Genomic DNA, 57,671 nt, shown 5'->3' with positions numbered 1-57,671 from the left:
CGGCCGCCGAGGTGGACAGCCGCCGCCTCCGCTGGATCCCCCTGGCCCGGTCGGATGCTGTCGTGAATTCTACGAAAGGTGTAGTTTTCCGCCTTTCGGACGGAAGCGACCCTGAGGTCGGACCGCGAAGATCGAAGGATTGCGGTCGTTGTGGACGACCAGAATCCTCAAATCTTGCTCATCAGCAGAAACAGTGGCGACAGCGACAGCAGCGGCGACCCGCAGCCGGGACCTTGCTACACCCCTCATGGGCACGGCAACCATCCTGGCGCCCCCCATCTCGCGTCGAGCCGCACCGGACACCGAAAGCCGTACATATCTGAAATCGGACTCTTGATCGTCAGTGTAGGATCCGTCCCCAGGAGTTCGATCCAGGCAAGCTGTCCACGGGGGGGCAGATGATCGATCTGAGCGTGCCTACAGCTGACCTTCTCCGGCGATTCACCCCTGCCAGGTCGCGGGGCGCGGCCACCGAAACCACCGCGACCCACAATGGCACCGCAACTGGTAATACCACCGTGGCCCGTAGCCACCGCGACCAGAGCGGGCTTTTACGGGCCCGGCGGCGACGGCACTGCCTCGGCGCACGTCCCGCACGAGGCACGCGGTGACCGGCGACCCCCGTCAGGAAGGCGTCGGGAAGTCACCCGGCAACCCATCGGCGGGCGGAAACGACAGCCCACAACAGAGCAGCTCGCCGCAGCCAGACGGCTCACCGCGGCCCAGCAGCGGGCGCTCGCCCAGCGGGGCCGCCCGCGACGATGTGCGTGCCGCCCGCGCCACGCAGGGCGAGACCCAGGCGCGGCTCAGCACCGAGCGCGAGCACCGGGCCACCGTGCAGGCCGGCCGCGACTTCCTCGGCCCCGGTTACGCCGCGGCCCCGACGAACTACAACTTCTTCGGCCACGAGTACACCCACCGCAGCGCCGCCGGTGTCCGGTCGCGGCCGTTGTCCGCCGAGGAGCTGGCTCAGGCAGAGGTCTTCGTCGAGCCGCCGGGCTTCTCCGCACTCGCGGACGCCATCACCCGATCCCATCTGGTCGTCATGCGCGGCCCCGCCGGCACCGGCAAGACCGCGTCCGCGGTACGGCTGCTGCAGGTCGCCCGGGTAGAGAAGCTGTTCGAGCTGGCACCCGACACCGACCTGCGCCAGTTCGTCACGGAGCATCCCGAGGAGGGTGCCGGCTACCTGCTGTCGAACATCAGCCAGTCCCAGGCGAACGCCCTCGGCCAGTTCGACCTGAGCGCGGTGACCAGCCAGCTGGCCGGCCGCCGGGCCTTTCTCGTGGTGACGATGGCGGACAGCGTGCGCCTCGCGGACATGCACACCGCCACCGCCCTCACCGAGCTCACCGGCCGGCCGGACCAGACCGAGGTCCTCACCGGGCATCTGGCCCGGCGGCTCGCGAAACATCCCGGGGTGAGCCGGGACGGCGCCCGGGCCCGCGCCCGCCATTTGCTCACCCGGGGCCCGGTCCGCGCTTTCGTCGCCGAGACCCTGAGTGCGCAGGCACGCATGGAGGAGATCGTCACGGTCGCCTGGACCCTCGCCGATGTCGCTGCCGGCAGTGAGACCGGCGGCGCCGTCACCACCGGCGACCTGGTGAAGGCGGCCCGGGCGAAGGTGGCGGCGCGGGATCACGCCGCCTTCGCCGACTGGTTCAGGGGCCTGCCGCCGGGGGTGGAGAGCCGGACCCTCGCGATCGCGCTGGCGGTGCTGCAGGGCGAGCCGTACGAGACGATCGCGGACGCCGCGCTCTCCCTTGAGCACCGGCTGGCACGCGCCGGCAACGCCGGGCTGGCACTGGCGCCCGGTCAGCTGGTCGTCCCGCCAGCGCAGCCGGACTGGTTCGGCCGGGACCGGACCTCCCGGCTGGCGCGGATGCGGGCCCGGGTGACCGCCACGACGGTCGAGGCACACCGCGGCGGCACGTCACCGGCCGGCATCGCGCAGTTCGACGACGTTCGCTACCCCGGCTGGGTGCTGCTGCACACCTGGCACGAGTACGACCTGCTGCGCCCCGAGCTGCTGGCCTGGCTGCGGTACCTCGGCGGCCACCCGACGGAGAGCGTGCGGGTGCGCGCCGCGGTCACCGCGGGCACGCTGGCCGCTCTCGCGTTCGACATCGTCTGCGCGCAGGTAATCATTCCGTGGGCGAGCAGCGACCTCCCCTGGGAGCACGACGCCGCGGCAATCGCACTGCACGAGCCGGCGGTGGACCCGGATCTCGCCGCCGCGGTGGAGGGCCTGGTCTATTCCTGGGAGTACGACGACGACCCCCAGCTGCGGTCGACCGCGGCCCGCGCGTTCGGGGCCAGCCTCGGTGCCCGGGACCCGGCGGAGGCGCTGCGGCGGCTGGAGACCCTCGCGGACACCGAAACGTTCGAGGTGACCAACGCGATCTGCATCAGCGTCGTGGAGCTGTTGCTACAGAACGAGGACCAGATCGACGCGCGGGTGCTCGAGCACCTGTGTCGCTGGGCCGACCGGCGCGAGCCCCTGATCGCGATGACCGGCCGGCTGGCGTTCCTGGTCGCCGCGGTCAATCTGATCGACCGCGTGCCGTCGCAGGCCAACCCGGGCAAGACGTTGGTCTGGCCGCTGCTGCTGCGGATCGCCGTCACCGACCCGGCGCGCAGCCGCGAGGTTGTCTACCTCTGGGAGAAGGCCTTCAACTCGGACTTCAGCGAGGCGACCTACTACGCGCTGGAGATCTGGGCGATCATGCTCGATCTGCTGCCGAACGCCCAGCGCGCCCTCGCCGAGCTCGTCGTCAACCGGCCCCAGCTCACTCACACGCTCCGGTGCGTCGCGCACGCCGCGCAGTCGTGGCTGGCCGCCGACCCGGAACCACTCGCGCCGAACACCGCCCGGACCGTTCTCCAGTACCTCGCGTCCAGAAGGGGCAGCTGAAGTGGCCCACCAACCCGTAGCGCTGATTCTGAACGAGGAGTCGCTGGAGCGACGGCTCATCGGCCGGGGCCCCGTGATCCGGCCCGGCACCGCCATCGTCGTCGCCGACGCCGACGGCCACGCCTTCCAGCTGGACCGGCGGCCGTCCTGGTCCGAGTGCGTCACCGCGCGGTACCGGACCCAGTTCGTCGTCGACACCACCGACCACACGAGCACCCTGACGGAGACCCTGCCCAGCCGGGACGACGTCTTCAGCTTCCAGGCGTCGATCGACGTCGGCTGGCGGGTCACCGACGCCCGCGAGGTGGTCCTGCGCAGGGTCGCCGACGGTCTGGCGGTCGCCCGGTCGCATCTGCTCGACCTGATGGCGCCGATCACCCGCGGCTTCGACCAGGCCGACCCGGGCCAGGCCGAGAGCGCGCTCAACATCCGGCTGCGCGGGCACCCGCTGGCCCTGCCCGAGGGCATCACGCTCTTCCGGGTGAGCGTGCGGCTGTCCCGTGAGCAGGGCAACCAGGAGTGGATCCAGGCGCAGGTGCTCAAGGACCGGGAGCGCCAGCAGATGCTCGACCGGTTCGCCGACGAGAGTGCGTCGGCCCACCACGCGAACACACTGGCGGGCATCTCGCAGCAGGGTGACCTGCGCCGCGTCGAGGAACGGCTGGTGGCGCTGCGTGCCACCCTCCCCGGGGTGGACGAGCTGACGCTGCGTCACCTCGCGACGCACCCGGACGACACGGGCGGTCTGCTGGCGGCGATCGGTGCGCGTCGGACCGAGGACCGGAACTTCCAGCTGCAGATGATCGAGAGGTTCATCGCCGCCGGCCTGATCGAGCGGGCCGCCGTGCAGGGGATCCTCGAGGGCACCGGGGTCTCGATCTCCGGACCCGCGCTCCAGCCGCCTTATGGAGCACCCCAGATCGCACCCCCGGCCGCGCCTGCCCAGCTCACGCCGCCCGGCGGCGGCGCTCCGGGGGCGCTGCCGCCCGGGAGCCAGCAGCCGGCCACGCCGTCCGGCGGCCAGCAGCCGTCCGGCAGCCGGCAGTCGTCCGCGCCGCCTCCCGAGACCTGGGACGAGGAGCCGCCGTCGACGGGCGCGCCGAGCCCGAACGTCATCGGCCACCGGCGGGTCACCCGCCCGGCCGGCGCCGAGCGGGCGGGCGCGACCGGAACAGGCCCCACTCCGAGCTGGGAAACACCGGAGGAGGACGAGGAGCCGCTCACCGAGCCGCTGCTGGACGACGACGCCGAGCCCACCGAAGGCCAGGGCGGCGCACAGGTCATCGGCTGGAGGCCTCGACGCAGGCCGGAGTTGTGATGGTGGGCGGCACGCTGCGTCAGAACGCCGACATCCCTGCGCATCCGCCAGGCCGGTCCCGTGACGACCGACTCGAATTCGTGCTTCTGGTCCTCGTGCTGACGTTCTTCTTCGTCGTCTGCCTGCTCGTCACGGCCGGAATCACCTCGCTGTGGTATCGCCACCTCCGGATCGGAGCAATCTTCTTCGCCGGCGGAGGGGTCGTGCTCATCCTGGGAATCCCGCTGTTCCACCTGTGGCGCAGGCTCCGCGCCAGGTCGGCTGGCTCGCCGATCGTGTCCCAGGCCGGCCAGAGCGGCGGGAGCAGCAAGAGCAACGGGACAGCCCGTGAAAAATCCATTGGGAAATCCATTGGGAAGGCTGGCGGAAAAATCAGCGGAAAATCCGGGCGGGAGAAGCCGGGCGACCAGGCGTCATCATCACCACCACCGTCATCGCTGCCACACGCCACCGATGACGGTGGCAGCGGCGGCAGCGGCGGGCCGCCCCGTGCCAGACCGGAAACAGGCGGGCAGGGGCCCCAGGCGCCCCCGGTGACCGGCCCGGTGGAGCCGTCTTCGTGGCTGCCCAGCGACGGCCAGCCCGACACCGGCTCGTATTCCACACCCAGGCCGGACCACGGCCGGCAACCCGCCGAGGTTCCGCTGCTCGGCCAGCCCTCTGACTCCACGCGCAGCCCGTGGTACCTGCCGGTCGTGTCCACGCAGCCTGCGGTGGCCGCCGACCAGGCACGACTCGGAACGCTCGAGGTGCGGGCCGCGTCGATCATCGGGCCTGGCCACCGCAGCTCGGACCCGGCGACACCGCGCCAGGACGCCTACCGGCTCGGCCGCGACACATCCGGCCGCCACCTGATCGTCGCCATCGCGGACGGCATGTCCGACAGCGCCCGCTCCGACCACGGAGCAACCGTCGCCGTCAGCACCGCCGTCGCGGTTCTGCGCCGCGACCTGGACGCCGGCGCGACCCCCGAGGACCTCTCCGCCGTCGAGGTGTTCAAGGAGGCGTCGGGCACGATCCTCGGCTCGCTGGAAGGCCGGGCGATGACCGAGCGGGATGTGCGGACCGGCCTGATCGCCGCCGTCATCTCGGTCCACCCGACCAGAGACGGCCACCGTAATGCCTGGTTCGGGCATCTGGCCGATCTCTCCGCCTGGCTGCAGACCGCACCGCCCGGCACCGGCTGGGCCCAGGTCGCCGGGGACCGCAAGGACGGTGGCATGGACGCCAACACGCTGAGCCGGTTCCTGCCCTACTCGCACGGTGAGGCCGTCGACACCTACAAGCTGCTCCCTGCCGGCGCTGTCGTCGCGCTCATGTCCGACGGTGTGAGCGACGCGCTGACGGGGATCCCGGGCGCGCACCACTGGTTCGCCAGCCGGTGGGCGACGCCCCCCGCCCTGCCCTCGTTCATCCAGGACATCAGCTTCGAGGCAAAGACCTTCATCGACGACCGCACGGCCGTCGTCGTGTGGTGCGACCAGCCGGCGCAGGGCGCTGACCTGGCCGCCGCTCCCCGGCGGGTGCGCCGATGACAGCCTGGTCGGACCAGCCCTTCCCGCGCATCGTCGACTATCCGGCGGTGCGCCGCCGGGAGAGGGAGATCTCGCCCGGTGCGGGCGAGAGCCAGGTGATCTACGAGATCCAGGGGTGTTCCGGCTGGCTCGCGAAGATCTACAAGCCGGGCATGGCGCCCGATGACGACGATCTCGACCGGCTGATCAGCCTGCCGGGCCGGCTGTCCCAGGACGAGCGCGACCTCGTCGACGCGTCGACGTCCTGGCCCGTCGCCAGGATCGTCGACGCCGGTCGGACGGTCGGTGTCGTGCTCCCGCTGGCGCCCAGTGGGTACAGCGGCCACCTGAGCCGCAACGGCAAGAAGATCGCAACCACGGAGATCTTCGCCGTGGACATGCTCTGCCAGTCAGAGCAGTGGCAGACGTCGCGGGGCCTACGGGTCCCGTCGAGCGCCGGGCGCCGCGCGATCGGCCTGCTGATCGCCAGAATCGGCGCCCTGTTCGAGGACGCGGGCATCGTCTACGGCGACTGGTCCTACCGGAACGCGCTGTGGAATCCGTCGAGTGACGGGATCTACATCATTGACATGGACTCCTGCCGGTTCGGCTCCCGGCCGTGGGTGGAGAGCACCGGCTGGGAAGACCCGCAGGTCCCGTCCGGGCCCATGGACAACACCACCGACCGGTACCGCGTCGGCCTGCTGGTCGCCCGTGTCCTGACCGGCGAGCGCAGCCTCGTCGAGCTGCCGATGGCGCTGAGCCGGCTGGAGCCCGGAGATCCCGCTGCCGCGGTCCTCGTCGCGATGACGAACAGCCAGCGGCCGAAGCAGACACGCCCGGCGATCAGAAAGCTGGTGGCGGCGCTGACCGGCGACCGGGCAGACAGCGCGGAGGCCCCTTCGAAGCCCGCCGTGAAGTCGGGCACGAGGCCTGACGCGAAGTCGCGCCCGACGGCCTCCCCACCGACGGCCCCGACGACGGCGACCTCCGCGACGTCCCCGACGACGGCGACCTCCGCGACGGCCCCGACGACGTCCGGACCGCACGTAACGAACTGGCGGCCGGTCAACCGCCCGCGGGAGAGGGGAAGCCCGCCGGGAACGTCGTCAAACCGGCCACCACCCGTAACGCCTGTACCGCCCATAACGCCTGTACCACCCGTACCGCCCACGACCGTGACGAGCCCGGGGAGGACCAGCCGAGCGACGCCGACCCCTCCGAACGTGCCTGGACAACCGGCCAGGCCGACCATTCGGCCCACCGCTCGGCCCACCGGTCAGGCATCTTCGCGGCTGCCGCAACCGCCGCCGCCTCCCATCAACCTCGGCGGGGCTGTTGCGGCCGCGTTCGGCCTGCTGCTGATCGTCGGATTCGCGGTCGCGCTGATCGCCACCCTGTTGATGTAGTTCATCACCTAGGAGAAATCAGGGAAAATGACGAGCCCAGCCGGCGGCGCACGCTGCCTGCCCACCTACGCGGTGCTGGACACATCGAAGTCGATGAGCCGCTTCCAGCAGCTACTCAACGACACTCTGGAGAACGTGTACGACGGCCTCTGGGCGAAGCCGGCCGTATCCGAGTTCGCACACCTTTCCATCATCAGCTTTAACACGGACGCCCATGTCATCCTGCCGATGAGCGATATCGGGAAGATCGATTCACTCCCGATGCTGGCCTGCGGCGGATCGACGAACTACGGCAAGGCCTTCCGACTGATCGCCACCCAGATCGACAAGGACGTCACCGCGCTGCGCGCCCAGGGCCGCAAGGTGCTGCGCCCGGCCGTCTTCTTCATCACCGACGGCGCCCCGCAGGACGCCGGTGTCTGGGAGAGCGAGTTCGCCAAGCTGACCGCGCCGGACTGGCCGCGCCACCCGCACGTCATCACGTTCGGTTTCGGTGACGCGAATGAGGCGGTGCTCAGGAGGATCTCGACGAAGAGCGCGTTCAAGGCCGAGCCGGGCGTCAGCCAGCAGGATGCGCTGGTCAAGGTCCTCGTCACACTGCTCAACACGCTCATCAATTCGGCGAACAGCCAGAACCTCGCGCTGCCCACCGACATCGAGGGCTTCCGTCCCATCCCCATCGAGTTCGTCGACTGACGGCAGCGGGGCCGCGGGCGTCCGGCTTCGCCACCGTTTTCCGAGGTGTTTCCCGGCTGGTCCGGGCATGGGAGTCGCGCCGCGCCCGCCTGCGCCGGCTCAGCCGGCCAGCCGGCGCAGGCGGGCCGTCGCGTCGCGCAGAACGTCCTCCCGCTTGCAGAAGGTGAAACGGACCTGGCTGCGACCCGCGTCGGGGTCGTCGTAGAAGACCGAGTTGGGGATGGCGACGACGCCGCAGCGTTCGGGGAGTGCGCGGCAGAAGGCGTAGGCGTCCTTCTCACCGAAAGGCGTGATGTCGGTGGTGATGAAGTACGTGCCCTGGGGCTGGTAGACCTCGAACCCGGCTGCGCGCAGGCCGTCACCGAGCAGGTCACGCTTACGGCCGAGATCGGCGCGGAAACGGTCGAAATACGAGTCGGGCAGCCGTAGCGCTTCGGCGATCGCGTACTGGAAGGGCCCCGCGCTGACATACGTCAGATACTGCTTCGCTGTCCGGACGGCGGAGACGAGCGGGCCGTCCGCCGTGACCCAGCCGACCTTCCATCCGGTGAAGGAGAAGGTCTTGCCGGCCGAGCTGATGGTGACCGTGCGCTCACGCATTCCGGGCAGGGCCGCGATGGGATGATGGGTGCCCTCATAGACAAGGTGCTCGTACACCTCGTCGGTGACGACGAGCAGGTCGTGCTCGACGGCGAGCGCGGCGATGGCGCTCTGTTCGCCGGCCGTGAGCACCATCCCGGTCGGGTTGTGCGGGGTGTTGAGGAGAAGGAGACGGGTCCGCGGGGTGATTCTGGCGCGCAACTCGTCCAGATCCGGACGGAAGGACGGCGCTCGCAGGGTGAGCGGTACCCGCTTCGCGCCGGCCATCGCGATGCAGGCGGTGTAGGAGTCGTAGAAGGGCTCGAAGGCGATGACCTCGTCGTCCGGCTCCAGCAGCGCCAGCATGGCGGCGGCGATGGCCTCGGTGGCGCCGGCGGTGACCAGGACCTCGGTGTCGGGGTCGAAGCCGAGGCCGTAGAAACGCCGCTGGTGATCGGAGATCGCCGCGCGCAGCTCCGGGATTCCCGGGCCCGGCGGGTACTGGTTGCCCTTACCCTCCCGCAGCGCGCGGACGGCGGCCTCGCGGATCTCCTCGGGCCCGTCGGTGTCGGGGAAGCCCTGGCCCAGGTTGATCGCGCCGGTCGCCGTCGCCAGTGCCGACATCTCCGCGAAGATCGTCGTCCCGAGTCCGTCCAGCCGGCGGTTCAGCAGGGGCCTGGCGTTCAGCGGCGGGCTGGGTTTCGACGGTGGCCTGGCGTTCATGTCTCCACCGTTCTCAGGGCGAGGCCCTCGCGCAAGCCCACTCGCTGGGCCTGGCGCACCTGGGATCGACCTCTCGCGGTGGACAGCGCTGTGGCGGCTCCGCGACGATCGCGCCCGACATACTTCCTTCGCAGGTGGACGCCGCCGCCCGGGCCTACGTCGAGCGCCCCGGTCTCGGCTCCACTCCCATCCCCTGCCCGCCGCTGGGTTCGATCGTCTACCCGGGCTGAGACGCAGGCAGGGCGGCGACGACGCAGACCGCTGCACCTGGAGCAACATCCACCTAAAATCTTTATACCTATAGGTCACGGATGTGGATGGGTGGGCGTCGGATGGCTAGCGCGGCTCTGCCAGGGCCAACAACCGCTGGTACCAGTCCGGGTGAAACCCGCGGGACCAGTGGCGGCGACGGGTCCGGCGTGGGCTCCGGCCCGATCGGCGGCCGGCCCGGCCGGCCCACGGGACGGATCCACAACATGCTCCTCTGGATCCTGACGTTGATCGCCGCGATCGCCGCGATCGCGGGAGCCGTTGGGGCCGGTGAGTCACTCGGCGACACCGCCTTGGACCTGCTGCCCGGCGTGGCGCTGTTGTTCAGTCTGGCGCACGGTTCCTGTTCGGCCGGCTGGCGGGGCATCGGCGCCTTCTTCGGGATCAGCTACGTCGTCGCGTTCGCGCTGGAAGCGAGCAGCGTGGCCAGCGGGTTCCCGTTCGGCTTCTACGAGCACAACACCGGCGGGCCGCGCCTGCTGGACATTCCCCTGGTCGTCCCGCTCGCCTATTTCGGCTATGGCTGGATCGCCTGGGTGCTGGCCGCCGGAATCGTGCGCGCCGTGCCAGCCCGCTCGACCGGAGCCGAACGTTTCACGACGCCACTCGTCGCGGCCGTGGTTCTCACCGGCTGGGATTTCACCTTCGACGCGGTGTTCGCCACGGTCAACTCCCAGTACGACTACCGCCACCCCGGCGGGTTCTACGGGGTGCCGATCTCGAACTTCCTCGGCTGGCTTCTCACCGGCTGGGTCATCTTCCAGCTCTTCGCCGTCGTCGAAACCAGAGTTTCCCACGACCGGCCGGCGAGCACCCAGGCCGCCCGAATCCTCCCGAGCGTGGTGTGGGCACTGCCCGTCCTGCCGCTGCTCGGGTTCTACCTCTCACCGCCGCCGGGCGAGGTCACCGTGGGCGAACGAACCTTCGTGATCGGCGACATCTACGGGACGGCCTTTGTGACGGGCCTGATGACCCTGGGCTTCGTCGCCGTCCTGGCACTGGCCAGAACAACGCGCCGCTGACAACCCAAAGGGGCACGGCGGACCGCCTGGCGACCACGATCCTCAGGTTGCTCGGCAGCGGCGGCAACCGGAAGTCGCGCGCGCCGCCGGGTCAGGAACAGTCAGGCCGCTGCTCAGATCGCTGCTCAGGTCGTTGCTCAGGTCGTTGCCGGGCATAGTGGCGGGCCACCCGGGCCCGGTTGCCACAGGCCGCCGAGCACCATTCGCGCCGAGGGTGATTCTTCACGAAGAAAAGCGGACAGCCCGCAGCGGCGCAGGCCCGCAGAGCCGCCCCTGATCCACCGCCCAGCACCTGCACCGCGGAGCGGGCCAGCGCCCCGGCGGCCGCCAGGACGGGATCGACGGCCGCGAAGGACTCCACCGCCTCGGGCGGATCGCCGACGAGGACCACCCAGCGCGGCACCAGGGCGCTGGCGCTGTTGATCGTCTCGCGCGCCGGCGGCGGAACCGCGACGCCGTCGACCACCGCCCGCAACGCCGCGCGAACGGCGTCACGCAGGTCGACAAGGCGGCGGTGCTCCCGCGGGCTGAGCATCGCGACGTCGCGCGGACCGAGGTTCGGCTCGAAGGAACCGCTGTGCTGGAGCAGCCAGGCCGCCGTCCGACCGCGGGTCGACAGCCCGTCCTGCTGCCCGCGGCGGTTGACGTAGATCGTGTTGCCGAACTCGACGGCCAGCGGCTCGCCCAACGCGGGAGCCCCGCCGTCCTCCAGCTCGATCTCGCCCGGCCGCGTCTCGCCTGGCCTCGCCCGGCCTGGTCGAGCCCAGCCTGGCCTGGTCCCGTCGCTGGTCACTGGCGTACCTGGGCGGTGAGCCCCAACCGGCCGGGCGACCGTCGAGACGATCTAATGGTTGTGGGTGCTTGCAATCGTTGGACACCTCCCGCATAGTCCCTAACGGCAGGAGTGCACTCTAACCGTTAGAAGCATGCTCCCACACATGGACGCACGGGAGGCGGCCGATGAGGACGGTTGTAATCACAGGTGGCACCGACGGAATCGGAAAGGCCCTCGGCGAGGTCCTCCTCGAACGAGGCGACCAGGTTGTCGTCGTCGGCCGGAACGCGGAGAAGGGAAAGGCCTTCATCGCCGCGGCCGAGCGACACGGCGCCGGCGACAGGGCGTTCTTCCTACCAGCGGAGCTGAGCCTGGTCGCCGAGAGCAAGCGGGTGCGGGACGAGATTCGTGCGCGTTTCCCCGTTCTGGACGCACTGGTACTCGGGGCGCGGCACTACCGTTCCCACCGCCAGGTCACCGCCGAGGGGTTCGAGGAGAACTTCGCGCTCTTCTACCTGAGCCGCTACATCCTCAGCCATGGTCTGGTCGACCTCCTGGCAAAGTCCACGAGCCCAGTCGTGATGAACGTCGCCGGCCCCGGAGCCGACATCTCGGTGGTCCGCTGGGACGATCTGGAACTACGCCACGCCTACCACGGCGGCGCGGCACTCGGGCAGGGCGGAAAGCTCAACGACCTGCTCGGTGTGGCCTTCGCCGCAGCCCACGGCGCGGGGCCCGTCAGGTACATCCTCTTCCATCCGGGAGTGGTGTCCACCAGCTTCTCCGGCGTCTACGACAGGAAGACGGCGGCCGAGGTCGAGATGCTGAAGAAGCTCGGGAAGCCAGTCGAGGAAAGTATGCGCCAGGTTCTGCGCCGGCTGGACGCGCCGCCGTCGACACCACTGAGCGCCTTCGTGGAGGGCCGCCCGATCGGTGTCGACGGCCGGTCCTTCGACCCTGCCGCCGCGGCCCGACTGGACGCCCTGACCCGCGAGGCCCTGACCCGCCAGGCGCTGGACCGCCAGGCGCTGGACCGTCGCCACGAGGCCATATGACCGCGCAGGCGAGTCGGGCGGCGGTGTTCGCCCGACTGCACGACACCGGTGTCTTCGTCGTGGCCAACGCCTCGGATCCGGGCTCGGCCCGGCTGCTGAGCGGCCTCGGCTTCCCGGCCCTGGCCACCACCAGCGCCGGGCTGGCCCTCGCGCTCGGCCGGCCGGACGCCAGCAACCTGCTGCGCCGGGACGAAGTGCTGGGCCGCGCGGCGGCGATCGCCGCGGCCACCGACCTGCCCAACACAATCCCGGGCTTCGAACTTTGACTGCCACCGAGCAGGAGTTGCGAATCTTGGTCGTTCCGGAGCCTGTAACAAAATGGCGCCGACCAAGATCGGTAGTCAGGTGCACACGGCTGAGATCTCCGCTGACGGCCGAACGTGGGCTGCCAGGTCAAAGTTGGTGGCCCGGATCGGCCACTTCTCGGCATTTTGCGACGGGCTCTCCGACAGCCAAAATCCTCAACTCCTGCGGATCGCCAAACGACTCTGAACCCCTTTTTGTCTCTCTTGAGAGTGAATACCAGGCGCGGCGCGACGGCGCCGGATCCCTGCCGCTTTTCACGATTTTGCTACACGCTCTCCAGCGACCAAAATCCTCAAGTCTTGTCGACGGTCCGGGCGGACAGGCGCAGTGTCGAACGCCAGGCTCCCGCCGGCCGGACGATCATCATCAGCGACAGCGGCGTGACCTCGACGTCGGTCACCTACACGCTGGGCTTCGAGTCCGGCCTGACCCATTACCGCTGGCGGGTGTACGCCGCCAACGCCGGCGGGAGTACCCCGAGCGCGACCCGTGCCTTCACCAGCTATGAGCCCGGCTGACGGTCGGGAAGAACGTCACGCCATCTGATCCGGTCCTACCAGGCCTGCAGGAGGCGGGCCGGGTCGTAGCTCGGCAGGCCCGGTACCTGGGTGGTCGTCCGGGTGACGGCGATCGGGGGCGCGGTGTCGCCGCCGGGGACGCTGACCCGGTCGCGCAGCAGATGGTCGAGGTCGGCCTGGCCGAACGGCTCACTGTCCCGCCAATTGACCGAGCCGACGAAGGTCACCTCGTTCGCCGCGCCGTGCGTCCGCACACCGACCAGATCCACCTCGGGAGTCTGGTTACGGGGCCACCAGCCGCCCACGGAGTCGGCGCCGCCGAGCACGGGGTCGTCGATGGCGAGTCTGGCCAGCGCCTGGCGGACCAGCGGCTCGACGGCCGGACCACGGTAGGCCGCCCAGCCGCCCGCCACCCGGGCCTGGGCCAGGTCCGGCCGGCCGCGCTGGATGTCGACCACCGCGTTTTCCAGGAAGCGCAGCCAGAACCGCAGGTAGGGATCGGCGACGCGGTAGCGGGATGCGGTGCCGGCCCGAGCCGCCATCGGGCGGTCGACCGAGATCACCTTCTTGCCGGCCAACAGGTCCAGCGAGCGGGTAAGCGGTGTCGACGCCACACCGGCCCGGGACGCGATCGCGGAGAAAGCCCGCTCTCCGGCGCCGATGGCCCGCAGCACGGCGCTCGCCTGCAGATCACGTGGGAACTCCGCGTCGAGAATCCGCTGCCCGGTGACGACGAGCTCGGAGTTGTCATCCGAAAGCTGCTCGGCGAGAAAGGCGGAAAGACCGCCGAGGCGTTGCCATTCCAGCAGCAGCCGGGGATAACCGCCGGTGATGAGCTGGGCGTCGAACGCCTCCGCGGCGCGGGTGCCGTCGAGTTCCAGCATCCTGGCGGTGTCGCCGATGGAGAACGGCTCCACGACCATTTCCCGCGCCCGACCGAACAGCGGCCGGTCGTGCCCGGCCAGCATCTCCATCACGGCCAGGTCGCTGCCGACGATGACGAACAGGACGGGACGGGCCTCGAAAAGCCTGTCCCACAGTTTCTGCAGTGTGCCGTCGATTCCCGGGTCACGTTCCAGCAGCCACGGGAACTCGTCGATCACGACGATGGACGGCCCGTCCACGGGAAGGGCCGCGTGGACGGCGCGCAGCGCCTGCTCCCAGCTGGTGAACCCGCCCGCGGTCAGCCCGTCGGCGCCCGGCAGCGTGCAGTCCAGACGTACGTCCTCGACGAACCCGTCAAGATCGCGCTGGAGGGTGGCCTGGCGCGAGCCGGTCGCGAACAGCTGCGGAAGACCGGACCGGCGGACGAACTCACCGATCAGCCTGGACTTGCCGGCCTGCCGCCGCCCTCGCACGCTGACCAGCCGGCCCCGGCCGCCACGGACCGCGGCGAGATGAGCACCCAGCCGCGCCAGCTCCTCGCCACGCCCCACGAAGTCCTCGTGCACCCCACAAGACTAACATCAATGTTACCGACATCGATGTTAGTAACATCGATGTTAGTAACATCGATGTCGGTTGAGTGGCCTCCACCGAACGGCACCCGGCCAGCCCAGGCGTTGCTACCGGACTGCCGCGTCCAAGCTGGTGCCGAGCCCACGGCTGACGCTGCCGGGCAAGATCGGAGAAGCGCGGGCCCGAGGTCCGGCCGCTTCGCCGGGTGCGGCATACGATCCACCGAATGTAGGCGCTGTGCGCCGCCAGCAGCACCATCGGTCCGGTGGGGCGGCTTCCGGCAGCCCACGGTGATCAGCGTGCACGGGAAGGTGGTGTTTCGGTGACGGTGGCGGAGGCCGGCGGGCCTGGCGGCGCGGCACCGAACGGCGCCTGGCCGGGAGGAGGCCCGCTGGACGCACCCGACGTACCGAACGGGGCGACCCTCGGCCCCGGCCAGCAGGTCAGCGGGGCTGTCGGGCGGGTGATGGGAACCGAGCAGGCCACACCGCTGCTGTTCCACGTCGCGCTGGCCGAGGGGAACTACCTGCAGCTCGACGACGTGGTCGTCACGGTGCGCCAGGTGCCGGGGGTCGGGCCGGTGATGACGGCCGGGGTGGTCACCCAGGTGGAGGCGCGACACGAGGGCGCGTCGTTCGACTCGGACGTCTTCCTCATCGCCGACGGGGTGCTGCCCGCGCAGGTGCAGGAGATCGCCGAGGTCACCACCACCCGGGTCGAGCCGGAGATCTTCGTGCCGCCGCGGCCCGGTGAGCTGGTTCGGCGGGCGACCGGTGACGAGCGGGCGACGGCGCTGTACTTCGACCAGATGGACCGCAGGATCCCGGTCGGGCTCGGCCGGGACGGCACCCCGATCTACGTCAACCTGGAGTTCCTCAACGGCACCCGCGGCGCGCACGTGTCGATCAGCGGCATTTCCGGGGTCGCGACGAAGACCAGCTTCGCGCTGTTCCTGCTCTACTCCGTGTTCCGCAGCGGGGTGCTCGGCCGGGAGGCGGTGAACGCCAAGGCGCTGATCTTCTCGGTGAAGGGCGAGGACCTGCTGTTCCTGGACCACCCCAACAGCCGCATCGACGAGAACGTCCGTGCCGTCTACGCGCAGCTGGGGCTGCCCGCTGAGCCGTTCGCCTCCGCCGGTTTCTTCGCCCCACCGCTGCCCGGTGACACCGGCGGCCGGCCGCATGTCACCACCCGGACGTCCGGTGTGCAGGCTTTCTGGTGGACGCTGCGCGAGTTCTGCGCCGACGAGCTGCTGCCGTACGTGTTCGCCGACGCGGAGGACGACCGCAACCAGTACACGATCGTTGTGCACCAGGTGACGAACCGGCTGCGGCTCGACGCGCGGCCCTTCGGCGCGGACGGTGCGATCACGGTCGAGGGCCGGACCCTGCGGACGTACGACGACCTCGTCGACTTCGTCATCGACCGGGTCAACGACGACGCCACCCGCGCGGTGTGGGCGGGGCCGGCGACGGGCACCGGCACGGTCAACGCGTTCGTGCGCCGGCTGCGCTCCTCGCTGCGGGCGCTGCGCGGGCTGATCAGGGCCGATCTGCCCGACAGCCCCGGCCGCCGGGTGAGCACCACCGGCCAGCAGGTCACGGTCGTGGACCTGCACAACCTGCCGGAGCGGGCGCAACGGTTCGTGGTCGGAGTGGTTCTCGCCGACGAGACCCGGCGCAAGGAGGAGGCCGGCCCGGGCGGGCTGCTGTTCACCATGCTCGACGAGCTGAACAAGTACGCCCCGCGCGAGGGTGCCAGCCCGATCAAGGACGTCCTGCTCGACATCGCCGAGCGCGGCCGGTCGCTGGGCATCATCCTGATCGGCGCGCAGCAGACCGCGAGCGAGGTGGAGCGACGCATCATCGCCAACAGCTCCATCAAGATCGTCGGTCGGCTGGACACGGCCGAGGCCGGCCGGCCCGAGTACGGTTTCCTGCCGCCGGCGCAGCGCTCCCGGGCTACCCTGGCCAAGCCGGGCACGATGTTCGTCTCGCAGCCCGAGATCCCCGTCCCGCTCGCGGTCTCGTTCCCGTTCCCCGCCTGGGCGACCCGGCCGTCGGAGACCGACGGCACCGGGCCGGCAGCGCCAGCCACGCCGAGCGGCCCGGGAGGGACGCACGGCGCCGCGGGAGCGAACGGTTCCGCGGAACCGGGCGGCTCCGCCGGGCCAGGCACGCCGGCCCGTCCGGACCCGTGGAACCTGCTGCCCGACCCCGACGACCCGCTGCCGTTCTGACCCCCGCCGAGAAGGACCGCCGCCATGAGGTTCCTGCACACATCCGACTGGCATATCGGGAAGTCGCTCAAGGGCCGCAGCCGGCTCGACGACCATGAGGCGGTCCTGCGCGAGATCGTCGGCGTCGCCCGCGCCCACGAGGTCGACGCCGTGCTGGTCGCCGGCGACGTCTACGAGTCGGCGGCGCCGTCGGCCGAGGCGCAGAAACTCGCGATCCAGGCGCTGCTCGGGCTGCGCGGCACCGGCGCCGAGGTGATCGTCATCGCGGGGAACCACGACCATGCCAGATCCTTCGAGGCGTACCGCCCGCTGATGGCTGCGGCGGGGATCACCTTCGTCGGCACCCCGCGCCGGGCGGACAAGGGCGGGGTGATCTCCTTTGTGGCCCGCGGCAGCGGCGAGCCGGTGCGGGTGGCGGTGCTGCCGTTCCTGTCCCAGCGGTACGCCGTCCGGGCCGTCGAGCTGGTGACGCAGACCCCGGCCGAGCAGACGGGGCGCTACGACCAGGCGGTGCGGGACCTGCTCGCCAGCCTCGCCGCGGGCTTCGCCGACGACGCCGTCAACGTGGTGCTCGCGCACCTCACAGTCGTCGGCGGGAAGTTCGGTGGCGGCGAACGGCTCGCGCAGTCGATCTTCGACTACTTCGTGCCGGCGACCGCGTTCCCCGCCGACGCGCACTATGTGGCCCTCGGGCACCTGCACCGCCGGCAGACGCTGCCGGCGCCCTGCCCCGTCGAGTACTGCGGGTCACCGCTCGCCCTCGACTTCGGCGAGGAGGAGAACACCCCCGTGGTGCGGGTCATCGAGGCGGCACCGGGGATCCCCGCCCGCGGGGTCGACGTCCCGATCGCGGCCGGGCGCCGGCTGCGAACGGTGCGCGGCACGGTCGCGGAGCTCGGCGACCAGGCCACCGAGTTCGGCGACGCGCTGCTGCGGGTGCTGGTGCGCGAGCCGGCCCGGGCCGGGCTGCGTGACGAGGTGCAGGAGCTGCTGCCGAACGCGCTCGAGGTCCGCATCGACCCGGAGTTCGCGCGCCCGGTGGACGGGGACCGGCCCAGCCGCCCGTCCAACGGCGGGCAGCGCGGGCCGGCCGAGCTGTTCGGTGAGTACCTCAGCACCCAGGGCGTCGCGGACGAGCGGGTCGAGGCGCTGTTCGCCGCCCTGCACGACGAGATCGTCGGAGGGCAGGGCTGATGCGCCCCGTACTGCTGGAGATCGCCGGGTTCGGTTCGTTCCGCGACCCGGCGACGGTGGATTTCACCGAGGTCGACTACTTCGCGCTGGTCGGGCCGACCGGGTCGGGGAAGTCGACGGTCATCGACGCGATGACGTTCGCGCTGTACGGCTCGGTGCCACGATGGAACGACCGCCGACTGGTGTCGCTGGCCCTCGCCCCGACGGCGGTGCGCGGCACCGTCCGGCTGGTCTTCGACGCCACCGGTGCCCGGTATGTGGTGGCGCGGGAGCTGCGCAGATCCGCCAGCGGCTCCGTCTCCGTCCGCGGCGCGCGGCTGGAGAAGCTGCTCGACCCGGGCGGGCTCGGCGCGGCCGGCGAGGCGACCGAGGTCGTCGCGGCCGACTCCGAGGTGACCGGGGCCGTGGAGGGCCTGCTCGGGCTCGGCTTCGAGCACTTCTGCTCCTGTGTGGTGCTCCCGCAGGGCGACTTCGCCGAGTTCCTGCACGCCAGGCCCGCCGACCGGCAGCGGATCCTGACCAGGCTGCTCGGCCTCGGCGTGTACGACGAGGTCCGGACGGCGGCCGCCGTCCGCGCCGCTGACCGCCGGCAGCGAGCCGCGGTGCTCGACGAGCAGCTCGCCGGCTACCAGGACGCCACCGAGGACGCCGAGCTCGCCGCCAGCAGCCGGGTGGACGCGCTGACCGCCCTGACCGGTGAGGTGGACCGCGCCCGAGCCGAGCTCGAGACCCACGCGAGCGCCGCCGCCGACGCCACCGCCGAGCTGGGCCGGGTCGAACGTGAGCGCGACCTGCTCGCGGCGATCCGGACGCCGGGGGACGTCGTCGAGCTGACGGCCCGGCTGGCGCGGGCCACCGCGGCGGCCGACGACGCGGCCCGAGCCCGGCAGGAGGCCGAGCGGGCCGACACGGCCGCCCGTGCCGCGGTCGCCGCCGCACCCGACCGCGCTCCCCTGGAGCAGGCCCGCCGCCACCACGACGGCCTGGCGACCGCCCTCACCGATCTCCCCGGGGCCCGGGCCGCGCACGTCGCCGCGCGGGACGAGCTGACCCGGGCTGCGCAGGCCGTTGCCGACGCCCGAAGCGCCCGGGAGGCAGCCGCCGCGGCGCGGGATGCCGCGGAGCGGACCTCCCAGGCACTGGCCGACGAGGTCGCCCGGCTGCGAGCCGAACGTGAGCTGCTCGCCGCCGTGCGCACCCCGGCGGGCGTGGTCGAGCTGGCCGGGAAGCTGCGTGCCGCCCGGCACGAAGCCGACCGCGCCACCCAGCGCCGCCACGACGCCGAACGGGCCGACGACGACACCCGCACCGCGCTCGCCGCCACCCCCGACCGCACCGTGCTGCAACGCGCCCGCGCCGACCACGACGATCTCGCCCGCCAACTCGTCGCCCGCACCGAAGCCGAATCCGTCCACACCGCGGCCCGCGCCGCCCGGGACACCGCAGTCGCCGCCGCCGAGACCGCTCGACAGCTCCGCGACGAGGCCGCGCAGGCACTGGAACACGCGCGAACCGCTGATCTCGCGGGTGCGCTGCGCCCGCATCTCGTCGCGGGCGAACCGTGCCCGGTGTGCGAGCAGACCGTCGTCACCCTGCCTGCGGCCGGCAGCCGGCAGCCAGCCGGCCCCCAGCCCACGGGCGACGGCCAGCCCACGGGCGACGGCCAGCCCGCAGGCGACGGCCAACCGGGGGCGCCCGCGGCCCTCGCGATGGCGCAGGCGGCGCTGGATGACGCCATCTCGGCCCTCGACCTCGCGAACGAGCGCGCGACCGAGGCCGACCGCGCCGAGCTAGCCGCCCGCCTGCAGGCACACCAGCTGGGCGAACGCGTCAACGACCTGCAGGCTGCCCTCGCCGACGCCCCGGACTCCGCCGGCGTCGATGCGGGACTCGCCGAGATCGCCCGCCGCGAGCAGGAGGTAACCCGGACCGGGCAGGAGCTTGCCGCGGCGCGCCGCGCGGCGGACCAGGCCGGTCACGTGGTGACACAGCTCGCAGCGGCGGAGACACAGGCTCGCGCCGCGCTGACAGCCGCCCGCGACCCGCTGGTCGTGCTCGGCGCTCCGGTCCTCACCGACGAGCCCGCGGATGCCGGTGCCGGTGCCGGCACCGGTGCCGGTGCCGGTGCCGGTGGCAACGGCAATGGCGGGGGCGGATCAGACCTGGCCGGAAGCTGGGCGTGGCTGGTCGCCTGGGCCGAGGAGCAGGCAACCGGGCGGGAAGCGCGGCTGACCGCCGCCACCGTCGAGGAGACCGCGGCCCGCGCCGCCCGCGACGACGCCCGGCGCGCATACGACCACGCCGACACGGCCGCCGGGCAGGCGGAAGCCGACCAGCTCGCGGCGGTTGGTGCCGAGCGTGACGCGGCGGTCGGCCTGGCATCCACCGAACGTCTGGTCGCCGAGCTGCGTGCCGCGCTCGCCGGCGCCCCTCCCGCCGACGAGGTGACGGCGGCACTCGCCGAGCTCGACCGGCTCGACCGGGCGGTCACGGAAGCGGACCTGGGCCTGCGCACCGCCCGGGCGGACGCCGATGCCGCCGAGGCCGGCCTGCGCGCCGCGCAGCAGGCGCGCGGCGACGCCCAGACCGTGCTCGCCCGCGCCAGGGACACCGTCGTCGCGCTCGGCGCGCCCACGGCCGACGGCCAGGATCTACTCGCCGGCTGGACAACGCTCACCAGCTGGACCGCGGCCGAGTCGTCGGCGCGCGAGCGCGAGCTGCCCGGCCTGCGCGCACAGGTCAGCCGGGCCGAGCAGGCCGGGCAGGTGGTGACGCGAGCGCTGACCGAGATCCTCGTGGCGCACGGAATCCCGCTACCGAGGCAGGACAGCCCTCTGCCGCAGCCACAGCGGCGGCCACGCGACGGGATCGTCTCCGACGCCGTGCCACGGCCCAGGCCAGGCGGGCGGTCCGTCGGGGATGCCGCGGCCCAGGCGACGTCGTCCGCGTTGGAACAGGCGAAAGCCGAGCTTCGTCGGGTCACCGAGCGACGTGCCGAGGCCGCGACGCTGCGTGCCGACCTGGCCAGGGCGCGGGAGGAGGAGCAGGTCGCACACCAGCTCGACCTTCTGCTGCGCTCGAACCGGTTCCAGCGGTGGCTGGTCGCCGCGGCGCTGGACACATTGGTCTCCGACGCTTCGGTCACCCTCGCCGAGCTGTCCGGAGGGCAGTTCGAGCTGACCCACGAACAGGGCGAGTTCCTCGTCGTCGACCACGCCGACGCCGACTCGCGCCGCCTGGTGCGCACCCTGTCCGGTGGGGAGACGTTCCAGGCGAGCCTCGCGCTCGCCCTGGCCCTGTCGGCGCAGCTGACGACGATGGCGGCGGCCGGCGCCGCCCGGCTCGACTCGATCTTCCTCGACGAGGGCTTCGGCACCCTCGACGACTCCACCCTGGACGTCGTCGCGACCGCGCTGGAGAACCTCGCCAGCGGCGGGACCAGCGCCGGCCGCGGGCGGATGGTCGGCATCGTCACCCACGTCGGCGCTCTCGCCGAACGGGTGCCGGTACGCTTCGCCGTCACCCGCGACCAGCGCACCTCCACCATCCGGAGGGAGTCCACTTGAGCGACGACAGCCACGGGCGGATCACCGCCGCTGCGACTGCGTCCGCGGTGCCGGCCCCGCGGGCCAGCGTGGGCGGGATGCGGTTCAGCGTCGACGCCTGGGACCCGAGCTACGGCACCTCCGTCGCCGACGACGGCCTGAAGGAGTCGAAGACGCCGGCCAACGCGGGCGTGGAGGTGCCGGTGCCCGCCTGGCGACCGGTCCCCACCCCGGCGGCTCGTGGTCTCGCTGTGACGCAGCCGTCCGCGGTGCTGTTCGTCGACGGTGTGCGCCGCGTCGAGGCCCGGGCCTGGATCCACGAGACCGAGCCGGCCGGCGCCCCCGCTGCCAGCACCCCCGCGGCCGACATCGCCGCGGCCAACATCGCCGCACCGGCCATCTGCGCCTCCTACGCAGGCGGTGTCGTCTGCTGCTGCGGCGCCGGTGCCCACCTGCTGGCCGCGCATGTGCGCCGCGGCCTTTTCACGTCGGCTCGCCGGGCCGGTGACGTCAGGACCGCCGAGGGCACCTACCACCTGCATCAGACGGACGGCGCCGGCCCGGACGACCTGAACCTCGCCCTCCAGCGGGAACTGCGCGGACTGGAGATGACCACCGCCCTGGGCGCCCACCGCGACCTGCGGGCCCACCACCCGTTCCTGGCCACCAAAACCCACGGGGCCACCGAAACCCACGGGGCCGACGGAGCTTTCGCGGACGCGCTGCTGGTCGTCGACGGCCCCCTGCATGCCGGGGCGCTCCCCCGCACGCTGGGATTCGTCAAGACCCATCACTCGTCCTACCTGGAAGGCCCGCCGCTGGCCGTCGTCGGGCAGCTGGGGCCGGGCGAACGCACCCCGGTGTTCACGGTGGGACGCAGCTGGGACCGCCCGAGCTGGTACCTGCGCCTGCCCTGCCGCCCCGGCGCGCCCTGGGCGGGCATCGTGCGGGTCGAGTGCGGTTCCGGCACGTCCGTCGAACACGCCGTCGAGCTCGCGGACCTGAGCCAGGCCACGCTGCCCCGGTTCGCGTCCGAGGAGTTCAAGGACGCCCGCGCCCCGCAGAACCTCTACCCCATCGCCGGCCTGGAACGAACGCTGCGCCGCCGCCTCGGCGACGCTGCGCTGCTGTACCGCTCCCTACGCCGCGGCGCCACCGCCTGACCCACCCCGCGACATCACCGAGAGTGATCTCGCGAGGCTGCTGACGTCCGCCAGCGCATCGTGCGACCGAGGCCCGGCCCGCTGCCGGGCGACGCCGTGCCCGGATTCAGCTACAACCAGGTCTCCGGCCCGCTCAGCTGCAGCGGCAACGAACCGACGTTGCGGCAGGTCGGCAACACCGCGGGCGGCCCGCGCTCCGGCCAGTGCAAGTAAGGCGAGTGAGCGCACGACGTCGCTGATCAGGCGACATCCCTGAACGGACGGCGCCGCTCAACCGGCGGCGCCGTCCGACCCCACCCCGCGGGTGCGAAGGCCACCGTGGGCGACCCCGCCCCGCGGGTGCGAAGGCCACCGTGGGCGACCTCGGCCCGACGTTCGTCGTCAGCACCGGGTGTAAGCCCAGACAGGCGGCATTTCGCACAAGAAGCACCTCCTGGAGCAGCGGGTTCGGCGCTGGTGCATCCTGCCGGCCGAATCCGGGAAGGCTCTCAAGGTGGCGCGCGCTCCGGGACACCGCGGGCAGGGGCTCCCGTGCCGGCGACGCGGACCCGCATGACCGGCCGCGGACCGTCGGCTGGCAGGGTCCGCCCGCTGGGCCCGCGTACTCAGGGCCGAGGCGTCCGACTGCTGCTCCTGGGCGTGCTGTGCCTTCTCGCCGTGCAGGGCATCGGCATGGTCGTGCTGGGGCGGGTCCGGCTGGCGACCGAGGAGGCCGAGCGGCTGGCCGACCGGGAGCGCCTGGTCAGCCAGTTCGCGAAAATGTCCAATCTGCTCGAGAATCCGCAGCTGCTCGCGGACCAGGTGGCCGTCACTCCGTTCGCGCGTGACGACCCGGCGCTCAACAGCGAGCTCCTGCGGCTGTTCACGAACTCGCCGACTTTCGTCCCAAACCAGGCCGTCGCGCTGTACGCACCGGACGGGACGGTCATCGCCAGCATCGACCCGGAGCAGCCGTTGCCGACCGTCACCGATCTGGGGGTCGCCTGGACCTCGGCGCTGGCGGGCAGCGCGGCCGCGTCGGACCTGTTCGACGTAGCCGGCAGGAAGCTGGTCGCCACGGCGGCGCCGGTCGGTGGGACGCGGCCATGGGCGGTCCTGGTGACGGCGAACGACAACTCCCAGTTCCAGGCCTTCGCGGAGACCGTCGCCGACGAGGGCACCTACAAGATCGACCGGGTCGGAGTCGTGGTGAACGCCTGGGATCCGGATCTGATCGGGACGCGGGTGACAGCCCCGGCCGACCTGGCCAGGATCGCGGCTGACACCACCAGCGAGTGGACCACAGGTCACGGCGACGACCGGGTCGTCCACTTCGCGCACCTGGTCCCCAGCACCGGCTACCACCTCCTGTTGGAGCGCCGCGAGGCCGACCTCTACGCCGACCTGCGTGAACAGCAGCAAGAACGCCGCATCACCCTCACCGCGGTGTACGCGGCCTGCCTGACATCTCTGGCGCTGTTCGGGGTGGTCTGGACCCATGCGGCGCGACGCCGCCGGGCACGCACTGACGCGTTGCTGTCCGGCACGCTCGATCTCGTCCTGGTCGCCGAGGCCGACAGTCACCGGCTGACCTTCGTCGGCGCGGCCGGCCACCACCTGCTCGGCCGCACGCCGCAGGCCGATCTCGGCCGGCCGTTGACCGACCTCGTCCACCCCGAGGACGTGCCACGCGTCCGGGCCCTGATCGACAACCCGCGGCGGCCGCCGGAACTTGATGTCAGGCTCCTCAGCGACGCGCGGGGTTCCCCCGCGATCGGCCCCACCGGATGGCTCTGCTTCGACGTCGAGGCCGCCGATCTGCGCGACGATCCCGCCGTGGGCGGCATCCTGGTCACCTGCCATGAGATCGGGAAACGCAAGGATCTCCAGGACCGTCTCACCGACCAGGCGCATACCGACGGCCTGACCGGTGTGGCGAACCGGACCGCGGTGATGGCCGCGGTCGACAGCGCTCTGGCGGCGGGAGTCGCCACCAACGCCTCCGTCTTCCTGCTGTTCGTCGACCTCGACGGGTTCAAAACGGTCAATGACACCCACGGTCACCAGGTGGGTGACGAGGTTCTGCGGATCGTCGCCCGTCGGCTCCACGACGCTGTGCGCACCGGGAGTGACCGGGCCGGCAACTCGCCGCGTGAAGACGTCGTCGGACGTCTGAGCGGGGACGAGTTCGTCGTCCTCCTCCAGGGCGTCCGCCGGGCCGCGGCCATCCGCGTGGCCGCCCGCGTCGTCGACCTTCTCGCGCGTCCGATGACAGTCGATGGTCGGCAACTGCGCGTAAGCGCGAGCGTCGGCGTCAGCGCGCTTGTCCGAGGGGGTTCGCCCCGCGGCGGCGTCAGCCCCGACCAGCTGGTGCGGCAGGCTGACCACGCCATGTACCGGGCCAAACGCGGCGGCGGCAGTCGTTGGGTGATCGAGGAGTGCGCCGCCCCCGCCCGTCCCGGCCGACCGCAGCCGGTTCCGGTCTCGCTCAGCGAGGTAGAGCCAGCGCCTCGAGCGGTCCCGCCCTACGAGGAGGGCACCGCCGGGGACCTATCCAGCGGCGAGGCCGCCGCCGGAGCGGTTCGCCCAGCCGGAGCGGTTCGCCCAGCCGGCGCCGCGCGTCCGGCCGGCGCCGCGCGTCCGCGGCAGGCAGAGCACCGGCCGGCCGCGAAGGCCGGGCGCGGGCGCGGCGGCCTCGCCTGGCGGCTGCAGACCTGGGGGCCGTTGGCCCTCGCCGCGGTCCTGCTGACCGTGATGGCGGTAACCGCCCTCGGCCTGGACCGGGCCGCGGAACGCCGAGCCATGCAGGCGAGGCTCGGCGAGCTCGCCGAGGTGGCGGAGGGCTCAGCGCGCTACAACGACGCGTCGGGCGCCACGAAGAATCTGATCGCCGACATCTCCGCCGTGCCGTGGACGCTCACCCCGTCCGCCGCCAACGAGGTCGTGCTGAACCAGTTCGTCGCGCCGTCCGACGGCATGGCGGTGGCGCTGATGAGCAGAGACGGCCAGGTCATCAACGCGGCGCCCACCGGCGCGCCCAACCCGGTACGGGCCGCCGACCCGGCGTTCGCCACCGCGCTCAGTGGCCGCGTCGGCAACCTGCCGGTGCAGTCAGTCGGCGGGGCCTACTGGAACTACTCGCTGTTCCCGGTTCTCAGGAACGGCGCGTCGATCGCGGTGGTCTCATTGGGTATGCGGGCCGACATCTCACCGCAGCAACTGGGGTACGAGGCGGTGGGGTCGGTAGGCCTTGGCTCGACGGGCGGACTGTCAGAACTGGACGTCGACGGCGTGGCCCGGTACTCCTGGGACCGCGAGCTCATCGGCCACCGCCTCGCCGACCCCGCGGTCCTGGCCACACTGCCCGCTTCCGGCGCGGTACGTCTGCCGGGGGCGGCGACAACCGAACAGGGTTCCACCGCGTTCGCCGTCCGTGATCCCGCCCTGGCCAACGGGGGGTACGTCATGCTGGAACTTCCGACCTCGGCCGTGCTGTCCGGGCTGCGCCCCGACCAGGCGTGGCAGAACATGCTGCTCATCTGCTCGGTGGCGGCGACCGTGTTCGGGCTGGCGCTCGCGACCCGGCTGTTCGCCCAGGCGGAACGCCGGGAGAACGACAGGCTGTCCGCTCTGCTGCACAACGTCCACGACATCGTGGTCGTCAACGACCGCCAGTTCAACGTGACGTTCGTCAGCTCCGCCGCGACCCGTCTCCTCGGCTACGACACCGACAACCTCCTGGGGCAGCAGTGCGGCCTCGTGCATCCCGACGACGTCGACCGGCTTCGAGACGCGCTCATCCCGGCGGACGACACCGGCCGCAGCCCTCCGACCGACCTCACGACGGTCCGCGATCTCCGGCTCCGGGGGACTGACGGGGTGTATCGCTGGTTTGACCTCCATGCTTCCGACCAGTTCTCGCACCCGTACATCGGCGGGCGGCTGATGACCATCCACGACGTGACCACACGCAGGAACATGCAGGACCAGCTGCTGCACCAGGCGCGCTACGACCCGCTGACCAGCCTGCCCAACCGGACCGCGCTCCTGGACGCGCTCCGGCCCGGCGCAGGCACCACCGCGATCGTGTTCGTCGATCTGGACCACTTCAAACAGATCAATGACACTTTCGGCCACGAGGCCGGGGATGTCGTCCTGAGCACCGTGGCCCGCCGGCTCGTCCACGCCTGCCGGCCCGGCGACACGGCCTACCGGCTCGGCGGTGACGAGTTCGTCGTGGTTCTCGGTGAGGTCGGCCAGGACCGGGCCGTCGCCGTGGCCCGCCGCCTCCGGCAGGCTCTGGCCGCCCCGGTGCGCCACGGCGACGATCTGATCGGCCTGAGCGCAACAGTCGGAGTCGCTCTCACCCGTGCCAGCGACACTGATCCCAATGATCTCCTGACGACGGCGGACAGCGCGATGTACCGGGCGAAACACACGGCCCGAGGGACCGTCGGCGTCGCTTTCCTACCGCTTTTTTGAGCGTCCGCCAGGGATCCCGCGCGTGGCCGAAGCGGCCCGTCTCGCGTGCCACGGAATCGCGCTGACAAAGATCCCCACTCAGCATTCGATGAAGTTCACGGCAAGGCCGCCGCGGGAGGTTTCCTTGTACTTGTCCTTCATGTCCGCACCGGTCTCACGCATGGTGCGGATGACCTTGTCGAGGCGGAAGATCCAACCTTCCTGGTACGGGTCGGAGTTGATCAGGCCGGGCTTGTCCCGCAGCGTCGGATTGACCCGCTGTTCGCCGCTCAGCCGAATAGATCGCTGTCGCCAGCGGTGCCACCAGAGCGTCGAACCAGGCGCCGAGCTCCGCCGGGAACCGCTCGAGCAGCCTGGGATGAGCCAGCAGGAAGGGCCGGTTCGCCACCACCAGGTCGTCCGTGCGCAGCAGGTCGAACATCGCCCGCACCCACTCGGCGATCCGCTGGACCGGGTCGATCTCGGCGGCCAGCCGCTCCTCGATGTGCCGCCTGGTGATGTCGTGCGCACGCTCGAGGAGCGTGAGCAGCAGATCGTCCTTGGTCGGGAAGTGGCGGTAGAACGCGGTCGTCGACAGGCCCGAGGCCGCCAGGATGTCGTTGACGGACGGGTTGGCGGTGTCGCGTTCGCGCATGACCCGGAAGGTCGCGTCGATGAGCCGCTCGACCTCGTCCTCATAGCGGTTCCGCTGGCGGGCGAGCGCCCGCTCGACCCCCCGCGGCGGAAGGTTCGGCGGCGCGGTCATGGTGTGAAGGGTCCACGGCCCAGCTGGTCCCGGACGGTGACCACCGGCGGGTTCGTGAGCGAGCGCCGCTGCCAGTTGGCGCCGTCGACGACGAGCGTGTGGCCGGAGATGAAACGCGCGTAGGGCGAGGCCAGGAAGGTGGCGGCCCAGCCGAGCTCACGCAGGCGCCCGACCCGCAGCGCGGGCTGGGTCGCGTCCTTGTCGGAGCTGCGGGCGAGGTTGCCCTTGATGTCCGCCGTCTGGTCCTCATGCGGGAACATCCCGGGCACAAGCCCGTTGACCTGGATCCCGTACGGCGACCATTCGACGGCGAGGGTCTCGACCATGTTCTTCACCCCGGCCTTCGCCGCAGCCGAATGCGCGAAACCCGGCCCACCTTCGTTCGGGCGACCCAGGCCTGCTCCGGCGACCGCAACCCAGCGACCCAGGCGGCCCGGGGCTTCGGGGCCCCCGGGCTTCGGGGCCCCCGGGGCTTCGGCGGAGCCCGTCGCGGCACCCTGGACAGCGACAGGCCGACGCCGGTGAACCAACGGCAGTACTTTCGGCTCACCGGCGTCGGCCTGTCCGGCGCTCTTTCAGAGGTGTCGGCTCAGGAGCCGGCTACAAGGATGCGCCGGTCCACGACCGGCACCTCGACGACGTAATGCGCGTCGACGAGATACTGAATACGCAGGTTCCCCCCCGTCTCGTCACATTTGTTCGTTCCCGCGAATTCCGGGATGAGAACGCAGACCGCCTGGTACTGCAGGCCGTTCCCGGGCTGGTCGAACCATGGCCGGATCGGGCCGGAATAGACATCGAACGGCTTCAGCACCTGGTAGACGTGGTAATTGCACCCACCCGGGTTTGTGGTGTCGTCGAGGTTCGACGGCGGGAGCGAACGTTGCGCGTAGTCGGTTCCGCGTGGGGAGAGGAAACTCCCGCGCGGCAGACCGAAACGGTCTACCTGCTGACCCGGAACCAGGGTGGTGGTGGCCCTGATCTGCGTTCCGTCGGGCCTGAGATAGTAACCATCCTTCGGTGGGTAGACCCAGTTCCCATCAATTCCGGGGAACTGGGCGGAAGGGGGCAGGGACGGATCCCACCAGGTACCGAGGAACTGCCAGATCGGATGCTTTCCCGTACGCCGGTAGTCGTCGAGCTCATTGGCTACCGTCCCGAAAATCGGCAGTTTGGCCGGGCCGAGGCGGGGGTCGTCCCTCAGATCTGCCTTCGAACACTGATCGAAGGGGACTGTAGGTGTTGCGGCGGCATTTGCCGTACCCTGCGCGGAGGCGGCGAAGAGCAACCCTCCGGCGACCAGCGACATGAGCGTTCTACGAAAGAACACCTGCTTCTCCCGTGGCTTCAGGAATTAATATAAGACCACGGAGAGTAGTCAGCGGATCTGGGCTTTCGCGGACACGGCCGGGTTGCGGTACTGAGCCGCGTGTCGCCTCTTATGAGTACCGGATTGGTTACCGGATCATCGGTCCCGTCGGAGGCGCGGTCAGAACTTGTACGGGGTCCGGCTTCGGGCCTCCTTCAACGCGGTCGCCCACCACCGCAGCTCGTCGAGCATCTTCCGGGCCGCCGTGTTGGCGCCTTCGGCGTCACGCGGAGATCCGTCCGAGTCGAAGCGCTCCCAGGCCCCGTGGAAGCTGACCACATCGCGAATGGTGACCGCGTGCAGCTCCGCGAAAACCTGGCGCAGATGCTCCACGGCGCGCAGGCCGCCGGACAGCCCACCGTAGGAGACAAAGCCAACCGGCTTGGCCTGCCATTCGGTGTAGTGCAGGTCGACGAGATTCTTCAGTGGAGCCGGGAAGCTGTGGTTGTACTCGGGGGTGATGACGACGTATGCATCCGCGGCGTCGAGCTGGCGGGTGACCGCCGTCAGCTCGTCGGCTTCCGCTCCGCGCGGGGAGCCCAGCCGCTCCGGCAGGCTGGTCTCGCCCAGGTCGAGGACGGTTGTCGTCATCGAGTCGTCGCCGGCGGTCTGGCGCAGGAACCACTGCGCCACGACCGGGGCGAAACGCCCCACCCGGTTGCTTCCGATGATGACGGCCAGGTTTACCGGCTGTACTGGCGCACTGGTCATGAGAATATTCCCCACATCTCGCTGGCCCCGCATTCGGCGGGGTCTGGTCCGAAAACCTAGAACCTCAAGTCGAGTTGAGGTCAAGCTCCACAACGAAGAAAGGTGGGGCGACCCGCACGACCGGCCGGCTGTGCTATCGGCGGCGCTGGGGGCGCGCACCGCGCGCCAGATCCCTGCGGCTGCCGTCACCGCGAGCAGCCCGAGTGGCAGCGTCCGCCGGCCAGGCGATCACCCGCTCTGTCGACGGCTGGGATTGCCGCTGGTAGGCGAACCCGGGGCTGTCTCCAGGCAAAACCTGAGGATTGTGGTCGTTGGAACGACCACAATCCTCAGATCTTGTCCGGCAGCAATCGCCAGTCACGGCGGCAGCCCGGAGTCGCGGCTCGACCGAACGGATGATCTTCTTCGGCTCGGGATTCTGCCACACGATCAGCGCGCCAGGAAACAACCCGCCTGGTCGCCGTTGCCTGAACGTCGGGAGGTCGCCCGGACGTTGTCGGGAGTTCGCCCGGACGTCGCCGGGAGTTCGCCCGCAGCGGGACTTGACCTCAACCTCGCTTCAACCGACAGGCTGGCGGGCACCGGCATGGCGCCTCCTTGTGCCTCCTGATGCCGGCCTAACTGAATCGGAAGGTGTTGGTAGGCAATGAGCCTTTTCCATCGTCGGCTCGAACCTGCCGCACCCCTGACCATGCACCGTGAGATGGAGAAGGCTCAATGAAGGCTGCCGCGTTCGTCGCTCCCGGTCCGCCCGAGGTGCTGCAGATCATGGATCTGCCCCGGCCGGTGCCCGGCGCCGGCGAGGTCCGGGTACGGGTGCGGGCGGCCGGGGTCCAGCCCGTCGACCTGTCGGTCCGCCAGGGCCGGATGCCAATGGGTGTCGAGGCGACGTCGGGCCCGATGGTGCCCGGCAACGAGTTCGCCGGAGTCGTCGACGGGGTCGGTGCCGACGTCACGGACATCGCCGTCGGCGCCGAGGTGCTCGGGTTCCGCGTCCTGAACTGCTACGCGGAGCAGGTGGTCGTCCCGGCCAGCCAGATCGTCCGCAGGCCGGCGGCGCTGCCCTGGGAGATCGCGGGCGGGCTGTCCGGCGCCGGGCAGACCGCCCACACCGCGATCGAGCTTCTCCGTGTCGCCGCCGGCGAAACGGTCCTCGTCCACGCCGCCGCCGGCGCGGTCGGCACGGTGGCGGTGCAACTCGCCAGGCTCGCCGGCGCGACGGTGATCGGGACGGCCAGCCCGGCCAACCACGACTACCTGCGCGCTCTGGGAGCGATTCCGGTCGCCTACGGCAGCGGCCTGGTCGAGCGGGTCCGCGCGGTCGCGCCCGGCGGCGTCGACGCGAGCCTGGACGCGGCCGGTGCCGACGGCCTGCGCGCCGCCGTGGAGCTCGTCGAGGACCGGGGCCGGATCGGGACGATCGTCGCCTTCGACCTCGTCCAGGAGCTGGGCGTGCGGTGGCTGGGCAGCCAGCGGTCAGCGGCCCGGCTCGCCGACCTGGTCGAGCTGTACGTCACGGGGCGGCTACGGGTCGAGCTGCGCCGCGCCTATCCGCTGGAGCAGGCCGCGGACGCCCATCGCGAGGTCGCGACCGGGCACGGCCGGGGCAAGGTCGTGCTGACCCTGCCGTCCTGAGCCGCCTGCGCCCTGCTGGTGGGCGGCGGACAAAAGCCTGCCGCCCCGGCGGACCTCGTTGTCCGGCCGGGGCGGCAGGCTTCCTGCGGAGAACAGGCTTTCAGGGAACGACTGCTCAGACGGTGGCGGGAAGCTTAAGCGCCGCGGCGAGGTTGCCGCCCATCACCTTCGCCTTGTCCTCCCTGGACAGGCCTTCAAGGTCGTCCATGTAGGAGAGCGGGTCGGACAGGCCCTCGGCGTGCGGGTAGTCGGATCCGAACACGACCCGGTCGACGCCGACGAGGTCGATGAGGTACTTCGTGTTCTCCTCGAAGAACGGGTGGATCCAGATGTTGCGCTTGAGCACCTCGATCGGGTCCTCGTCGTAGAGCTTGGGGCTCTTGGCGTAGGACTCGCCGGCGGCCTCGATGAACGGGCGGACCCAGCCCGACCCGTTCTCGACCGGCAGGATCCGCAGCTCCGGGAAGCGCGTGAGCAGCCCGTGCCCGATCAGCGAGGTCACCGTGTCGAAGATGCCCCGATGCTGCTTGTGCATGATGTCGGTGAAGGCGGTCGGCGTGGCGAACGGCAGGTGCTCACCGTCCTGCCGGCCCTCCCACATGTTGTAGTACCGGGTCAGGCCGTCGTCGGACGAGTGCAGGCCGACGGTGATGTCCGCCTCGACGACCTTCTTCCAGAACGGGTCGAACTCCGGCAGCGCGAACGAGCGGAAGCCCTCGAAGCCGGGCACCGGCGCCGGACGGATCAGGATGATCTTCGCACCCCGCTCGACGATCCACTCAAGCTCCTTGATCGCCTCACTGACGATCGGCAGCGTGATCACGGGAGTCGCGAAGATGCGGTTCTCGTAGTTGAAGGTCCACTGCTCGTGCATCCACTGGTTCAGCGCGTGGACGACGATGTGGGTGGCCCGCGGGTCGTCCCGCAGCCGGTCCTCCAGCAGGCTCGCCAGCGTCGGCCACATGATCGCGCGGTCGAGACCGAGCTCGTCCATCAGCTTGAGGCGGGGCTCGGGGGCGAAGAACGCCTCGGGCGACCGGATCGGCTTGCCCATCAGCTCGCGGGTGGACTTGCCGTCGGGGTTGCCGTTCTTGAAGTAGTCCTCCCAGGCGCCCGGGCGAGCCACGACGTTGAACGTCGGGTTCGGGATGTACTCGGAGATCACTCCGCGCACCGCGATCTTGTCGCGCCCGTTCACCTGCACGTACTTGATCAGGCCTTCGTGTTCCTTTGGCAGGTACTTCGTGAAGGCATCCACTGTCTCGTACATGTGGTTATCCGCGTCGAAGACAGGGAAGTCGACGTCCGACCTGGGCATGACTACCTCCGTACGCCGGCTGACCAGCACCGGCTCGACGCCGTGAGGCAGTCACAGGACTCCCCCGGCGAGGCCTCCGTGGGATGGATGCGCCCACCCCAGAACATCATTTTCGATGTTGCCTCACGCTAACACTTATTGACTTTGACGTCAAAATCGCTTGACCTGCGGCAACGGGCGGCGGAGCGGCCAGCGGCAATCGCCACCCTGGCCGGTCGCAAGTGGCGTGGCGGCCGGCCGCAAGCACCGCCTCGGCTGGCCGCAAGCGCATCTCAGGCGGCCGCAGGAAAGGCCCAAGCGCCGGACCACACGCTGATCCCGTCCAGCCCGGCACCCACCGTCAGACGGAGACGTCATGTCCACTCTCACGCCCGACTACTCGTCCCACGACCTGCCCCGCGTTCACGACGCGGCCGAGGGCCTGGCCCCGGCACTGCCCTTCGCCGACCTCGCGGCCGTGGTCCGCGGGGAGGTCGCCCTGCCCGGCAGCGAGGCCTACACCCAGGCCGCCACGCCGTGGAACGTCGCGGTCGTGTCAACGCCGGCGGCGGTCGTCGTCGCCGCCGACGCGGCCGATGTGGTCGCCGCCGTCCTCTTCGCCAACACGCACGACCTGAACATCGAGGTGCGATCCACCGGGCACGGCGCACTCGAGCTGCTCGACCGGAGCCGCCCCACGCTGCTCGTGCACACCGGCCGCCTGCTCGAGATCGTCATCAACCCGGTCACCCGACGGATCCGGGTCGGCGCCGGCGTGCGCTGGCAGCAGGTCCTCGACGCGGCCGCCGGGCACGGGTTCGGCGCGCTGGCCGGCTCCTCCCCGAACGTCGGAGTCGTCGGCTACCTCACCGGCGGCGGGCTCTCGCCGGTGGGCCGCAGCTTCGGCTTCGCCAATGATCTGGTGACCGCCTTCGACGTCGTCACCGGTGACGGTGAGCTGCGCCGGGCCACCGCGACGGAGAACACCTCCCTGTTCTGGGCGCTGCGCGGCGGCAAGGGCGCGCTCGGCGTGGTCACCGCCGTCGAGTTCGAGCTGCTGGACGTCCCGCAGATCTACGGTGGCTGCCTCTACTTCGACGGCGCCGACACGGAGCGGATCGTCCAGGCGTGGCGGGCCTGGACGGCCTCGCTGCCGGAGCAGGCGTCCACGTCGCTGGCGATTCTCCGCCTTCCGGCGATGCCGGCGGTGCCCCCGCCGCTGGCGGGCCGGTGCACCGTCGCCGTCCGCTTCGCCTGGGTCGGTGACCCGGCCGAGGGCTCCCGGGTGGCCGAGGCGATGCGTGAGGTCGCACCGGTGATCTTCGGTGGGCTGGACGTGCTCCCTTTCAACGCCCTCGGAATGATCCACTCCGACCCTGTCGACCCGATGCCCACCCACGAGCGTGGGGTGCTGTTGCGGGAGCTGCCGGAGCAGGCGGTGCAGACGCTGCTGACGCTGGCCGGCCCGCAGGCCGAGTCCCCCCTGGTGATCGTGGAGCTGCGGCTGCTCGGCGGCGCGTTCGCGCGCCCGCCGCGGGAGCCGAGTGCCGTCTGCCACCGGGATGCCGCCTACTCGCTGCTGACCATCGGCATCGCCGCGCCGCCGATCATCGAGGCCACCGCGGGACACGCCGCCGCGGTCATCGCCGCCGTCGCCCCGTGGTCTGACGGTGGCTCGACGCCGAACTTCGGTGCCAGCTCGAACCCCGCGATCGTCGCCCGTCAGTACGACCCGGCGACGCTGGCCCGGCTCGCCACCCTCACCGCGAGCTACGACCCGCATGCGCGCATGGTCGCCTCCCACGCGGTCCGCGCCGCCGCGGGGCTGGTCCAGTCCTGAGCCCGACAGGCCGGCGGGCAGTCCTCAGGCCGACCGACCGGCGGGCAGTCCTGAAGCCGACCGGCCGTCCTGAAGCCGACTGGTCAATCCACCGCCGGTGACCTGGGTCGGCGGCATCATGAGGCTTGTGCCGTCCTACCGCCTGTTCGGGCCGATCGAGGTCATCCGCGAGGGTGACCCGGTCTCGTTCGGCGGGCCCAAGCAGCGGGCGGTCCTCGCCGCGCTGTTGCTGAACGCCGGCCGGGTGGTCTCCGTGGACCGCCTGGCCGACGCGGCCTGGGGAGACGATCACCCGCCGAGCATGCTCGCGAGCCTGCAGGCCCACGTCTCGAACCTGCGGCGGCTGTTGCGGGACGACGAGCACGCCACCTCACCCATCGTGCGCCGCACGCCCGGCTATCTGATGGACGTCCCCGCGGACGAGGTGGACCTGCGGCTGTTCGAGCGGGCCTGTGGCCAGGCGCAGGCCGCCGTCGACGCCGGCGACTGGCAGCGTGCGCTGGAGGCCGCCGACCGTGCCACCGCACTGCGCCGGGGTCCGCTTCTCGCCGAGTTCGCCGACGAGCCGTGGGTCCGGCGCTCGGCGGACACGGTCGCGGAGCGCTGGTCGCAGTGCGAGCAGAACGCGGTGGTGGCACTGCTCGGCCTGGGCCGGGTGGCCGCGGCCGTGCCACGATCGCGCCAGCTGCTGCTCGACACCCCCGGTTCGGAGGGTGCCTGTCGGCTACGCATGATCGCTCTCTACCGGGCCGGGCGGCCTGCGGAGGCACTGGAGGCGTTCGGCGAGCACGCTCGCCGGCTGGACGAGGATCTCGGCCTGGATGTCAGCCCGGCCCTGCGTGACCTGCAGGGCGCCATCCTCCGCCAGGACCCCGCCCTCGATTTCTGGCCCGGCCAGGCACCGACCGCACCGACCGCATTCGTGACCACGATCGCGACCGCGCCGACCGCGACCGCGACCGCGCCGACCGTGATCACGCCGACCACGCCAACACCGACATCAACACCAACCGCAGCGGCAGCGGCAGCGACGACCACCACCACCACGGCTTCCGGCGCGCGGGCGGACCTGGTCGGCCGGGAGCATGAGATCTCCGCCCTGCACTCCGCCCTCGGCGAGGCGGTGGCCGGGGACGGTCGCTGGATCGTCCTCACCGGACCAGCCGGCATCGGCAAGAGCCGCCTGGCGCACGAGGCCGCCGTGATCTGGCGGCGGGCCGGCGGACGTCCCGTGCGGACCGGATGCCCCGACGACGAGGCGCTTCCTCCGTGGTGGCCGGCCCGCCAGCTGCTGCGCGAGCTCGGCGCGGAGCCGGACGACGTCCTGACCCCGCCGAGCGGTGTCGACGCGGACGCCGCTCGCTTCGTCGTCTACGACCGTGTCATCGAAGCCCTGACCGCCGCGGCTCGGACCAGCCCGCTGCTGCTTGTCATCGAGGATGTCCACTGGGCGGACCCGGCGTCCCTGCGGCTGTTGGCCCATCTCGCCGACGCCGGCCCGCGCCCGGGGATCAGCATGGTCGTCACGGCACGGGACGTCGCCGGCAGGCCCGCACTCGACCGGCTGCTCGCCGCGGCGGCCCGCCGGCACGGCTCGCGCCGGCTCGCCGTCCCACCGCTGACCAGGGCCGAGGTGGTGGAGCTCGCGTGCCGGGTCAGCGGCCAGGAGATCGGCGCCGCCGAGGCCGCCGAGCTCGCCGAGCGGACCGGCGGGAACCCGTTCTTCGTCTGCGAGTACGCCCGCCTGCCCGCGCGGGAGCGGGCCGAGGGCACGATTCCGCTCGCGGTGCGGTCGGTGCTCGGGCAGCGCCTCGCCGGCCTGGACCCGGCGGTGCTGCAGGTGCTGCGCGCCGCCGCGCTCATCGGCGACACGCTGGACATCGGCCTGCTGCGCGCCGTGACCCGGCTGGACCCCGACGTGCTCGCCGACATGCTGGACGAGGCCTCGGACGAGCATGTGATCGTGCCGGCCGCCGGCACCGGCCGGTACATGTTCGCGCATGCGCTGCTGCGCGACGAGGTCGTCGCCGGGCTCTCCAGCCTGCGCCGCCAGCGGCTGCACCTGCGGATCGCCGAGGCCCTCGACCCGGCCGAGGGCGGCGAGACGCTCAGCCGCCGGGCCGCGCATCTCGTGGCCGCCTGGCCACTGGCCCAGGCCCCGGACGTCCTCGCCGCCTGCCGGGCCGCCGCGCTCGACGCGGAACGGCGCTGGCAGTCGGAGGCGGCCGCGCGCTGGTGGGGCCAAGCACTCGCCATCGTCGACCAAAGCCCGCGCGATCTCGACGTCGACCGGGACGAACTGCTGGTCGCCCAGGTGCATGCGCTCGCGCGGCACGGTCGCGGCCAGACGCTGCTCGACCTGATCGACGCCGGCCTGCTCGACGCGGTGCGCCGCGGGCGGCTCGACTCCGCCGGCCGCCTGGCCAGCGCGCTGCTGCGGACCACCGGGTGCTGGCCCTGGCCCGCCTACGGCGACGACCCGGCGCCGCTGCTGGCCCGCCTGGCCGGCCTGGAGACGCTGGTCACCGCTGATCCGGCGGCGCACATCCGCGTTCTGGCGGCCCTCGCGGTCGGTAGCACCTACGACCCGGACAGCTCCGTTCCCGACCGGCTCAGCCGCCGGGCGATCGAGCTCGCCGAGCGCCTCGGCGACGACGAGTGCCTCGCGGACGCCCTGCTCGGCCGTGCACTCGCGTTCTCCGGCATCGCCGAACGGGCCACCGAGTCCGTCGCGCTGCTCACCCGGCTGGCGGAGGTACCCCACTCATCCGCCCAGATCGACCAGGTCATCGCGCACGGGCTGGGCTACCTCGCAAAGATCACACTAGGTGACCCGTCGGCCGCCGAGCAGGCGCGGCTCGGGGCGGTCGGCAGTGACCTGCTCCGGCTCCCGGCCACCCGGGTGCAGTTCCGGTGGGCGCAGGGCTCCCTCGCGCTCTGGCATGACAGCGATCTGGCCGCCGCGGAGCGGACCTACGACCAGGCGTTCGCGTTGCACGGGGAGACGGAGCTCTACCAGAGCGGCGCCTACGACTTCGCCCGGCTGGCCCTGCGCTGGGAGCAGGGCCGGCTGCACGAGCCGGATGACCGGGTCTCCGGCGCTCCGCTCCCGCCGTGGGCCGCCGCGGTCATCGCCGCCGCGCGGGACGACCCGGCTGCCGACGAGCTCCTCGCCGCGGCGGTCACCGAGACCGGGCCGGTGACCTGGACGACCCATGCACGCCTGACGCTGCTGGCCCACGCCGTCGCCGACCGCGGGCTGCGGGAGCATGCCGAGACGCTGACCACGCGGTTGGCACCGATCGCCGGCAACATCGCCAACCTGGGCCAGTGCGGGATGGCCGGCCCGGTCGCGCTGGGCCTGGCCCGACTCGCCGAGCTCACCGGTGACATCCCAGCCGCCCGTGCACACCTACGGACCGCACTGGAGGTCGCCACTCGATCACGAGGGGTGGGTGCGCTGTTGCACACGCGGCTGGTAGCCGCCCAGCTCGCCCACCGGTGCGGCGAACCCGTCGACGAGGCCGGCCTTCGGGACCTCGCCGAACAGGCCTCGCGGCGCGGCATGGCCGGCGTCGCCCGCGACGCGCACGCGCTGTTTGAGCAGCTTGCACGCGCCCCATCCTCGTGATGGCAGCGGGGCGACGAACAGGTCAACAGGCCTCTCGAAAACCGCGGCCTAGTCGAAGAAAGTCTCGTCGACAAGTTCGCCGGACACTCTGGTCAGCGCCTCCAGCAGGCTGGCGACACCTGGCGCCTGCGGCTGGAATCGTTCGATGTCGATGTTGACGCAGAGCAGAGCGATCAGGCCGAAGACTCTGTGACGAAAAGAAATCGTCGAACATTTCAACAGACTTCCGTCCGGGAGACGGACCTTGTAGACGGGAGGGAGCGACCGCCCCTTTCCCCTGATTTGCTCAAGAGCGATATTGCTCGCCGGTGAACCCTTTCGCCGCCCCGTGATGGGGTTCCGGATCGCGCAGACCGAGTGGAGTGGGTCACGGGTGTCATGCAGAACGAATTCGATGGGAAGGTCGGCGAACATCGCACCCAGACCCTCGGTCATGTTCTCCAGAGGTACTATCAGATTTTTGCGCTGCACATGCGAGACATCAAGCTGCAACAGCTCGGCCTGGAACTTCTTCTTGACCTCGACAACATGCGCCTTGGTATCCGGCGAAGTCTCGATGGTGTGATAGTTCTGGTCGGCCAGGTACACGAGATCGACCGCGGCCCGGATGTTCCCGGCCTCGATCACCTCCGCGCAGGCCTGCCGCAGGCGCTCCAGGTCGAGCTCTATGCGTCGGCCGTCACGCAGTATCACCGGGTAGTTCGGCATGGTGGCCAACGGCTCGCCCGGCAGCAGCGAGGCGCCCGGCTTCGATGCGGGCGTGGACGTCCAGGCCGGTTGCTCCGGATCTGTCGCCCTTGCTCCCGGAAACGGTGGCTTCGTCGCGGGCTTCGCCCGGCCGCTCAGGGCATTCCGGACCTCCTGAAGCAGGATGTCCCGAGCCTCACGCTCGTCCGCCAGCCCGAAAAGATCAAAGGCCTGAATTTTGTTGAGCATCCCCGGGCGGGAACAGTCCGCCACCCTTATCGGTAAAAGTTTTCGCTCGAAGCCGTCTGGATCGGCAACATAGGCGTCTTCCCACTGCTGCTTCGCGTAGGCCCAGGCCAGGTAGGCATCCGACAGCAGGCAAATAACGCGCTCAGAACTCCTCACGGCCTTTTCCAGGAACGAGGCCCACCGCATTCCGGGAGTGAAGTCCCAGGCTTGCAGGACCACACGGTAACCCGCATCCTCCAGGATCCAGGCAACCCAGGACGCCCAACGCCGATCGGTGGCGTGGTAGGAGACGAAGAAATCGTACTCGGCCCACTCCGCCTCGCCGGTCTCACCTTCACCACGCGCACCGCCCGCGGGGTGCTGGGAGCCATCGCCGTTCCGGGACCACGCACCGTCCATGGCCGTAAGAATGCCATGCGGAGCGTCCCCTGACCCCGGCAGGGCGTCTCTCTGGGTGCACACTGCCGGCCACGCCCCACACCCCAGGACTCACGGCGTCTCCCCTACCGGGAGATCGCCCTTGGTACCCGGCGATCCGACAGGCGATCTCGCCAGGACGGCCGATCAGAATTCACCAGGTAACACCAGCTCAGGATAGGTGAGCTGAGTCGAGCAGCGGTAGCGTGCCAAATCAGGCTGAGCCGGTTGGGTGCAGTGGGCCGGAGCGACGTGGTCGCGTCGCAGGGCGGGCAGCGGGCAGGGCAGCGGGCAGCGCACCCGAGCGGAACGCTGCGGACCCAGGAACGGACACTCAGCGGTTCCGGTGGATCAGCCTGGCCTCCCGCTGCCCGGCCCGGTCACTTCTTGAAGTTGGCGACGAATTCCGAGTCGGCGTCGATCTTCCCGACCTTGGCCGCGCCACCCGGGTCGTCACCGATCGGCTCGTCGCGCCCGGGCAGGGTCTCGGAGAAGAAGAGCTCCTCGCTTCTGATGAACTCCTGCTCCTCCTCGGGCACCATTTCGTCGAGCATCGCCGCTCCAACCGGACACCGCAGCGCGCACGCCCCGCACTCGGTGCATTCGTCGGGGTTGATGTACATCTTGCGCCCGCCGGTGTAGATGCAGTCGGCGGGGCATCCGCCGTCGAGGCAGGCGCCATCCTTGACGTCGATGCACGCGGAGGTGATCACAAATGGCATGACAGAATCGTCTCCAATCAGCCGCACAATGCGTCGGCAAGCGGGGCCGCGGCGGATCCGCGACCCACTGCCAACACACCTCGGCCGCCCCGACCGAAATGGGATCGACTCCGGCGAACCCGCATAGATTATTGGCGGGGGCTTGTCACACCGAAGCTTCCCACGGTAAACGGCGGGTAACGAAGAAAAACGGCCGTGCCACTCAGACGATTTCTTTTTCCCGGACCGCGGGAAATAGTTTCGGATCTCGGCTCGGATAAAGTTATCCTCGCCTGAATCGGCTAGGCCGGGCGCGACAACCGGGAAGATCCGCCTGTGGCCACGGTACCCGAACGGCCCTGGGAAGGCGGCGTGAATACGCCGACGGGTGCCGCATCGGGTGCCGCGACGGTGCCGACAGGCCCGCGGAACCGGCCCGCGCGACCCTCGCACCGTCCGGCGCGACCCTCGCACCGTCTCAGGCGTGGCCCACGCTCCGGCTCATGCGACTGTGGCACCGACCTCGTCGAAGCCGGCCGGCGCCAGGATCCCGCCCCGCGCGGCTACCAGCGCTCGCGGCGGATCACGACATCCAGCGGACGGCGGACCGCCCAGCCGTGCCGTTCCAGGTCGGGTGTGGTCTCCAGGTGGCTCACAGGACCGACGCACAGCCAGGCCACCGGGCGCACCCGCTCGGGTATGCCGAGCAGGTCGCGAACGAACTGCTCCCGATAGAACGAAACCCAGCCGACCCCGAGGCCCTCCGCGGTCGCGGCCAGCCACAGGTTCTCGATCGCCAGGCACACCGAGTACAGGCCGGCGTCCGCGATCGTGTTGCGGCCGAGCACCGCCGGTGCCCCGCGGTCCTGGTCATACGTCACGACCACGGAGAGCGTCGATTCCAGGACTCCGTCGATCTTGATCGGCGCGAACCGCTCCGCACGGTCGCCGGTGAGCGTCGCGGCGAAACACGCGCGCTCCTGGCTGACGTGCGCATGCATGGCAGCCCTGGTCTCCTCGTCCTCGACCAGGATGAAATCCCACGGTTGGGTGAGCCCCACGCTGGGCGCGCTGTGCGCCGCGCCGAGGATGCGGTGCAGCGCGCCCGGCGGCATCGGCTCACCGGTGAACTGCCCGCGGACGTCCCGCCGCTGCCGGACGACCTCATAGAGGCCGGCCGCAGCGGGCGGAACAGCGGGCGGGGCGCAGGAAGGCCCCGGCCCACCCAGTGCCGACGGCTGATCCGGCGACGGATCCGACGGCTGATCGGACCACATCGAAAACGACGAAATCACAACGGTTGCGCTCCACTCCGGCGAATCGGGTCAGGGATCCGCGGGTGTGCTCAGTTCGCGACGAGCTCCACGATCGCGGCGTTGGCGGTGCCGCCCCCCTCGCACATCGTCTGCAGGCCGTAGCGGATGCCGTTGTCCCGCATGTGGTGAGCGAGCCGGGTCATCAGGATCGCGCCCGAGCCGCCGAGCGGGTGCCCGACCGCGATGGCCCCGCCCAGCGGGTTGACCAGCTTCGGGTCGGCGCCGGTCTCGGCGAGCCAGGCGAGCGGAACCGAGGCGAAGGCCTCGTTGACCTCGAACGCGCCGATGTCGCCGATCGACAGGCCCGCGCGGGCCAGCACCTTCTCCGTCGCCGGAATCGGGCCGGTGAGCACCAGCAGCGGGTCGGAGCCGGCGACCGCGGCGCTGTGGTAGCGCACGATCGGCTTAAGGCCCAGCTCACGCGCCCGCTCGGGGGTCGTGACCAGGAGGGCCGCCGCACCGTCGGAGATCTGCGAGGAGTTGCCCGCGTGGATCAGGCCGTCCTCGCGCGCGACCGGCTTGAGCTTGGCGAGCTTCTCCGGGGTGGTGCCGCGGCGCAGCCCCTCGTCGACGGTGAACGGCCCGGACTCGGTGGGAACCGCGAACGTCTGCTGCTCGAAGGCGCCGGCGTCGATCGCCGCGGCGGCCCGCTCGTGGCTCAGCGACGAGTACTCGTCCAGCTGCCAGCGGGTGAAGCCCCACTGCTCGGCGATCCGCTCGGCGCCGACGATCTGGTTGAAGTCCGAACCGTCGTAACGCGCCTTCGCCGCCGGCCCGTACGGCTCGCCCATCTGGCGGGACGCACCGAGCGGCACCCGGCTCATCGACTCGACACCGCCGGCCACGACCAGATCCTGCTGGCCGGCCATGACGGCGAACACGGCCTGGTCGAGCGCCTGCTGGCTGGAGCCACAGGCCCGGTTCACCGTCACCGCGGGGACGGACTCGGGCCACCCGGCCGCGAGCACCGCGTACCGGCCGACGTTGCTGGACTGGTCACCGAGCTGGGTGACGCACCCCCACTGGACGTCGTCGACGAGAACGGGGTCGATCCCGGTCCGGCTGATCAGCTCGTTGAGCACCATCGCCGCAAGATCCACCGGGTGCACGCCGGCCAGGGAACCGTTGCGCTTGCCAATCGGCGTACGCACCGCCTCGACGATCACTGCTTCCCGCACGGCCGTCCCTCTTTTCTCGTCCCGGTGCGTCGGCGCGCCCGTGGCGATCGGCGCCGAGCCCGCGCCATGTCGAACGATCGGTTGGTCGACTGATCAACTTGATCGTTCCATCGTTCGATCGATGTGTCGGCTTGCCGGCCGATCGGCTTGTCGGCATTCCGCCCGTTCCACCTGTTCCGCCGGCATGCCAACGGTGCCACAGTTCGACGTCCGATGTCCCGGTTGCACGGCCCGTCCCGGCGTTCACGGTGACAAGAGGCACATCACGGCGCACGGCAAAGCTCGGGCTCCCGCGCCCGCGTGGTTCTCTCGGACCGTTCGGACCTCCGTGTGAGCACACCCCGAGCACGCCTGCACCCGAGCACGCCTACACCCGAGCCTGCACCCGTGCACGCCCGGAGGCCCGGAGGCCCGGAGGCCCGGAGGCAACTGCAGCACGAGCGTCGGGCACCTTGGAAGCTCGGTGTCCTGCTGGCTCTCAGGCAGGAGCATGACCGAATCTCTGCCGTGAACAGGCGCAGCAGGCGCCGCATCCGCAGCCCGAACAGCCGAGGATATCGGCCACTCCAGGGCGTGCCGCAAACCCCGAGAAGCGGCGGATCCGCGGCAACCCGCCGCACGGCGACCCACCGGGTATCCCTCACCGCAGCACAGCATAAGAAATTCACACCAATAGGGCAAACCAGGCGCCGCCTCCTCTGACAATCAGCAAGAAGTGAAGATTTCGGTTGTTTTAGCAGCCAAAATCGTCACTTCTTGCTCGGCAGCAGCAGCGGCGGCAGCCGACGAATCGAGGATCTTCGGGCCCTGGGAGCCGGCGACGGATTGCGCCAACCAAGATCACCGGAAGGGCGGGCGTGGCTGAGGTCGCCGCTGCCGGTTCGAACACGGGCTGCCAGGTCGAACCTGGGCGAAGTCGGTGGCCTGGATCCGCCGCTCCTCGGGATTTTGCCACCCGCCGTCCGGCGGTAGCGACGGGCAGGGCGAAGCAGGGTTATCCACAACTCCGGTTGCGGTGTAGGGCAGCTTTCCACAGGTTCTCGGATTGTCCGCACGACAGAGATTTCTGAGCGACCGTGGAATGGTGTCACCGACGATGACAGAACCGTCCCCGCCTCCGTGGCAGACGATTGCCGAGGAGCAGGATGGTGTCATCACGGTCGCAGCGGCACTCGCCGGTGGAATGACCCGGGCCGAACTGCGCTGGCGGGTATCGTCGGGCCGATGGCAACGACCGTTCGCGGGCGTGGCCATCACCCACTCCGGCCCCGTGACCGAACGGCAGCGAGAGTGGTGCGCACTGCTGGCCGCCGGCCCCGGCGCGGCGCTGGCCGGGGCGACGGCCGCCGCGCTCGACGGTCTGCGTGGCCATGCGTCGGCCGCTGTGCACGTGCTCGTCCCGATGCACCGGCGACGCATCACCAGGCCCGGCATCACCATCCGTCAAGCGGCCCACCTCGGCGAACAGGACGTCCATCCGACCAGGGCGCCCCGGCGGACCCGTCTGCCACGTTCGGTCGTCGACATGGCGAGCTGGGCGGTGAGGGCTGACGATGCCCGCGCCGTGCTCGCAAGCGCCGTCGGGCAGCGGCTCGTGACGGTCGAACAGCTCCGGCCGGAACTGGAACAGCGGACGACACTGCGGCGACGAGCACTCCTCCGTGCCACGCTCGACGATCTCGACGACGGCGCCCACTCGGTCGCGGAGATCGTCTACCGGCGTATCGAGCGCCGCTACGGCCTGCCTTCCGCGCAACGGCAGGCGGCCGTAGATCTCGGCGGCCGCCGGTATCTCGACGTCTGGTACGAGCCGTGGCGGGTCTGGGTGGAGATCGACGGTGCCGCCCATCAGGAATCCCGCCAGTGGTGGGACGATCTCGCCCGGCAGAACCTGGGCGTCCTCGATGGCCGGCTCGTGCTCAGATTCCCGACGTGGTTGCTCCGCCAGAATCCCCAGCACGTGGCCGCGCAGGTAAAGCTCGCGCTCCGCCAACGCGGCTGGACCCCGGATCCCAATAATCCGAGTCCGAGGATCTGATGATTCTTGACATCCCAGAGCGTTTAGGTTCAACCTGGCAGCCCAGGTTCGGACTGGCAGCGGCGACCGTTCCCATTTCCGCCCGCGCCTCGATCTAGGCTAATGCCACTTGATGATCCGCAAGAAGTGAGGATTTCGGTTTTTTTGGCAACCAAAATCCTTACTTCTTGCTCGGCGGCAGCGGCAACATCCCTTCACGGTAGCCCGCGCACAGGTGCCGGCCCGCGCTCAGGTGTCGAGGCCGCCGCGCCGGATGAGCTGGCCGACGATGACGTTGCGCTGGATCTCGTTCGTTCCCTCGCCGACGATCATCAGAGGCGCGTCCCGGAAGTACCGCTCGACGTCGAACTCGGTCGAATAGCCGTAGCCGCCGTGGATGCGCACCGCGTTCAGCGCCACCTCCATCGCGGTCTCGGACGCGAAGAGCTTGGCCATGCCGGCCTCCATGTCACAGCGTTCGCCGCTGTCATGGCGGCGGGCCGCGTACAGGAGCAGCTGACGGGCCGCGGTGATCTTCGTGCCCATGTCGGCGAGGTAGTTGCCGATCGACTGGTGCCGCCAGATCGGCTGGCCGAAGCTCTCCCGTTCCTGCGCGTATCGCAGCGCGTCGTCGAACGCGGCCCGCGCGACGCCGGTCGCCCGCGCGGCGACCTGGATTCGCCCGATCTCCAGCCCGGTCATCATCTGGGTGAACCCGCGCCCTTCGACACCGCCCAACAGGGCGGTCGCCGGCACCCGTGCATCGTCGAAGACCAGCTCGCAGCTCTCGACGCCCTTGTAGCCCAGTTTGGGGAGGTCCCGCGACACCGTGTAGCCCTCCACCCGCTCGACCAGCAGGATGCTCATCCCGCGGTGCGCCGGGGTTGCGGCGGGATCCGTCCGGCACAGCAGTGCCACGAGGCCGGACCGGCGCGCGTTGGTGATCCAGGTCTTCGAGCCGTTGATCAGGTAGCCGTCGCCGTCGGCCCGCGCGACGGTCCGCATCGCCTGCAGGTCGGAGCCACCGCCGGGCTCGGTGAGCGCCATGGTCGCCCGCAGCGCCCCGGTCGCCATCGACGGCAGGTAGCGCTCCTTCTGCTCGTCGGTGCCGAACGTCGAGATCAGCTTGGCGACGACGCTGTGCCCGCCCATCGCCCCCGCCAGGCTCATCCAGCCGCGGGCGAGCTCCTCGGTGACCATCGCGTAGCAGGGTGTGGAGACCTTGCCGAAGCCGTACGGCTCGGGAACCGCCAGGCCGAACACCCCGAGCTCCTTCATCTGCTCGATGAGCCGCTCGGGGTAGGTGTTGGCGTGCTCCAGCTCCCGCACCACCGGCCGCACCTCGCGGTCGACGAAGTCACGAACGGTGGCGACGATCGCCTGCTCTTCGGACGACAGCTCCATCCAGCAAGTCTTTCGCACCATCGCGCCGCGCCGCGCCGCCACGCGACCGATGCGACAGATGTGCCGGTCCCGGGCCGACCGGACGTCGACACTGAGGCGGTGGCGCAGGAGCGGGTCGAGCGGGAGCCTGGGGAGCGGGAGCCTGGGGAGCAGGTCGACGAGCATGTCCGGGTCGCCCCGGCACCGAACCTGCGTCCCTACGTGGCCTGGTACAGCGGCTACCGCCAGCGCGGGCTTCCCCCCGCGGTGCACCGCGGCCTGCCGTCGCCGGCCCTGACACTGATCTTCACGCTGGACGAGCCGCTGGTGCTGCTCGATCCGCCCGGTGCCGGCGCGCGGCGGCGCAGCTTCGACTCCCTGATCGGCGGACTGCACACGGCGCCCGCGCTGATCACCCACCAGGGAGCCCAGTCCGGCGTCCAGCTCGCGCTGCGACCCCTCGGCGCGCGGGCGCTGCTCGGGCTGCCCGCCGGCGAGCTGGCCGCGCTCGACCTTCCAGCTGATGCCGTTCTCGGCGGCGCCGGCCGCCGGATGTCGGATCGTCTGCGGGAGGCCCGCGGATGGCCCGAGCGGTTCGCCGTTCTCGACCAGGAGCTCACCGGCCTCGTGCGGGCCGACCGACCACGCGCCGGACGGTTCGGAGACGTCGGACGGGTCGGGCAGATCGAGCGGGAGGTGCCTGCCGAGCTGCGCCACGCCTGGAACCTGCTTCGGCGGGGTCACGGCAATGTCCCGATCGCGGTGATCGCCGCCGAGGTCGGCTGGAGCACCCGGCATCTGAGCGACCGCTTCCGCGTCGAGCTCGGCCTCGCCCCGAAGGCCGCCGCTCGGGTGATCAGGTTCGACCGGGCCAGAAGGCTGCTCGTCAGCCGGGACCGTCGCTGGCGGCTCGCGGATCTGGCCGCCGAGTGCGGCTATTTCGACCAGGCACATCTCGCTCGCGACTTCCGTGCCCTCACCGGGTGCTCGCCGAGCGGATGGCTCGCCGCGGAGTTCCGAAACGTCCAAGCCGACGGCTACGGGTTCGACGAATCCTTGGACGGGCCCGGCCCGTCCAGTCCCGGGACCGGGACCGGAACCGGGACCGGAACCGGGACCGGAACCGGCTGACCATCACCACACGGAAGGACATCCCACGGACATGAGCGACACCCGCGACACCGCGCCGTCTCCCCAGGTCTGGCCCTGCCTGCGCGCCCGTGACGCCCGGGCGCTGATCGACTTTCTCGCCGCGGCATTCGGTTTCGAGGAGGTCGTCTGCTACGGCCCCGACGGGGCCGACGGCCGCATCGACCACGCCGAGCTCGCCTGGCCGGAGGGTGGCGGGATCATGCTCGGCTCGATCCGCGACGGCGCCGACACGTTCGCCCTGCCGCCGGGAACGTTCGGCGCCTATGTGGTCACCTCGGACCCGGACACCCTGTGTGAGCGGGCTCGGGCCGCGGGTGCGCGGATCACCGCCGAGCCGCACGACACCGACTACGGATCGCGCGACTTCGCCGCCCGCGATCCCGAAGGCAACCTGTGGTCCTTCGGGACCTACCGCGGCGCCGCCCGCAAGGCCTGACTTCCCGCAGAGCCTGACCGTCCCGCGCCCTACCTCCAGAAGTCGCAGTGGTGCTCGGCCTCGTAGCCGGAGCGGGCCTCAATCGTGCCTGGTTCCAGCACCAGGCGGTCCGGGGTCGTCGCCGTTCGCGGTACGGGCCAGGCGGGCCAGGTCGGTAGCGTCCGGATGGCACCCGTGCCCTGGCCGCCGGACGAACCGGCCCGGGAGGCCACGTTCGGATCACCGGTGGCGGCGAAGCGCGTCCAGTAGGTGAGCATCGCCGCGGACAGCTCGCGTTCAGCCGCCGTCGTCGACGTCGACGTCGACGTCGACGTCGACGATGACGCGCGGTCTGGGAACAGATAGGTCATCTCACCGGAATGAGTGGCGCCGGTGCCGTTGTCACTCAGGAACGGGGCGAGGCCGGGGACGTCGAACTCGTACAGGAACGCCCGGGAGCCCGACCCGACCAGCAGATCCGCCGTGCGGGCGGTCGGGCAGGCGAACGACCGGTCGGTCATCACCTGGGCCAGGCGTTCCCGGGCCGAAACAGCGCCGGCCGGGTACGTCGCGAGCACGGCGTCCGCCCGGTCCGGCAGCTGCTGACGGATGATCTCGGCGTACCGCTCGGCGGTGAGGTTCTTGCCCGGGTCGTAGCTGACCGTGAAGGCACGCCCCTCGTCCCGCACGGTCCCGAGCAGGACCGGTACCCGGGCCGCCGCTCCGCCCGCGAGTGCCTGCTCGGGCGGGTGGGGGAGCGTGCGGCTTCCGGTAACGGGTGCCCATCTCGGGTCGGTCAGGACGTCGGCCTGCCCACCGGCGGCCATCAGCCGGTCGACGGGGACGGCCCGCAGGCAGCTCAGGACGGTGGCGGCGTCGGTACAGCCCGCCTGGGCGGCGAACTCCGCGCCGGTCCGCTCCGCGGTGGCCATGGTCGGCAGCGGCCACAGGCAGGGTCCGCTCTGCAACAGAGCGTGTTGGAACAGGCCGCGCGCGGACGGTGCGGCCAGCAGCGTGCAGGCGTTCACCGAACCGGCCGACTCTCCGAAGATCGTCACATTGCCCGGGTCACCGCCGAAGGCGGCGGCGTTGTCCCGGACCCAGCGCAGCGCGGCGATGAGGTCCGCCACGGCGTAGGAGCCCGCGTCACCGCCGGACTCGATGTTCAACGCCGGCAGCGCGAGCTGCCCGAGCGCGCCGAGACGGTAGTTCACGCTGACGATCACCGCCGGGCCGGCCGCCGCGAGCGCCGAGGTGTCCAGTTGGTTCGCGGTGCCGGTCGTGAAGCCACCGCCGTGGATCCACACGAGTACCGGCCGGCCCGCACCGGCCTCGGAGGTCCCGCTCGAGCCAGAGGTCCGCTGAGCTGTCTGCTGTGCCCGCGCCACGGCGGCGGCCGTGGTGGTCACGTTCACGAACAGGCAGTCCTCGGCGGCACCGCCGACGGCCAGCTCGCCGGACTGCGGGCAGGGATGGCCGCGCACCGACCCGTCCCGGGTGCCCTGCCAGGGCTGCGGCGCGGCGGGCGCCCGCCACCGCAGGTCGCCCACCGGCGCGGCCGCATAGGGCAGGTCGAAGAAGGAGACGACGTGGCCGTCGTGGACTCCGCGCACCCGGCCGCCCGTGGTCGTGACGACGACCGGCGCGGAGCTCGAACCCGCACCGCCGCGTTCCGTTCCCGGCACGGTGTGCTCCTGGGAACCGTCACCGCAGGCTGGGCAGAGCAGCGCGACGAACGCGACCAGCACCAGGACCGGCAGCGAGCGCAGGCGGTGCGGCAGGGGCAGCCAGCGGGTGCGGACCGGCCGCGACCGCCGGCGCGCCTGGTCCGGCGCGCACGACGCGTTCGATCCCCCCGTCATGACGGACAGCCTCACCGGCACAGACGTCGAACGCAAGATCACTAACGTGCGACACGGTATATGCGGCTTTGCCCGCTGAGAAACGTACGAAACCGACGGATGACAGGGCTGCCATCCGTCGGTTTCGACAATGCGAATCGCCACCGCCCTCCCGGAGCGGTGGAGAATTCACCGTTATGGGACGTCCGCTCAGGTGGCGGGTCCGGTCCTGTGTTCGAGAGCTCGACCGGGCGACCACCGAACGCCTGGATCTACCAGGACGCCTCCATCAGCGCCGGCATCGTGGCGCGCTCAGATGTCACTTCCGATGCTCGGAACTCCCTTCAGCAGGGCGCGCACCTCCGCCTCGCGGTACCGGCGGTGACCGCCCAGAGTCCGGATCGAGGTCAGCTTTCCGGCCTTCGCCCACCTGGTCACGGTCTTCGGGTCCACCCGAAACATCGTGGCTACCTCGGCGGGTGTCAGCAGCGGCTCGGCATCCGGCGTTCTCGTCGTCATTGCGTTGGCCTCCCGTCACAGAGCGTCGCTCCGTCCCATACAGATCGTGCATCCTTCGGGGGCATTTCGGACATGGCACGTCAGGACCATCTGCTGACTAGTCACAGCTCGTCCGAAGCGGAGGGCAACGCTGCGCTAACAGGAGGCTCCGATCAACTGGCGGATTCCCGTGACTGCAGGGGTCTCCACCTGATCAGCACTCGTTCGTACGCCTCGACCGCAAGGTCTGTTCGCCCTCGGCGTAACGCACTGACCGCCTCGACGATGTCCTCGACCGAGCTGTCGCTCCTGAGCATGTCATCGTCCAGCAGGTCAACTAGTCCGTCGTAGTCCAGTTCGACCCTGCTCTGCGGATGGAAGGACCCCAGCCAACGGGCCAGCTCGGCGACTCCCTCGATCGCCGGGGCGTTCGCGTTGTCCGAGCGGAGCGTCTCCAGGGCCTCCACCGCACGACCGACCCGGCGGCGGGCGAGGCTCATCGTGGTCCGGTAGACCATCGAGCGGTCCGACCGGTCACCGGTGATCAGCGAACGCTCGGTCGGGTCGAACAGCACGAACCAGGTCGGCGGGACCATCCAGGTGCAGCTCTGCACATGGAGCTTGATCTCGGGGCGGCGTGCCTTCCATCGATCGAGCTCGGTCTCGGCCGGATCGACCAGCCGCCGTGGCAGGAACGCCTCGGCGACCCGTTCCGGCATCAGGCCGCGGAACTCCTTCGCGGCCTGCCACACCCGAAGCTGGGTCGACCACGGGCACACGAACATCAGCCCGTCCACCCACTGGATGAACGCGGACTCGTCGGCGACGTCCAGCGACGGGCGCACGGTCGCGACCAGCGCCACCACCCGTTCGCGCCGGGCGCCGGCCCGCGAGGAGGGAGGACCGGAGGCGGAGGCGGCATAGCGCTGCCACCGGACCCGGTCCGGCGGCGGGAAGGCCGCCAGCGGCTCGTAGATCCGCAGGTACGCGGCGGGCGAGACGACAGGCACCCTAGATCCCGGTGCCCGAGGAGGCGGCTACCGGCATGGCGGCTACCCGGCCGGGTGCGGACATGCCCCTGGATGCTGGCATGCCTCCGATCCTGACACGGACCGCGGCGGTCACGGGCCCGACGGCGATGAGAGGTCCGGCATCTCGGTCCCCGCGCACGTCCGTCCCCGCGCGCGCACCGCGCGCACCGCGCACAGCACCGCGCGCACCGCGCACAGCACCGCGCGCACGGCGGGAGCCGAGGCGGGCGGCCCCGTAGTGTTCACCGGAAGCGGCCGGTGGCGGTCCGCGGCCCTCGGGAAGGCCCATGGGCCCGGCCCGTGGAGCGGCGGCCTGTGGAGCCCGGCCCGTGGAGCGTCCGGACCAGGAGGGCTCAGGCATGTCATCAGATCCGAGCGGGCTGGACGTCGGCACGTCCACCGTCGCCTCGTCGGTGTTCGACGTCGCGGCCGAGCACGAGCAGGTGGTGTTCTGCTCCGACCAGGCCAGCGGCCTGCGCGCGATCATCGCCGTCTACTCGACCGCGCTCGGCCCGGCGCTGGGCGGCACCCGGTTCCACGCCTACCCGGACGAGGCGTCCGCGCTCACCGACGCGCTCGCGCTCTCCCGCGCGATGGCCTACAAGGCCGCCTGCGCGGGCCTGGACCTCGGCGGCGGCAAGGCGGTCATCCTCGGCGACCCGACCCGGGACAAGACCGAGGCGCTGCTGCGTGCCTACGGGCGCTTCGTCGCCTCCCTCGGCGGGCGTTACATCACCGCCTGCGACGTCGGCACCTACGTCGAGGACATGGACGTGGTGGCGCGGGAGACCCACTGGGTCACCGGGCGTTCCCCCGTCCACGGCGGCTCGGGTGACTCGGGGGTCCTGACCGCCTACGGCGTCTTCGAGGGCATGCGTGCCTGCGCCCGGCACAGATGGGGGACGCCGTCCCTGGCCGGCCGCCGCGTCGCCGTCAGCGGAGTCGGCAAGGTCGGCCAGCGCCTCGTGGAGCACCTGTTGGCCGACGGCGCGACCGTTCTGGTCAGTGACATCGATCCGGCCGCCGTGCGGCGCGTACAGGAGCGCCACGACGAGGTCCTGGCGGTGGCCGACCCCGACGAGCTGATCCGGATGGAGGTCGACGTGTACGCGCCCTGCGCGCTGGGCGGCGTCATCACGACTCCCCTGGTGCCCCAGCTGCGGACGGAGATCATCTGCGGCGGCGCCAACAACCAGCTCGCGGACGCGGGTGTCGACAAGGTCCTCGCCGACGCGGGCGTGCTCTACGCGCCCGACTTCGTGGTCAACGCCGGCGGCCTGATCCAGGTCGCCGACGAGATCGAGGGGTACTCCCCCGAACGGGCCAGGGCCAGGGCCGCGCGGATCTTCGACACGACCAGCGACGTCCTCGACCTCGCCGCGGCCGAGGCGGTCACCCCGGCCGTGGCCGCGGGCCGGTTCGCCCAGAGGCGGATGGCCGACATCGGCCGGCTGCGCGGCATCCTGCTCCCCGACCAGCGCGCCTGAGCGGCGGCCGGCGCGCTCTGGGCGGTCGGCCGCGTCCGACCCCGGCACCGTGGTGCGCGCCACGCCGAAGCGTTCCGCGCTCGCCGGTCATGGCAGCACCTGTCACCGAACACGCCACCACGGGCGGGAAATCGTGATGATGACCACATCAAACAGACCCCCTACCAGCACCGCAGCGGGCCCGCGTGCCCGCTGTCAGGGAGGTCCGGGGACCGCCGGAGGGGCGCCGATGATCTCCCAGACGCTGTCCGTCGACAGGTAACTGTCGGGTTGGCGTGCCGAGTAGGCTGCGATCCCTGTAGTCTCGGGAAGCACGAGACAGTGAGAGCACCGGGGCGGGTCCCCGTCGTCATGTTCGAGGGGGTCGAGCCATGGGGCGCGGCCGAGCGAAGGCCAAGCAGACGAAAGTCGCCCGCGAGCTCAAGTACAACTCGCCCACAATGGATCTCGACCGATTGAAGGCGGATCTGGGCGCGGGTACCTCGCGGGAGACCGAGAGCGACGAACCGTACTCGGATGACGACTACGGTTACGACTCTTACCTGGACGATGAGGACGAGCGCTAGCACCGCTCGTCCCCCTGACTCCGGGGTCGCCCCTGCCGATGCCGCTCGTCCAGGAAGCTCTGGAAGGGCAGGGCATGGCCACCTGGCCTCAGGTAGCCATGGGCATCGGCATCAGATCGTGTCCGGTACGCCCGCCTTGCGCGGGCACACCGGGCGCCGAACTGAGGTTGGGCAGAGCCGCCGGTGCCGCGCGCTTCGGCGCCGTCTTCCAGGTTCCCGACGGGCAGCGTCATCCCGGCCAGGGAGGATCGCCACGGCGATGCGCCGTGGCCGTTCATGGCCGGCGGCCGTCCATTGACCGCGGGTCACGGGTACCGCTTCAGGCCCGTCCACGCGCGTCGACCAGCCGGGCAGCTCGCAACGAGGCAGCAGCTTGTGACATCGCAACTTGTGACCAGGCCGCCAATGGCAGGGCGGCTGGTGGCAGGCCCGCCCCGGTCGCACGGCGCCCGGGGCACCGGCGCCGGGCCACCTGTCAGTGCCAGGTCTCCCAGCCGCGGCGCCCCGGCACCACCGCCACCGACGGCGCCCCCGTCAACGGCACCACCACCGACGGCGTCAGCGATGCGCGCCGACGAGGCGGGCCACGCCGGCGTCCTGCTCTCCCCCTTCGGGCAGCGCCTCGATCTGCCCGGCGATCCAGGCGTGGACGCCACGCTCCTCCAGCGTTCGCACCACGGTGTCCGCATCCGCGGCGGCAACGATCGCAACCATGCCGACGCCCTGGTTGAACGTGGCTTCCATATCGGCTTCGCCAACGCCCCCGCGCTCGGCGAGGATGCCGAACAGAGCCGGCGGAGCCCAGGTGGACCGTTCCACGGTGGCCACCGCTCCGGCCGGGATGACCCTGGCCAGGTTCGCCGCGAGGCCACCGCCGGTGATGTGGGCGAAGGCATGGACCTCGGCCGCCTCGATCACGGCGAGACAGTCCCGGGCATAGATGCGGGTCGGGGTCAGCAGCGCCTGCCCGAGAGTGGTGCCCAGCGCCTGCTCGTACCCGGCCAGAGCCGCCCTCCCCGCTTCGGAGACGCCTGCGGGCTGGTCAGGATCGGCCGGACCGAACAGGATGTGCCGTACCAGCGAGAAGCCGTTGGAGTGGAGACCGGATGACGCCATCGCGACCACCACGTCCCCCGGCCGGACCAGCTCCGGCCCGAGCACGGCGTCGGCCTCGACTACCCCGACCCCCGTCGCGGCCAGGTCGTAGTCGTCGATTCCCATGAGCCCGGGGTGCTCGGCGGTCTCCCCGCCGACGAGCGCACACCCCGCCTGCTCGCAGCCGGTGGCGATACCGGAGACGATCGAGGCGATCCGCCCCGGCTCAAGGGAGCCGCAGGCGATGTAGTCCAACAGGAACAGCGGCTCGGCGCCGCAGACGACGAGATCGTCGACCACCATCGCGACCAGGTCGATGCCCACCGTGTCGTGGACGTCCAGCGCCCTGGCGACCGCGATCTTCGTCCCGACCCCGTCCGTCGACGACGCCAGCAGCGGGCGGCGATAGCGGGCCACGTCCAGCGCGAACAGGCCGGCGAACCCGCCGAGCGAGCCGACCACCTCGGGTCGGGTGGCCCGGGCGACGTGCTGGCGCATGAGCGCGACGGCCCGGTCGCCGGCCTCGACATCCACCCCGGCGTCCCGGTACGAGACCGAACGCCCGTTCGGCGAACCTGCGCCGTTCGTCAAAGCGAACCTCCGGTGGTTCGGGTCGGCACGAGCGGAACGGCGGCGATGTCGGCCCCGAGGTCGGCGTCAAGATCGGCCTCGAGGTCGGCGTCGTGGTTGTCCGGCGACGGGTCGGCGCCGTTCATCCCCAGCGTCACCCGGGCCTGCACCGCCTGGGCGATGACCTCTTCCGTCGTCTGCGGGCCGAACGACTCCAGGCGGTACTTGCCCAGCTTGTCGGCGTCCGTCAGCGGTACCGGGTAGATCCCGTCGAAGCAGGCCCGGCACAGCGAGTCAGCGGGCTGCTCGGCGGCCTCGATCAGCTCGTCGAGGGAGACGTACGCCAGCGAGTCGGCACCGAGCGACTGCCTGATCTCCTCGACACCGCTGCCGCTGGCGATCAGCTCGGAACGGGTGGCGAAGTCGATGCCGTAGAAGCAGGGCCACCGCACCGGCGGCGAGGAGATGCGCACGTGCACCTCGGTCGCTCCGGCCTCGCGCAGCATCCGGATCAGGGCCCGCTGGGTGTTGCCGCGGACGATCGAGTCGTCCACGACGACCAGGCGGCGCCCCTCGATGACGTCCCGCAGCGGGTTCAGCTTGAGCCGGATGCCCCGCTGCCGGATGGTCTGCGACGGCTGGATGAACGTCCGGCCGACGTAGGAGTTCTTGACCAGGCCCTCACCGAACGGGATGCCGGAGGCCTCGGCGAAACCGACCGCGGCCGGCACGCCGGACTGCGGCACCGGGATCACCAGGTCCGCCTCGGCGGGAGCCTCCAGCGCCAGCCGCCGCCCCACCTCGACCCGGGTGGCGTGCACCGACCGGCCGCCGATCGTCGTGTCGGGCCGGGCGAGGTAGACATACTCGAACAGGCACACATGCCGGTCCGCCTCGGCGAACCGCAGCGAGCGCGGGCCGTTCGCGTCGATGACGAGCAGTTCCCCCGGCTCGATCTCGCGGACGAAGGTGGCGCCCACGATGTCGAGGGCCGCGGTCTCGCTCGCGACGATCCACGCGCCGTCCGGTCGGCCGTCGAGCTGCCCCAGCACCAGCGGATGGATGCCGTGGGGATCACGGGCGGCATACAGCGTCGACGCGTCCGAGAAGGCGAGGGAGAACGCGCCCTTCAGCTGCGGCAGGACGTCCATCGCGGCCTCGGCGAGGGTCGGCCCCGGGTGGGCCGCGAGCATCGCGGTGATCAGGTCGGAGTCTGTGGTGGCCCCGAGGCCGCGCTCCCGTTCCCCAAGCACCGAGGCGAGCTCGACGATATTCGTCAGATTGCCGTTGTGACCGAGTGCGATCGGCCCGCCAAACGTGGCCGTCCGGTACGACGGCTGGGCGTTTTCCCAGGTGGACGAGCCGGTTGTGGAATACCGGGTGTGACCGACGGCGACATGCCCGGAAAGGCTCGACAGCGTGATCTCGTCGAAGACCTGGGCGACCAGACCCAGCTCCTTGAAGACCACCACGGTGCGACCGTCACCGACCGCAATCCCGGCAGCTTCCTGACCTCGGTGCTGTAGCGCGTAAAGCCCGTAATAAGTGAGGTTCGCCACGTCCTCGCCGGGCGCCCAGACGCCGAACACCCCGCAGGCGTCCCGAGGGCCCGGATCGTCGTCGAGGAGGTCACTCCCAGCCAGGTCGCCGCGAGCGGACCCGTCACGGCCGGGGCCGTTGTGGTGTTCCGGTGGACGAGCGGAGGTCGACTCCCGGCTGTTCGCGGAGTCGTCGCTGCCTGCGACGTGTGGCACCAGGTCTCCTAGAGAGGTCAGGGTGACCGAGATGTCGGGAGAATCGGATCGGGTTCAGGGTGGATATGGCCATTCCCCGGACGCACATGACAACGCTCACATCAACGGACAGCCACGAGAAGCACCTCGGACCACCCGACGTTCACGCCCGGCCTCGACTCCCCACATAACCACGCTAGCAGCGGCGACGCCGATCAGCCGGCCGAGCCGGATCTCACCACCCCAGCGCCAGTGAAATCACAGCGGAAACACCACAAACACCGCATAGGACACCGTCGGCTCGCTATATCACGCAGCACGGGCCGACCGGCGCCACAAGCCGTGAATCGCCGGGTGGCGGTGGGAAACAGGCCGCGTCGGCGGCCACGCCCGCACTCACCGCCAGCTGGGCAGCGGTAGCAGAGAGCGGAGATCGGCCCGTTCGCCGCTTGCCCGGACCCGGCCGTCCGCCACCGCCGTCTCCCAGTCGAGCCGGCCCGTCGCGACCATGACAAAGGCCACCGGCTCGGCCTCGACGACGTTCGGTGGCGTGCCGCGGGTGTGCCGGGGGCCCTCGACGATCTGCACCGCGGCGAAGGGCGGCACCCGCAGCTCCACCGAACGCCCGGGGGCACGCTCGGTGAGACTGGTCGTGAACATCCGCACGGTCACCCTGAGTGCGGAACGCACCGGCGGGGCACCGAGATCCAGGCCGTGCAGGACCGCCTCGGCAACGGCATCGGTCAGGAACGGGATCAGGTCCGCCCGCCCGCCCGGAGTGGGAACGCCGCGGCTCACAAGCTGATCCGGGGCGTCGGGCTGATCCAGGCGCAACGCGGCCAGATCAGCGGTGGCGGCCGACACAGCGGCCCGCACCATCGCCTGCGGCCGGCTCTGGCCCGAAGCGGGCGCCGCGGGCGCCGCGGCTTCGGGGGCCGCCGCAGGCAG

General features: G+C 71.0%; 38 protein-coding genes and 5 pseudogenes. 22 read left to right on the top strand and 21 right to left on the bottom strand.

All coding sequences use genetic code 11. From position 1 onward, the window contains the following. The first annotated feature begins 607 nt into the window (after positions 1–607). From FREUN1FDRAFT_RS15200 to FREUN1FDRAFT_RS15180, 5 genes are read left to right on the top strand one after another with little or no spacing between them, the layout of a single operon-like run. Positions 608–2,914: a hypothetical protein gene (locus tag FREUN1FDRAFT_RS15200; protein WP_006540986.1), complete on the top strand. Its 2,307-nt coding sequence runs from the start codon at positions 608–610 to the stop codon at positions 2,912–2,914. Between the two features lies 1 nt (position 2,915). After that, positions 2,916–4,232 (top strand): hypothetical protein, encoded by a 1,317-nt coding sequence (locus FREUN1FDRAFT_RS15195; RefSeq protein ID WP_006540985.1) that lies wholly within the window; start codon positions 2,916–2,918, stop codon positions 4,230–4,232. Further along, positions 4,232–5,767 (top strand): protein phosphatase 2C domain-containing protein, encoded by a 1,536-nt coding sequence (locus tag FREUN1FDRAFT_RS15190; protein ID WP_006540984.1) that lies wholly within the window; start codon positions 4,232–4,234, stop codon positions 5,765–5,767. Before FREUN1FDRAFT_RS15195 ends, FREUN1FDRAFT_RS15190 begins: the two co-directional genes overlap by 1 nt. Beyond that, a complete protein-coding gene (locus FREUN1FDRAFT_RS43000) occupies positions 5,764–7,155 on the top strand; it encodes a hypothetical protein (protein ID WP_006540983.1) in 1,392 nt (463 codons plus the stop codon). Before FREUN1FDRAFT_RS15190 ends, FREUN1FDRAFT_RS43000 begins: the two co-directional genes overlap by 4 nt. Before the next feature lie 27 nt (positions 7,156–7,182). Then, positions 7,183–7,851, top strand: a complete 669-nt coding sequence (locus tag FREUN1FDRAFT_RS15180) for a VWA domain-containing protein (RefSeq protein ID WP_006540982.1) — start codon at positions 7,183–7,185, stop codon at positions 7,849–7,851. A gap of 99 nt (positions 7,852–7,950) precedes the next feature. On the opposite strand, the gene FREUN1FDRAFT_RS15175 is transcribed toward FREUN1FDRAFT_RS15180, so the two are convergent. Continuing rightward, complete coding sequence (locus FREUN1FDRAFT_RS15175; protein ID WP_006540981.1) at positions 7,951–9,153, bottom strand: pyridoxal phosphate-dependent aminotransferase; 1,203 nt, start codon at positions 9,151–9,153, stop codon at positions 7,951–7,953. 476 nt (positions 9,154–9,629) lie between these two features. Here FREUN1FDRAFT_RS15175 and FREUN1FDRAFT_RS15170 point away from each other — a divergent pair, with 476 nt between their 5' ends. Next, positions 9,630–10,445 carry a carotenoid biosynthesis protein gene (locus FREUN1FDRAFT_RS15170; protein WP_198144333.1) on the top strand — a complete coding sequence of 272 codons (816 nt, stop codon included), beginning with the start codon at positions 9,630–9,632 and terminating at the stop codon, positions 10,443–10,445. A gap of 91 nt (positions 10,446–10,536) precedes the next feature. On the opposite strand, the gene FREUN1FDRAFT_RS15165 is transcribed toward FREUN1FDRAFT_RS15170, so the two are convergent. Next, positions 10,537–11,238, bottom strand: a complete 702-nt coding sequence (locus FREUN1FDRAFT_RS15165) for an ABATE domain-containing protein (RefSeq protein ID WP_006540979.1) — start codon at positions 11,236–11,238, stop codon at positions 10,537–10,539. Between the two features lie 167 nt (positions 11,239–11,405). Between FREUN1FDRAFT_RS15165 and FREUN1FDRAFT_RS15160 the strand changes: the two genes are divergently transcribed. From FREUN1FDRAFT_RS15160 to FREUN1FDRAFT_RS15150, 3 genes and pseudogenes are all read left to right on the top strand, one after another. Further along, a complete protein-coding gene (locus FREUN1FDRAFT_RS15160) occupies positions 11,406–12,275 on the top strand; it encodes an SDR family NAD(P)-dependent oxidoreductase (RefSeq protein WP_006540978.1) in 870 nt (289 codons plus the stop codon). Beyond that, positions 12,272–12,514 (top strand): annotated as a pseudogene (locus tag FREUN1FDRAFT_RS15155) (isocitrate lyase/phosphoenolpyruvate mutase family protein); the annotation flags it as partial. The gene FREUN1FDRAFT_RS15160 and the pseudogene FREUN1FDRAFT_RS15155, both read left to right, overlap by 4 nt. 366 nt (positions 12,515–12,880) lie before the next feature. After that, positions 12,881–13,099 carry a hypothetical protein gene (locus FREUN1FDRAFT_RS15150; protein ID WP_006540975.1) on the top strand — a complete coding sequence of 73 codons (219 nt, stop codon included), beginning with the start codon at positions 12,881–12,883 and terminating at the stop codon, positions 13,097–13,099. Positions 13,100–13,134: 35 nt separating this feature from the next. Here FREUN1FDRAFT_RS15150 and FREUN1FDRAFT_RS15145 read toward each other — a convergent pair whose 3' ends face one another. Further along, positions 13,135–14,550 carry a DUF234 domain-containing protein gene (locus FREUN1FDRAFT_RS15145; protein ID WP_232295208.1) on the bottom strand — a complete coding sequence of 472 codons (1,416 nt, stop codon included), beginning with the start codon at positions 14,548–14,550 and terminating at the stop codon, positions 13,135–13,137. A gap of 473 nt (positions 14,551–15,023) precedes the next feature. Between FREUN1FDRAFT_RS15145 and FREUN1FDRAFT_RS15140 the strand changes: the two genes are divergently transcribed. From FREUN1FDRAFT_RS15140 to FREUN1FDRAFT_RS15120, 5 genes are all read left to right on the top strand, one after another. Continuing rightward, complete coding sequence (locus FREUN1FDRAFT_RS15140; RefSeq protein WP_083828698.1) at positions 15,024–16,796, top strand: ATPase; 1,773 nt, start codon at positions 15,024–15,026, stop codon at positions 16,794–16,796. Positions 16,797–16,820: 24 nt separating this feature from the next. Beyond that, positions 16,821–17,990, top strand: a complete 1,170-nt coding sequence (locus FREUN1FDRAFT_RS15135) for an exonuclease subunit SbcD (RefSeq protein ID WP_006540972.1) — start codon at positions 16,821–16,823, stop codon at positions 17,988–17,990. Beyond that, positions 17,990–21,556, top strand: coding sequence for an AAA family ATPase (locus FREUN1FDRAFT_RS15130; protein ID WP_006540971.1), 3,567 nt, complete (start codon positions 17,990–17,992; stop codon positions 21,554–21,556). Before FREUN1FDRAFT_RS15135 ends, FREUN1FDRAFT_RS15130 begins: the two co-directional genes overlap by 1 nt. Continuing rightward, positions 21,553–22,698 (top strand): hypothetical protein, encoded by a 1,146-nt coding sequence (locus FREUN1FDRAFT_RS47695; RefSeq protein WP_006540970.1) that lies wholly within the window; start codon positions 21,553–21,555, stop codon positions 22,696–22,698. The genes FREUN1FDRAFT_RS15130 and FREUN1FDRAFT_RS47695 overlap by 4 nt, the downstream gene beginning before the upstream one ends. A gap of 552 nt (positions 22,699–23,250) precedes the next feature. Then, positions 23,251–27,159, top strand: a complete 3,909-nt coding sequence (locus tag FREUN1FDRAFT_RS15120; protein WP_006540969.1) for a diguanylate cyclase domain-containing protein — start codon at positions 23,251–23,253, stop codon at positions 27,157–27,159. 78 nt (positions 27,160–27,237) lie between these two features. Here FREUN1FDRAFT_RS15120 and FREUN1FDRAFT_RS45120 read toward each other — a convergent pair. From FREUN1FDRAFT_RS45120 to FREUN1FDRAFT_RS15100, 6 genes and pseudogenes are all read right to left on the bottom strand, one after another. After that, positions 27,238–27,342 (bottom strand): annotated as a pseudogene (locus FREUN1FDRAFT_RS45120) (L-serine ammonia-lyase, iron-sulfur-dependent, subunit alpha); the annotation flags it as partial. A gap of 30 nt (positions 27,343–27,372) precedes the next feature. Then, positions 27,373–27,669, bottom strand: a pseudogene (locus FREUN1FDRAFT_RS48035) (hypothetical protein); the annotation flags it as partial. A 25-nt stretch (positions 27,670–27,694) separates the two neighbouring features. Beyond that, positions 27,695–27,904: pseudogene (locus FREUN1FDRAFT_RS48030) on the bottom strand (helix-turn-helix domain-containing protein); the annotation flags it as partial. Next, positions 27,901–28,284: pseudogene (locus tag FREUN1FDRAFT_RS47410) on the bottom strand (SDR family oxidoreductase); the annotation flags it as partial. The pseudogenes FREUN1FDRAFT_RS48030 and FREUN1FDRAFT_RS47410, both read right to left, overlap by 4 nt. Positions 28,285–28,493: 209 nt before the next feature. Beyond that, positions 28,494–29,213, bottom strand: a complete 720-nt coding sequence (locus FREUN1FDRAFT_RS15105) for a TNT domain-containing protein (protein ID WP_232295206.1) — start codon at positions 29,211–29,213, stop codon at positions 28,494–28,496. 180 nt (positions 29,214–29,393) lie between these two features. Continuing rightward, a complete protein-coding gene (locus FREUN1FDRAFT_RS15100; RefSeq protein ID WP_006540964.1) occupies positions 29,394–29,984 on the bottom strand; it encodes an NADPH-dependent FMN reductase in 591 nt (196 codons plus the stop codon). Between the two features lie 717 nt (positions 29,985–30,701). Here FREUN1FDRAFT_RS15100 and FREUN1FDRAFT_RS15095 point away from each other — a divergent pair. Next, positions 30,702–31,619, top strand: a complete 918-nt coding sequence (locus FREUN1FDRAFT_RS15095; RefSeq protein ID WP_006540963.1) for an NADP-dependent oxidoreductase — start codon at positions 30,702–30,704, stop codon at positions 31,617–31,619. A gap of 115 nt (positions 31,620–31,734) precedes the next feature. Here FREUN1FDRAFT_RS15095 and FREUN1FDRAFT_RS15090 read toward each other — a convergent pair whose 3' ends face one another. Then, positions 31,735–32,937, bottom strand: coding sequence for an amidohydrolase family protein (locus FREUN1FDRAFT_RS15090; protein ID WP_006540962.1), 1,203 nt, complete (start codon positions 32,935–32,937; stop codon positions 31,735–31,737). Positions 32,938–33,292: 355 nt separating this feature from the next. On the opposite strand from FREUN1FDRAFT_RS15090, the gene FREUN1FDRAFT_RS15085 reads away from it, so the two are divergent. Then, entirely contained in the window at positions 33,293–34,756 is a 1,464-nt protein-coding gene (locus FREUN1FDRAFT_RS15085) for an FAD-binding oxidoreductase (protein WP_006540961.1), read from the top strand. A gap of 118 nt (positions 34,757–34,874) precedes the next feature. Then, positions 34,875–38,387 (top strand): BTAD domain-containing putative transcriptional regulator, encoded by a 3,513-nt coding sequence (locus FREUN1FDRAFT_RS15080; protein ID WP_006540960.1) that lies wholly within the window; start codon positions 34,875–34,877, stop codon positions 38,385–38,387. 48 nt (positions 38,388–38,435) lie between these two features. Here FREUN1FDRAFT_RS15080 and FREUN1FDRAFT_RS15075 read toward each other — a convergent pair whose 3' ends face one another. From FREUN1FDRAFT_RS15075 to FREUN1FDRAFT_RS15060, 4 genes are all read right to left on the bottom strand, one after another. Further along, a complete protein-coding gene (locus tag FREUN1FDRAFT_RS15075; protein ID WP_006540959.1) occupies positions 38,436–39,722 on the bottom strand; it encodes a TIR domain-containing protein in 1,287 nt (428 codons plus the stop codon). Between the two features lie 398 nt (positions 39,723–40,120). Continuing rightward, on the bottom strand, positions 40,121–40,462 hold the full coding sequence (locus tag FREUN1FDRAFT_RS15070; protein WP_006540958.1) for a 4Fe-4S binding protein: 342 nt from the start codon (positions 40,460–40,462) through the stop codon (positions 40,121–40,123). A 542-nt stretch (positions 40,463–41,004) separates the two neighbouring features. Further along, positions 41,005–41,736, bottom strand: a complete 732-nt coding sequence (gene bluB / locus FREUN1FDRAFT_RS15065) for a 5,6-dimethylbenzimidazole synthase (RefSeq protein WP_006540957.1) — start codon at positions 41,734–41,736, stop codon at positions 41,005–41,007. A gap of 50 nt (positions 41,737–41,786) precedes the next feature. After that, on the bottom strand, positions 41,787–42,935 hold the full coding sequence (locus FREUN1FDRAFT_RS15060) for a thiolase family protein (RefSeq protein ID WP_006540956.1): 1,149 nt from the start codon (positions 42,933–42,935) through the stop codon (positions 41,787–41,789). 1,096 nt (positions 42,936–44,031) lie between these two features. On the opposite strand from FREUN1FDRAFT_RS15060, the gene FREUN1FDRAFT_RS15055 reads away from it, so the two are divergent. Then, a complete protein-coding gene (locus tag FREUN1FDRAFT_RS15055) occupies positions 44,032–44,973 on the top strand; it encodes a hypothetical protein (protein WP_157474799.1) in 942 nt (313 codons plus the stop codon). A gap of 228 nt (positions 44,974–45,201) precedes the next feature. Here the strand turns inward: FREUN1FDRAFT_RS15055 and FREUN1FDRAFT_RS15050 are convergent, their stop codons facing one another. After that, entirely contained in the window at positions 45,202–46,356 is a 1,155-nt protein-coding gene (locus FREUN1FDRAFT_RS15050) for an acyl-CoA dehydrogenase family protein (RefSeq protein WP_006540954.1), read from the bottom strand. 60 nt (positions 46,357–46,416) lie between these two features. Between FREUN1FDRAFT_RS15050 and FREUN1FDRAFT_RS15045 the strand changes: the two genes are divergently transcribed. After that, positions 46,417–47,466, top strand: a complete 1,050-nt coding sequence (locus FREUN1FDRAFT_RS15045; RefSeq protein WP_006540953.1) for a helix-turn-helix domain-containing protein — start codon at positions 46,417–46,419, stop codon at positions 47,464–47,466. Between the two features lie 31 nt (positions 47,467–47,497). Then, positions 47,498–47,923, top strand: coding sequence for a VOC family protein (locus FREUN1FDRAFT_RS15040; RefSeq protein ID WP_006540952.1), 426 nt, complete (start codon positions 47,498–47,500; stop codon positions 47,921–47,923). Between the two features lie 29 nt (positions 47,924–47,952). On the opposite strand, the gene FREUN1FDRAFT_RS15035 is transcribed toward FREUN1FDRAFT_RS15040, so the two are convergent. From FREUN1FDRAFT_RS15035 to FREUN1FDRAFT_RS15025, 3 genes are all read right to left on the bottom strand, one after another. Continuing rightward, a complete protein-coding gene (locus tag FREUN1FDRAFT_RS15035; RefSeq protein WP_006540951.1) occupies positions 47,953–49,764 on the bottom strand; it encodes a carboxylesterase/lipase family protein in 1,812 nt (603 codons plus the stop codon). Positions 49,765–50,055: 291 nt separating this feature from the next. Further along, the gene (bldC, locus tag FREUN1FDRAFT_RS15030) at positions 50,056–50,262 is read right to left on the bottom strand and encodes a developmental transcriptional regulator BldC (protein WP_006540950.1); all 207 of its coding nucleotides are present in this window, start codon (positions 50,260–50,262) and stop codon (positions 50,056–50,058) included. A 152-nt stretch (positions 50,263–50,414) separates the two neighbouring features. Continuing rightward, the gene (locus FREUN1FDRAFT_RS15025; RefSeq protein WP_006540949.1) at positions 50,415–51,251 is read right to left on the bottom strand and encodes a hypothetical protein; all 837 of its coding nucleotides are present in this window, start codon (positions 51,249–51,251) and stop codon (positions 50,415–50,417) included. 380 nt (positions 51,252–51,631) lie between these two features. Here FREUN1FDRAFT_RS15025 and FREUN1FDRAFT_RS15020 point away from each other — a divergent pair, with 380 nt between their 5' ends. Together FREUN1FDRAFT_RS15020 and FREUN1FDRAFT_RS15015 are read left to right on the top strand one after the other, a co-directional pair. After that, a complete protein-coding gene (locus tag FREUN1FDRAFT_RS15020; protein ID WP_006540948.1) occupies positions 51,632–52,759 on the top strand; it encodes a Glu/Leu/Phe/Val dehydrogenase in 1,128 nt (375 codons plus the stop codon). A gap of 371 nt (positions 52,760–53,130) precedes the next feature. Next, positions 53,131–53,325 carry a DUF3073 domain-containing protein gene (locus FREUN1FDRAFT_RS15015; RefSeq protein WP_006540947.1) on the top strand — a complete coding sequence of 65 codons (195 nt, stop codon included), beginning with the start codon at positions 53,131–53,133 and terminating at the stop codon, positions 53,323–53,325. 558 nt (positions 53,326–53,883) lie between these two features. Here FREUN1FDRAFT_RS15015 and purM read toward each other — a convergent pair. The 3 genes from purM to FREUN1FDRAFT_RS46310 form a co-directional block, all read right to left on the bottom strand. Continuing rightward, a complete protein-coding gene (gene purM, locus FREUN1FDRAFT_RS15010; RefSeq protein ID WP_006540946.1) occupies positions 53,884–55,011 on the bottom strand; it encodes a phosphoribosylformylglycinamidine cyclo-ligase in 1,128 nt (375 codons plus the stop codon). After that, on the bottom strand, positions 55,008–56,744 hold the full coding sequence (gene purF, locus FREUN1FDRAFT_RS15005; RefSeq protein WP_006540945.1) for an amidophosphoribosyltransferase: 1,737 nt from the start codon (positions 56,742–56,744) through the stop codon (positions 55,008–55,010). The genes purM and purF overlap by 4 nt, the downstream gene beginning before the upstream one ends. A gap of 375 nt (positions 56,745–57,119) precedes the next feature. Beyond that, the coding region (locus FREUN1FDRAFT_RS46310) for a sterol carrier family protein (protein WP_035951682.1) at positions 57,120–57,671 on the bottom strand (552 nt) is incomplete at its 5' end.

The sequence above is a fragment of the Parafrankia sp. EUN1f genome (assembly GCF_000177675.1).
GTDB lineage: Bacteria > Actinomycetota > Actinomycetes > Frankiales > Frankiaceae > Parafrankia.
The sequence above is the reverse complement of the archived record's forward strand: the minus strand, read 5'-3'. Positions and strand labels throughout refer to the sequence as shown.

Bases quoted from the DNA above. Each gene is read 5' to 3' on its own strand.
- FREUN1FDRAFT_RS15055 (WP_157474799.1), top strand. From the start codon at position 44,032: ATGACAGAACCGTCCCCGCCTCCGTGGCAGACGATTGCCGAGGAGCAG.
- FREUN1FDRAFT_RS15095 (WP_006540963.1), top strand. From the start codon at position 30,702: ATGAAGGCTGCCGCGTTCGTCGCTCCCGGTCCGCCCGAGGTGCTGCAG.
- FREUN1FDRAFT_RS15015 (WP_006540947.1), top strand. From the start codon at position 53,131: ATGGGGCGCGGCCGAGCGAAGGCCAAGCAGACGAAAGTCGCCCGCGAG.
- FREUN1FDRAFT_RS15075 (WP_006540959.1), bottom strand. From the start codon at position 39,722: ATGGACGGTGCGTGGTCCCGGAACGGCGATGGCTCCCAGCACCCCGCG.
- FREUN1FDRAFT_RS15020 (WP_006540948.1), top strand. From the start codon at position 51,632: ATGTCATCAGATCCGAGCGGGCTGGACGTCGGCACGTCCACCGTCGCC.
- FREUN1FDRAFT_RS15040 (WP_006540952.1), top strand. From the start codon at position 47,498: ATGAGCGACACCCGCGACACCGCGCCGTCTCCCCAGGTCTGGCCCTGC.
- bldC (WP_006540950.1), bottom strand. From the start codon at position 50,262: ATGACGACGAGAACGCCGGATGCCGAGCCGCTGCTGACACCCGCCGAG.
- FREUN1FDRAFT_RS15180 (WP_006540982.1), top strand. From the start codon at position 7,183: ATGACGAGCCCAGCCGGCGGCGCACGCTGCCTGCCCACCTACGCGGTG.
- FREUN1FDRAFT_RS15120 (WP_006540969.1), top strand. From the start codon at position 23,251: ATGACCGGCCGCGGACCGTCGGCTGGCAGGGTCCGCCCGCTGGGCCCG.
- FREUN1FDRAFT_RS15085 (WP_006540961.1), top strand. From the start codon at position 33,293: ATGTCCACTCTCACGCCCGACTACTCGTCCCACGACCTGCCCCGCGTT.
- FREUN1FDRAFT_RS15035 (WP_006540951.1), bottom strand. From the start codon at position 49,764: ATGACGGGGGGATCGAACGCGTCGTGCGCGCCGGACCAGGCGCGCCGG.
- FREUN1FDRAFT_RS15090 (WP_006540962.1), bottom strand. From the start codon at position 32,937: ATGCCCAGGTCGGACGTCGACTTCCCTGTCTTCGACGCGGATAACCAC.
- FREUN1FDRAFT_RS43000 (WP_006540983.1), top strand. From the start codon at position 5,764: ATGACAGCCTGGTCGGACCAGCCCTTCCCGCGCATCGTCGACTATCCG.
- FREUN1FDRAFT_RS15050 (WP_006540954.1), bottom strand. From the start codon at position 46,356: ATGGAGCTGTCGTCCGAAGAGCAGGCGATCGTCGCCACCGTTCGTGAC.
- FREUN1FDRAFT_RS15105 (WP_232295206.1), bottom strand. From the start codon at position 29,213: ATGTCGCTGGTCGCCGGAGGGTTGCTCTTCGCCGCCTCCGCGCAGGGT.
- FREUN1FDRAFT_RS15175 (WP_006540981.1), bottom strand. From the start codon at position 9,153: ATGAACGCCAGGCCACCGTCGAAACCCAGCCCGCCGCTGAACGCCAGG.
- FREUN1FDRAFT_RS15170 (WP_198144333.1), top strand. From the start codon at position 9,630: ATGCTCCTCTGGATCCTGACGTTGATCGCCGCGATCGCCGCGATCGCG.
- FREUN1FDRAFT_RS15160 (WP_006540978.1), top strand. From the start codon at position 11,406: ATGAGGACGGTTGTAATCACAGGTGGCACCGACGGAATCGGAAAGGCC.
- FREUN1FDRAFT_RS15070 (WP_006540958.1), bottom strand. From the start codon at position 40,462: ATGCCATTTGTGATCACCTCCGCGTGCATCGACGTCAAGGATGGCGCC.
- FREUN1FDRAFT_RS15140 (WP_083828698.1), top strand. From the start codon at position 15,024: ATGGGAACCGAGCAGGCCACACCGCTGCTGTTCCACGTCGCGCTGGCC.
- FREUN1FDRAFT_RS15130 (WP_006540971.1), top strand. From the start codon at position 17,990: ATGCGCCCCGTACTGCTGGAGATCGCCGGGTTCGGTTCGTTCCGCGAC.
- FREUN1FDRAFT_RS15100 (WP_006540964.1), bottom strand. From the start codon at position 29,984: ATGACCAGTGCGCCAGTACAGCCGGTAAACCTGGCCGTCATCATCGGA.
- FREUN1FDRAFT_RS15135 (WP_006540972.1), top strand. From the start codon at position 16,821: ATGAGGTTCCTGCACACATCCGACTGGCATATCGGGAAGTCGCTCAAG.
- FREUN1FDRAFT_RS15080 (WP_006540960.1), top strand. From the start codon at position 34,875: ATGAGGCTTGTGCCGTCCTACCGCCTGTTCGGGCCGATCGAGGTCATC.
- FREUN1FDRAFT_RS15190 (WP_006540984.1), top strand. From the start codon at position 4,232: ATGGTGGGCGGCACGCTGCGTCAGAACGCCGACATCCCTGCGCATCCG.